This is a genomic window from Salipiger sp. PrR002 (assembly GCF_010500775.1).
In the GTDB taxonomy this organism is placed as follows: domain Bacteria; phylum Pseudomonadota; class Alphaproteobacteria; order Rhodobacterales; family Rhodobacteraceae; genus Salipiger.
On sequence record NZ_JAAGOU010000004.1, the window covers coordinates 113893 to 169741 of the forward strand.

Sequence of the window (55849 nt, forward strand, 5' to 3'; positions counted from 1 at the left end):
AGTTTTGGCCGAAACAGAGCCTTACCTTGTGAAGGCTTCCTTGTTGCCGGCATCGACGTTGAGGATGTTGCCGGTGGATTTTGCCGAGAGGTCAGAGGCGAGGAAATAGGCCGCCTCGGCGATATCCTCGGGCAGCACCGAGCGCTTGAGCATCGAGCGGTTGCGATACATCTCTTCGAGCCCCGCCTTGTCGGTGCCATAGGTCGAGGCGCGCTGGTCGAGCCATTCGCCCTCCCAGATGCGCGAGCCACGCAGCACCGCGTCGGGGTTCACCACATTGACGCGGATACCATGCTCGGCGCCTTCCAGCGCGAGGCAGCGGGCGAGGTGCAATTCCGACGCCTTGGCGGTGCAATAGGCCGAGGCGTTGGGCGAGGCGGCAAGCCCATTCTTCGAGCCGATGAACACCAGCGCGCCGCCGAGGCCCTGTTTGCGCAGCAGGCGGAACGCCTCCCGCGAGGCAAGGAAATAGCCCGTCGACAGGATGTCCATATTGCGAGACCAGAGCGCCAGAGAGGTCTCTTCCACCGGCGCAGACGAAGCGATGCCCGCGTTCGACACCAGAATGTCGACGCCACCGAACTCCACACAGGTCTCTGCATAGGCGCGGGCGACGGCGTCTTCGCGGGTCACATCCATGGCGACCGAGCGCACGACATCGCTTGAATAGAGACTGGAAAGCTCGGCGCCGACCCTCTCTGCGGCACTGATGTCGATGTCGGCCAGCACCACGCAGGCCCCTTCGCGCAGCAGGCGCTCCGCCGTGGCCGCGCCGATACCGCCGCCGCCGCCGGTGACCAGCGCGACACGCCCCGCGAGCGACTTGGGCTTCGGCATGCGCTGCAGCTTGGCCTCTTCCAGCAGCCAGTACTCGATATCAAAGGCCTCCTGCTCGGGCAGGCCCTGATAGTCGCTGACCGCAGAGGCGCCGCGCATCACATTGATCGCGTTCACGTAGAACTCGCCCGAGATGCGCGCCGTCGCCTTGTCCTTGGCGAAGGTGATCATGCCGACGCCGGGGATGAGATAGACGACCGCATTGGGGTCGCGCAGGGCAGGGGAGGTCTGGTGCTTGCAGCGCTCGTAATAGGCGGTGTAGGCGTCGCGGTAGGCCTCGACCTGCGCAGGCAATTCGGCAAGAACAGAGTCTATATCGGGGTTTTCAGGGTCGAATGCCACAACCAGGGGCGCGATTTTGGTGCGCAGGAAGTGGTCCGGGCAGGAGGTGCCCATGGCGGCGAGCGTCTCGAGCGCATGGGCGTTGACGAACTCCAGCACCGCCTCCTGATCGTCGAAATGCCCGACCATATGCTGATTGCCGGACACCATGCCGCGAATGGCGGGCATCAGCGCGGCCGCCACCTCGCGGCGCGCTTCCGGGGCGAGGCTCTGGTGCTTGGCACCGCCGAAGGCCGGAGTGCCCGAGGTCTTCTCTTCGAGCCATGCGATGGCTTCGTTGATGATCCCGATGGTGGTCGCGTAACAGCTCTCGGCGGTATCGCCCCATGTGAAAAGACCATGGCTTTCCAGCACCACGCCTTCCGCCTCGGGGTTCTCGCGGCAGAACGTCTCGAGCCAGAGGCCAAGCTCGTAGCCGGGCCGCTTCCATGGCAGCCAGCCGATGCGGTCGCCAAAGATCTCCCGCGTTAGAGCCTGCGATTCCGTCGAGGCGGCGATGGCAATGATCGCGTCGGCATGCATGTGGTCCACATGCGCGCGGGGGACATAGGCGTGGAGGGGCGTGTCGATGGAGGCCGCGCGCGGGTTCAGGTTGAAGGTGCAATGGGGCAGGTAGCCGACCATCTCGTCTTCGTGCTCGGGGCCGCGGTAGACACCCTTCAGCGCGCGCAGTTTGTCCATATAGAGGGTCGAAAACCCGTCCAGCTTCATCGAGCCGACATCGCCGCCAGAGCCTTTGACCCAGAGCACCTCGACCTCGTCCCCGGTGAGCGGATCGCGTTCCATCACTTTGGCCGAGGTATTGCCGCCGCCGTAATTGGTGATTCTCTTGTCCGACCCCAGAAGGTTCGAGCGGTAGAGCAGCTTTTCCGGCTCGCTCATCGCCGCCGCCTTGTCGCTATCCCACAGATTTTGCAGGCGGTCCTTGGCCCGTGTCAGCATGGTGTCCTCCCAATGTCGCGGTCCGATATGGCCGCCTCCTCGCCCTGAAAGCTGCGGCGCTGCTCCCATTCTGTCAACCACAAACAATCAAAATCAATCATGCTGCGGCGTAGTATGATCGAAAATGAAAAAACGTGATTGACTTGATGGGGGATTCGTCCAATCTGAGCGGAACAGGAGGACCCGATGCACGAAACCGAGCGCCATAGGATCATATTGTCTGCCGTGCAGGAGCGGCCGATCGTGACGGTCTCGGAACTCGTGTCTCTGACCGGCACCTCCGAGGCGACGATCCGCCGCGACATTGCCACGCTGCATGCCGCCAAGCGGCTGCGCCGTGTCCGTGGCGGTGCCGAGGCGCTGACCCCGCCGCCGCTGCCGGGACTGGCCGGGCGCACCTTCGCGGTGAATCAGGCGATCAACAGCGATCAGAAGCAGGCCATCGCCCGCGAGGCCGTGGCGCTCTGCGATGATGGCGAGGCGATCATCATTAACGGCGGGACAACCACATTTCAGATGGTGCACCCGCTGGCCAATCGCCGGCTGCAGGTGCTGACCAACAGCTTTCCCATCGCCGAACATCTGCTGAAGAATTCCAAGAACACGGTGATGCTGCCCGGTGGCGCGCTCTACCGCGAACAGAACATCATCCTGTCGCCCTTCGCGAGCGACATGACGCGGCACTATTATGCCAAGCGGATGTTCATGGGGGCCCACGCGCTGGGGCCCATCGGGCTGATGGAGGCCGACCCGCTGCTGATTCAGGCCGAAGAGAAGCTCATCGATCAGGCTGACGAACTGGTCGTGCTGGTCGACAGTTCGAAATTCGACAACCGCTCGAGCCTTGTGCTCTGCCCGCTCGAGCGCATCGACATCGTGATTACCGATGAAGGCATTTCCGACCGCACCGCCTCGATGTTGGAGGCAGCCGAGATCCGGCTGATCGTGGCGCAGACCGGTCGAGTGCGAGACGCCGGGGCGGGGTAACCGCCGCGGCACATAGGGAACGGCTCATAACTTAGGGAGGAGACAATGGGCATTACGAGACGGATTTTCGGAGGCACGGCGCTTGCGGCGCTGATGCTGGCGGGCGGTGCCGCGCAGGCGCAGGACAATGTCCGCATCGCGCTGGTGGTGAAAGCGCTCGGCATCGGCTTCTTTGAGGCCGCCGCCAAGGGCGCCGAGGAGGCGGCCAGCGAGCTTGGCAATGTCGAGGTGATCTACACCGGTCCCACCGACACCACCGCCGAAGGGCAAATCGAGGTGATCAACTCGCTGATCGCACAGCGCGTGGACGCCATCGCGGTCTCGGCCAATGACACCGACGCGCTGGTGCCCGCCCTCAAGAAGGCGATGCAGCGCGGCATCACGGTGATCTCATGGGACAGCGGCGTCGCGCCCGAGGGGCGGCAGCTGCATCTCAACCCTTCGTCGAACCCGCTCATCGGCAATATGATCATCAAGCTCGCCGCCGACAACCTGCCCGACGGTGGCGAGGTCGCGGTGCTCTCGGCCACCACCACATCGACGAACCAGAACATCTGGATCGACGAGATGAACAAGGTGATGGGCGACTATCCGGGCATCGAGGTGGTGACCACGGTCTATGGCGACGATCTTGCCGACAAATCCTATCGCGAGGCGCAGGGCCTGATGCAGACCTATCCCGACCTCGACGCGATCATCGCGCCGACCTCGGTGGGCATCGTCGCCGCCGCGCGTGCGGTCGAAGACGCGGGCAAAGTGGGGCAGGTGAATGTCACCGGCCTTGGCCTACCGTCCGAGATGGCGGGCGCGATCGAGAGCGGCGCGTCGAAAAGCTTTGCCATCTGGAACCCGATCGATCTGGGCTATTCGGCCACCTATCTCGCCTATGAGCTGGCCACCGGCGACGCCGAGGCCGCACCGGGGGCCGAGATCCCCATGGGCCGCATGGGAACGCTGACCCTCGATGACAACAATGAGGGCGCCATGGCCGATCCCTTCGTCTACGACGCCAGCAATATCGACGAGTTCAAGAGCATCTTCTGATCCGCGCCTGAACCCGGCGCAGAGTCTGGCCCCGGCGCGCCGCAGCGCCGGGGTTGCACCCAAACCCATGAACCCGGGGGCCTCGATGCAAGTCAGCCTCACCACCCCGCCCGTCGCAGCAGCGTCGGCCGATGCCGCGCCCGTGCTGCGGCTCGAGGGGATCACCAAGACATTTCCCGGCGTGAAGGCGCTCGACGGCGTCACGCTCGAGCTTTACCCCGGTCAGGTCACCGCGCTGGTGGGCGAGAATGGCGCGGGCAAATCGACCATCGTGAAAACGCTCACCGGCATCTATCAGCCCGATGGCGGCACCATCACCCTTGGCGGCGCGCCGGTGCATTTCGCCACCGCGCAGGACGCCACCGCCGCCGGGATCACCGCGATCCATCAGGAGACGGTGCTCTTCGACGAGCTTTCCGTCGCCGAGAACATCTTCATCGGCCATGCGCCGCGCGGCCGTTTCGGGCTGATCGACTGGCCGAAGATGCGCAAGGCCGCGCAGGAGATCCTGTCGCGCATCGACGCCGATCTCGATCCCGACATGCCGCTGCGCGAGCTTGGCATCGCCTCGAAACACCTCGTGGCCATCGCCCGCGCGCTTTCGGTGGACGCACGCGTGGTCATCATGGACGAGCCCACCGCCGCGCTGTCGCACAAAGAGATCGAAGAGCTTTATGAACTGGTCGAGCGGCTGCGCGCCGAGGGCCGCGCGATCCTCTTCATCTCCCACAAGTTCGACGAGATCTTCCGCATCGCCGACCGCTACACGGTCTTTCGCGACGGCCAGCACGTGGGCTCGGGTCTTATCTCCGAGGTCGATGAGGCCGAACTGGTGCGCCTGATGGTGGGCCGCTCGGTGGATCAGATCTTTCCGCAGCGCGCCCATAACGTCGGCGATGAGGTGCTGAAAGTGGTGGGCTACGCCCATCCCACCGAGTTCGACAAGATCAATTTCACCCTGCGCCGCGGCGAGATCCTCGGCTTTTACGGTCTGGTGGGGGCCGGGCGCTCAGAGGTGATGCAGGCGCTGTTTGGCGTGACCAGACCCAGCAAGGGCGCGGTGCGCATCGACGGGCAGGTGCGGGTGATCCGCTCGCCCGCCGAGGCGGTCGAAAATGGCATCGTCTATGTCCCCGAGGATCGCGGCAAGCAGGGTGCCGTCATCGGCCTGCCGATCTTTCAGAATGTCACGCTGCCCTCGCTGGCGCAGACTTCGCGCCGCGGCTTCCTGCGGCTGTCGCAGGAATTTGCCCTCGCGCGCGAGTATACCGAACGCCTCGATCTGCGCGCCGCCGCGCTGGATCAGGACGTCGGCAATCTCTCGGGCGGCAACCAGCAGAAGGTGGTGATCGCCAAATGGCTGGCGACCCAGCCCAAGGTGATCATTCTAGACGAGCCCACCAAGGGCATCGACATCGGCTCCAAGGCCGCCGTGCATGGCTTCATGGCCGAACTTGCCGCGCAGGGCCTGTCGGTGATCATGGTCAGCTCGGAGATCCCCGAGGTGCTGGGCATGTCCGACCGCGTCATCGTCATGCGCGAGGGCCTCATTGCCGCCGAGCTGGAGGGCGATGCGCTGACCCCGGAAAACCTCGTCCGCCATGCCGCCGGGATCGGAGCGCAGCCATGACCTGCGCGCCCGCCCATGCCGCTTCTTCTCTTTCCAAATACGCCGGGGGTGAATTCGCGCAGCGAAGAGGGGGCAGCGCCCCCAGCCGCCCTCTGGTTTCTGCGCCAGACCAGGGAGCCTGTGAATGACGACCTTCCTGAAATCCCGCGAAGCGATCCTTTGCGCAGCCATCCTTGCGCTGCTCGCGCTGATCGCCAGCCGCTTTCCGGCCTTTGTGGCGCCGGGCAATCTTGTGCGGGTCTTCACCGACACCTCGCCGCTGATCCTGCTGGCGCTGGGGCAGACCGTGGTGATCCTCACCCGCTGCATCGACCTGTCGGTGGCCGCCAATCTCGCGCTCACCGGGATGGTCTGCGCCATGCTCAACGCCGCCTATCCCGGCGTGCCGGTGGCGGTGATCCTGCTGCTCGCGCTCGCCATGGGCGCACTCATGGGCATGTTCAACGGGCTGCTCGTGTGGAAGCTGAACATCCCGCCCATCGTGGTGACGCTGGGCACGATGACCATCTACCGCGGCATCATCTTCGTCATCTCCGGCGGCGCATGGGTCAATGCGCATGAGATGAGCGCGGCCTTCACCGGCTTTCCGCGGGCCAACCTGCTGGGCCTGCCGGTCCTTGCATGGATCGCCATCGCCGTCACCGCGCTGTTTCTGATCGGCATCGCCCGCGCGCCGCTGGGCCGCGCCTTCTATGCCGTGGGCGGTAACCCGCATGCGGCGGTCTACACCGGCATCGACGTGGGCCGCACGCAGTTCATGGCCTTCACCATCTCGGGCATGCTGGCCGGTCTGACGGGCTATCTTTGGGTGGCGCGCTACTCGGTGGCCTATGTGGACATCGCCGGCGGGTTCGAGCTGGAAGTGGTCGCCGCCTGCGTGATCGGCGGCATCTCGATCGCCGGAGGGGCGGGGACGATCCTCGGCACGCTTCTCGGGGCGCTGTTTCTGGGCATCGTCAAGAACGCCCTGCCGGTGGTCGACATCTCCCCCTTCTGGCAACTGGCCATCTCCGGCACGGCGATCATCGTCGCGGTGGCGTTCAACGCCCGCTCGGGGCGCTCGAGAGGCCGTATCATCCTCAAACGAGCGGAGGGCCACGCATGACCGATAGCGCTATCATCGCGAAGGGCGACGCGGCCAAAAACGGGCCCACAGATACCCATCATGACAAGACGGCCCCGCGCCACATCCCCGACCGGCTGCACAGCCCGGTCCAGCGGTTGCTGAAAAGCTGGGAACTGCTGCTTTTTGCCGTGGCGGTGGCGATCTTCACCGCCAACAGTTTCGCCTCGCCCTATTTCCTCGACGCGTGGAACCTCAGCGACGCCACCTTCAACTTCACCGAAAAGGCGATGATCGCCTTTGCCATGGCGCTGCTGATCATCAGCGGCGAGATCGACCTTTCGGTCGCCTCGATCATCGCGCTGGCCTCCACCGCCATGGGCGCCGCCGCGCAATATGGGGCGGGCACCCCCGAACTGGTGCTGATCGGCCTTGCCACGGGTCTGGTCTGCGGCACGGTCAACGGGCTGCTGGTGACGAAGATGGGGCTGCCCTCGATTGTGGTGACCATCGGCACGATGAGCCTCTTCCGCGGCATTTCCTATATCGTGCTCGGCGACGGCGCTTACCGCGGCTACCCGGCCGAGTTCGCCTTTTTCGGGCAAGGCTACGTCGCTTGGGTGATCTCCTTCGAGTTCGTGCTCTTCGCTGTGCTCGCCGTGCTCTATTACCTGCTGCTGCATCGGACCAACTTTGGCCGCATGGTCTATGCCATCGGCAACAATCCCACCGCCGCCAGCTTTTCCGGCATCCGCGTCGCGCGGGTGAAGTTCATCCTCTTCCTGCTGACCGGGCTCATGTCGGGCGTCGCGGCGATCTGCCTGACCTCGCGGCTCGGCTCGACCCGGCCCTCCATCGCCTTTGGCTGGGAGCTTGAGGTGGTGACCATGGTGGTGCTGGGCGGCGTGTCCATCCTTGGCGGCTCGGGCTCGATCCCCGGCGTGGTGATCGCCGCCTTCGTCATGGGGCTGGTGACCTTCGGGCTTGGGCTTTTGAACGTGCCGGGCATCGTCATGTCGATCTTCATCGGCGCGCTGCTGATCGGGGTGATCGCCCTGCCGCGCCTCTGGGCGATGTGGAGGCGCTGATGGAGAAATATGCTTTCCGCATGGTGCTCAACCCCGGCTGCGCCGAAGAGTACAAACGCCGCCACGATGCGATCTGGCCCGAACTGGCCGCATTGCTGAAAGACGCGGGCGTCGAGGATTACTCGATCCACCTCGACCCCGAGACGAACCACCTCTTCGGTGTGCTTTGGCGGCGCGAGGATCACGGCATGGACGCGCTGCCGCAGACCGAGGTCATGCAGCGCTGGTGGGCGCATATGGCCGATATCATGCAGACCAACCCTGACAACGAACCGCTGGCCGTGCCGCTGCAACCGATGTTCCATCTGCCATGAGCGGGCGGCCCCCTCCACGCCGTGTCGCCGTCTGGGACATCGGCAAGACCAACGCCAAGCTGGCCTTGGTCGATATGCAGAGCCTGTCCGAGATTGCCGTGCGGACGCGGCCCAACACCGTGCGGACGGACGGGCCCTATCCGCATTACGACATCGACGGGCTCTGGGACTTCTTGCTGGACGGGTTGAGCGAACTTCAGGCCGAGCAGCAAGACGCACAGGGGATCGACGCGATCAGCATCACCACCCATGGTGCCTCGCTGGCGCTTCTCGACAGCGCCGGGGGCCTTGCCTGCCCGGTGCTGGATTACGAACACACAGGTCCCGACGATCTGGCCGAGCAATATGACGCCATCCGGCCCGGCTTTGCGCGGACCGGCTCGCCGCGGCTGCCGATGGGGCTCAATGCCGGGGCGCAGCTGCACTGGCTGCTGGAAACTCAGACGGGCCTGCGTGACCGGCTGGCGCAGGTGGTGACCTATCCGCAGTTTTGGTCGGGCAGGCTCACCGGGCGCTTTGGCTGCGAATATACCTCGCTTGGCTGTCACACCGATCTGTGGATGCCGCGCGAAGCGGGCTTCTCGCCGCTGGTCGCGGCGCTGGGGCTCGAGGGGAAAATGGCGCCGCTCAATCATGCCAGCGATTGCGCCGGGCACATCCTGCCGCAGATCGCCGCCCGCACCGGGCTTGCGCCGGACACCCCCGTGATGTCGGGCATCCACGATTCCAACGCCTCGCTGCTGCCGCATCTGCGCAGCCTGCCGCAGCCCTTCGCGGTGGTCTCCACCGGGACATGGGTGATCTCCATGGCGGTGGGCGGGCGGCAGATTGCGCTCGATCCGGCGCGCGATTTGCTGATCAACGTCAACGCGGATGGCGGGCCGACCCCGTCGGCGCGCTTCATGGGCGGGCGCGAATACGATCTGCTGAAAGCGCAGATCGCGCCGCATGATCCCGCTGATGTGGCCGCGGTCTTGGCACGGGGCGCGCATCTTCGGCCCTCGGTCGAGCTCAGCTCGGGCCCGTTCCCCGGACGACACGGCGACTGGACCGAGGCGTTGTCGCCCGGCGAGAAGTCGGCCGCGCTGGCCTTCTACCTCGGGCTGATGACCGCCGAGTGCCTGTCGCTGATCGGCGCCGAGGGGCCGGTTGTCGTCGAGGGGCCATTTGCGCGCAACGCGCTGCTGCTCGACATGCTGGCGGTGGCGACGGGGCGCGAGGTGGCCTGCTCTGCCTCGGCCACCGGCACCAGCATCGGCGCGGCGCTTCTGGCGGCAGGCGAGGCTCCGGCGAGCGCGGTGCAGGCGCATGAGGTGACCTTGGACCGAGGCGCGCTTGACCGTTACGCGGCGGCATGGCGCGTGGCGGTGCGGGGCGATCCCTCCGAGGGGTCTTTCCCCCGCCGCGCAAACGGCTAGGGTGCGCGCAAGCGAGGCGGTTTCCGCCCAGCCATGCGCGATTTCCCGAATCCGAGAGGTTTTCCCATGCCCTTCCCGTCCAACCCTCAGACCGTCGCCGTCATCGGCACGGGCACCATCGGCGCCAGCTGGGCGACGCTGTTCCTCGGTGCCGGACTGAGTGTCCGCGCCAGCGATCCCGGTGAGGGAGCCGAGGCGAAGCTGCGCGCCTTCGTCACCGCCGCATGGCCGTCGATGGAAGCGCTCGGGCAGACGTCGGGCCGCAGCGCCGAGGACGCGCAGGCGGCGCTGAGCTTCTTCGCCACGCCCGAAGAGGCCGCCACCGGCGCCGAGCTGGTGCAGGAGAACGCCCCCGAGCGCATCGAAATCAAGCGCGAGACCTACGCCAAGCTGGAATCCGCGTTGGCTCCCGAGGTCGTCATCGCCTCGTCCACCAGCGGCATCATGCCCAGCGAGCTGCAGGCCGAGATGAAACATCCCGAGCGGCTGGTCGTCGGCCACCCGTTCAACCCACCGCACCTCGTGCCGCTGGTCGAGGTGGTGCCGGGCAAGCTGACCTCGGCAGAGGCGGTCGAGGCCGCGATGGTCTTCTACAAGTCGGTCGGCAAGGTGCCGATCAAGCTGAACCGTGAGATGATTGGCCACATCGCCAACCGCCTGCAGGCTGCCGTGCTGCGTGAAAGCGTCTATCTGGCGCGCGAGGGTGTGGCGTCGATGCAGGACATCGACCTTGCGGCGTCCATGGGCCCGGGCCAGCGGTGGGCCTTCATCGGGCAGGGCAAGATCTTTGCGCTGGCGGGCGGCGTCGGCGGCATGGGGCATTTCCTCGATCATCTCGGCGAGGCGGTCGAGACATGGTGGGATGATCTGGGCGATGCGCGCCTTGATCCCGAAACCCGCGCCATGCTGACCGAGGCCTATGGCACGCCGACCGAGGAAAGCTTTGCCAAGGACGTCGCCTTCCGCGACGCGGCACTGTTGCGCCGTCTCAAGGCACTGTCGGAGGATTCTGAGGGTGAAAGTCCGGAACAAGGCGCGTAGCGCCGCCGGACAAGCGCCGGCCCGTCCGGGCGGGCTGGCGCTTTTTCATTGAAGCGCAGGGGATCGAGGTTCGTCGGATCTGCCTGACATAAAGTGCTGACCTCCGAGGCCGCAGCGCCACCCCACGGGCCAGCGCTTGTCCGGCTTCATCCCGACACATGCGCCAAAAGCAGGCTGCTTTCCGAGTTGAGCACCCCCGGCACGTCGCGGATCTCGCGCAGCACCCGGTCGAAATTCACCAGCGAGTCCGTCCTAATCTCCACCACCAGATCCCATGCGCCGTTGGTGGCGTGGATGGTCGAGACCTCGGGGATGCGCGTCAGCGTGCGGATCACATTGCGCGACAGCCGTCCCTGCAGTTCTACCATGGTGATCGCGCGCACCTCGCCTTCCACATCCTGATCGGTCTCGATGGTGAACCGCCGGATCCGCCCTTCGGCCACCAGCGCCTCGAGACGGGCGCGCGCAGTGGTGCGCGAGATGCCAACGGTCTGGGCAAGCTGCGTGATCGGCATGCGCGCGTCGCCGCGCAGCGCGGCGATGATCGCACGGTCGGTTTTCGGAAGCGGGCTCATGCTGTACGGTTTGACTCATATGCTGAACAAAGTGAGCAGATACTAATGCGTTTTGATCACATTGACGATCACATTCGTCAGCAACTCGCGGCATCATGCGCGCAAGCATAACGGAGAGACCATGCCCAGAACCTGTTCCCTTCTCGGCGCCCCGATCCAGACCGGCGCGTCGCAACCGGGCTGCCTGATGGGGCCCGCCAGCCTGCGCACCGCCGGGCTCGAGCCGACCTTGGCCGGGCTCGACTGGCAGGTGACCGACCTTGGCGACCTCAGCATTCCCGCGGTGTCCCCGCGGGGACACGCCAATGGCGCGATCCACAACCTCGCCGAAACCATCGCATGGATCGAGGTGCTGGAAGCCGCCGCCTTCGACGCCGCCAGCGCGCACGACCTGCCGATCTTCATGGGCGGCGATCACTCGATGTCCGCGGGCACCGTCGCGGGGATGGCGCGCTACGCGCAAGGGCAGGGGCGTCCGCTCTTTGTGCTCTGGCTTGACGCGCACCCCGATCTGCATTCGCTCGACACCACGGAAAGCGGCAATCTGCACGGCACCCCGGTGAACTATTTCACTGGCCAGTCTGGCAATGACGCTTACCCGCCGCTCGCCGCCGCCGTGCCGACCCAGAACATCTGCATGATGGGCATCCGCTCGGTCGACCGGGCCGAGCACAGGCTGATCTCGGAACATGGGATCGAGGTGCACGACATGCGCGCCATCGACGAGACCGGCGTTCTGGCACCGCTGAAAACCTTTCTCGAAAAGGTAAAGGCCGCGAACGGTCTGCTGCACGTCAGCTTCGACGTGGATTTCCTCGAGCCGGGCATTGCGCCCGCCGTGGGCACCACCGTGCCCGGCGGCGCCACCTTCCGCGAGGCGCATCTGATCATGGAGACCCTCGGGGACTCCGGGCTGGTGCGCTCGCTCGACCTTGTTGAGCTTAACCCTTTCCTCGATGAGCGCGGGCGCACGGCGAAACTGCTGTGCGACCTGACGGCGAGCCTCTTTGGCCGCCGCGTGCTTGACCGTATGACCCGGAGCTTCTGATGATGGCCGTGAACCCTTCCGATCTCAAACCCTCGGCGCTGGCCTTCGTGCCCTTCGTGTCGGTCGAGAACATGATGAAACTGGTGCACGCCCATGGCGTCGAAGCCTTCATCACCGGCCTTGCCGAGGTGATCGAGGATGACTTCAAACGCTGGCCCGAGTTCGACAAGACGCCACGCGTCGCGAGCCACTCGCGCGACGGGGTGATTGAACTGATGCCGACGGCGGATGCCGAAAACTACGGCTTCAAATACGTCAACGGTCACCCCAAGAACATGCGCGAGGGGTTCCAGACCGTCACTGCCTTCGGCGTGCTGTCGTCGGTGGCCAATGGCTATCCGATCCTTCTGACCGAGATGACCCTGCTGACCGCGCTGCGCACGGCGGCGACCTCGGCGCTGGTCGGCAAATACCTTGCGCCGAAAGGGGCCGAGGTCATGGCGATGATCGGCAATGGCGCGCAATGCGAATTTCAGGCGCTGGCCTTCCGCGCGCTCTGCGGGATCAACCGCCTGCGGCTTTATGATGTGGACCCGGCGGCAACCGACAAGGCCGAGCGGAACCTTCTGGCGCAGGGCTTTGACGTTGTGCGCTGCGACAGCCCGGAAGCGGCGGTCGAAGGGGCGCAGGTGATCACCACCTGCACCGCCGACAAGCAATATGCCACGATCCTCACCGACAACATGGTCGGCAGCGGCGTGCACATCAACGCCATCGGCGGCGACTGCCCGGGCAAGACTGAGCTGCACCGCGATATTCTGCTGCGCTCGGACATCTTCGTGGAATACCCCGAGCAGACCCGGATCGAGGGCGAGATCCAGCAGCTGGACGAAGATCATCCGGTGACCGAGCTTTGGCAGGTGATGCGCGGCGAGGTGGCCGGACGGCGCGAGCCGAAGCAAATCACGCTGTTTGACTCGGTCGGCTTTGCGATCGAGGATTTCTCGGCGCTGCGCTATGTGCACCGGCTGGTCGAGGGCGGGGCGTTCTGCGAGCAGCTTGACTTGCTGGCCGACCCCGACGATCCCCGTGATCTGTTTGGGATGCTGACCCGCGCGGGCTAAACGCCAGTTTGCCCGGCGGCGGCTTTAAGCGCCCTCAGGTGCCGTAGGCCGCCAAGAAAACGCGCACCGCGTCCTTTGCGACGCGGGCGATTTCATCCTCGCTCGGCGCATCGGGGCGGCGGCCAAAGAGCCGCGGGCGCCATGTGAGCGTGGTCGAAAGCTCCACGAACTGCCCGGCGGCAAGCTCTGTGTCGGTGACTTTCAGGTTGCCCGCCTCGGTCTCGCGCTGCAGAAAATCCTGCAGGCAGCTTAGGAAATGCCGTGCGCCCGCATCGTAAAAGCGCGTGCCCAGTTCGGGCATGCGCTCGACCACGCTGATGACGATGCGCTGCGCGCGGATCACCTCTTCGGAATTGAGCTGCGTCGACAGGCCCATGGCATAGGCAAAGAGCCTCTCTTCGATGGTCCCGGCGTCGGCCAGACGTTCGAAGATGCCATCAAAGAAATCCTTTCGCTTCTCCTCGACCAGCGCGACGAAGAGATCTTCCTTATTCTCGAAGTAGACATAGAGCGTGCCCTTCGAGACCCCCGCCGCCTTGCAGATGCTGTTCATCGAGGCGGCGTCGAATCCCTGATCGACAAAGACCTTCCATGCGCCGTCGAGGATCTGACGGCGCTTCTGAGGATCTTCGCCCGCTGCGTGGCGGCGTTTTTGCGCGCAGGCCTTGGCCCGCTCCGAGAGGATATCGAGTTTCATGCCTCTCATATAATCGAACCGATCGGTTCGATGAAGTCTTGATTTCGTATCGGCACCCGCCTATGTGGTATCGAACCGAGCGGTTCGATCCGTCGAATCTCCCCCGCTTGGTGCTTTGTCCCGAGATCCGAAAGTCCGCCCCATGTCCCGTCACGACCGCATCGAAGCCACCGATCCCGACACACGTCCCGCAGCGCCGCAGCCTGAACAGGCCACCACTCACGAAGGCGCGGCGCCGCCGAAAAAGTCCGGACGCAAGAAGCGCATCCTTGGGGGGATCGCGCTGATCGCACTGCTGGCCGGGGGATATGAGGGCTATGGCTGGTGGACCGAGGGGCGGTTCATGGTCGAGACCGATGATGCCTATGTGCAGGCGGATCTCTCGCTGGTTTCGTCCAAGCTGCAGGGCTACGTCGAAGAGATCCCGGTGCAGGCCAACCAGCATGTCTCTAAAGGCGACGTGCTGGTGCGCATCGAGGATGGCGATTACCGCATCGCGCTGGAACAGGCGCAGGCGCAATTGCCGACGCTCGAGCGCACGCTGGCCCGGATCGACGCGCAGACCGCCGCGGCGCAGGCCAGCGTGACGCAGGCCGAGGCCGAGCTTTCCGCTGCCGAGGCCGCGCTGCGCACGGCGCAAACGGCTCAGGTGCGGGCGCAGGGACTGGCCGAGCGCAAGGTGACCTCGCAGGCCGATCTCGACGATGCCAATGAGGCGCTGGAGACCGCCAAGGCAAACAAGGCTGCCGCCGAGGCGGCGATCAAGGGGGCGGAAGCGCAGGTCGAAGTTCTGAAAGCCGAGCGCGCCGAGACCGAGAGCAGCCGCCGCGAGATGGAACTCGACATCGCGCAGGCGCAGCGCGACCTCGATCACACGGTGCTGCGCGCGCCCTTTGACGGAACGGTCGCCAATATCGCCATCGAAGAGGGCGAATTGGTCAGCATCGGCGCGCGGCTTGCCGCCGTGGTGCCGGACCACGGGCTCTACGTTGAGGCCAACTACAAAGAAACCCAACTTGCCCATATCCAGCCCGGCGAGACCGCGAAGGTGAGCATCGACGCGCTGGAAGGCCATGAGATCGAAGGCCGCGTGGTCTCGGTCGCGCCGGCCACGGGCTCGGTCTTCTCGCTGCTGCCGGCGGACAATGCCACCGGCAACTTCACCAAGATCGTGCAGCGCGTGCCGGTGCGGATCGAACTGCCCGAGGACACCCCCGGCTTGCGCGCGGGCCTGTCGGTGGTGGTGGAGATCGACCAGCGCACGGCGCCTGAGGGCACCGAAGTTGCAGGGGTCTCGGAATGAGCACCGACGCAGATATCAAGGCCGGAGAACCCGAGCTGACGCCGCGCAGGGTCGCGGCGTTTTTCGTCATGGTCTTCGGCATGTTCATGGCGATCCTCGACATTCAGATCGTCTCGGCCTCGCTGCCGGAGATTCAGGCGGGTCTCGGCGCCTCATCAGATGAGATCAGCTGGGTGCAGACCTCGTACCTCATCGCCGAGGTGATCATGATCCCGCTCTCGGGACTTCTGGGACGGATGATGTCGACGCGCTATCTGTTTGCCGTGTCGGCGGGGGGCTTCACCATCGCCTCGTTCCTCTGCGCCACGTCGGGCTCGATCAACGAGATGATCCTGTGGCGCGCGGTGCAGGGCTTTCTGGGCGGCGGCATGATCCCGTCGGTTTTCGCGGCGGCCTTCACGCTGTTCCCGGCCTCGAAGCGGGCCATCGTCTCGCCGATGATCGGGCTGGTGGCGACGCTCGCGCCCACCGTTGGCCCGACCGTGGGGGGCTATCTCAGCCACGCGATGAGCTGGCACTGGCTGTTTCTGGTGAACGTCCCGGCGGGCATCCTCGTGACGATCGGCGTGCTGGCGCTGGTGGATTTCGACAAACCCGAGTGGAAGCTCTTCGACACGTTCGACTGGATCGGCCTTGGTGCGCTGGCCTGTTTCCTTGGCGCGATGGAATACGTGCTGGAAGAAGGGCCGGGCAACGACTGGTTTCAGGATGAGATCGTCGCCGTGCTGTTCGTGGTCATGGTCGTGGGCGGCGTCATCACCTTCTGGCGGGCGTTCACCCTCAAGAACCCGGTGGTGGATTTCTCGGCCTTTTCCGACACCAACTTTGCCGTCGGATCGCTGTTCAGCTTCGTGATGGGCATCGGGCTTTACGGGATGACCTATCTCTACCCGCTCTATCTGAGCTCGATCCGTGGCTACGACAGCCTGATGACCGGGCAGACGGTCTTTGTCTCGGGGCTTGCGATGTTCGCCTCGGCGCCGCTGGCGGGGATCCTGTCGTCGAAGATGGACCTGCGGCTGATGCTGCTGCTGGGCTTTCTCGGCTTCGGGGTGTCGTCGTGGATGCTGACCGGCATGACCGCCGAGTGGGATTTCCAAGAGCTGCTGTGGCCGCAGGTGCTGCGCGGGCTGTCGTTGATGATCTGCATGGTGCCGATCAACAACCTCGCGCTTGGCACGCTGCCGCCGCAGAAGATGAAGAGCGCCTCGGGCCTTTACAACCTGATGCGCAACCTTGGCGGCGCCGTGGGGCTGGCGGTGATCAACACGCTGCTCACCGACCGCGGCGCGCTGCACACGGCGCGGCTCAATGAGGCGGTGAACTGGAACAACCCCGAGGCGCTGCGGCAGCTCGACATGCTTGCGCAGAACCTCGCGGCGCAGGGCATCGACGGCGACAAGGGCGCGCTGCAGCAGATGGCCGGACGCGTGGCGCAGCAGGCGACGGTGATGTCCTTCATCGACGTGTTCATGCTGATCACCGTGCTCTTTGCCGGACTGGCGGTGATGGCGCTGGCGATGAAGCCGCCGAAAGCCGGGGCAGGGGGCGCGGCGCACTGACGCTGCCTATGGCGCATTGCGAGCCGGGCAAGCGCCGGCCCGGGGGATGGCGCAAATCCCCTCGAGGTCTGCACTTTATCCCCGCCAAATCCGACCACCCCGCGAGCGCAGCACAACAATGACAAAGCGCCAGCCCGTAGGGACGGGCCGGCGCTTGCCCGGCGGCCTTCGGCCTTGTTCCGGGCGAAGTAAGCGCTGTCGGAAATGAAAAAGGCCGCCGGAATATCCGGCGGCCTTTTTGTCATTCTGAAAGCGGAGCCTTAGCCCTTGCGGTGCTTCTTGGGGCCGGCCTTCTTGTGGGCACCGTCGGTGTCGCGGAAGGTCTTCTTGGCACCGAACTTGCCCTTGGGCTTGTCGCCGTCACGGCGCGGGCGGTCGAAGTCGCCGTCCTCGGATTTGCGCTTGAAGCCACTTTTGCCGGGGCCGCCGAAGGCTTTTTTCTTGAAGCCGCCTTCCTTGCGGAACCCGCCGCCGTCCTTCTTGAAGCCGCCGGGCTTCTTGGGACCGCGCGGCGCGCCTTTCAGCTCTTCGGGGAGGCCATCGACCTCTTCCATCACGAGGCCCTGCGCCACTTCCATGTCGGGGCCGAGCGCCTCGAGGAAACCGTCGACCGCATTGGCGGCGATTTCGACATAGGTCAGCTCGTCGGCAATGCGGATCGCGCCAAGCGACTCGCGGGTGATCTGGCCGGCGCGGCAGATCTTAGGCAGCAGCCAACGCGGGTTGGCATTGCCTTCGCGGCCGACGGTCACGGTGAACCAGCGGCTCGGGCCAAAGGGCTCGGAGCGCGGCGCGCGCTCGGGGCGCGCATCCACCGGCAGCAGTTCCTCGGGGGCCGAGCGCAGGCCACGCCACTGGCGCACCAGAGCGGCGGCGATCTGCTCTGCCGAGTATTTCTCGGTGATCTGCTTGATCAGCGTCTCGTCGGTCTCGGGCGAGGGATCGGTCCAGACCGGATCGGCCATCAGGCGAGCTTCGTCCTTTTCAAGGACGGCATCGGCGCTGGGGGCTTCGAGCCATTCGGCCTCGACCTTGGCAAAGCGCATGATGCGCTCGGCCTTCTTGCGGTCGCGCAGCTGCACGATCAGCGCCGAGATGCCCTTGCGACCGGCGCGGCCGGTACGGCCCGAGCGGTGCAGCAGCGCTTCGTTGCTCTGCGGCAGTTCGGCGTGGATCACCAGATCGAGGTTCGGCAGGTCGATGCCGCGGGCCGCCACATCGGTGGCGACGCAGACCCGGGCGCGACCGTCGCGCATCGCCTGCAGCGCGTGGCTGCGTTCGTCCTGGCTCAGTTCGCCCGAAAGGCCGACCACGGCAAAGCCGCGGTTGGTCAGACGGGTGACCAGCCGTGCCACGGTGGCGCGGGTGTTGGCAAACACGATGGCATTGGGCGCTTCGTGGAAGCGCAGCAGGTTGGTGATCGCGTTTTCCTGATCGCCCTGCGCCACGGTGATCGCCTGATAGGAGATGTCCGAGTGCTGCTTCGATCCGCCCTGCACCGAGATGCGCTGCGAGTCGCGCTGGTAGCGCTGCGCCAGTTGCGCGATCTGCGGCGAGACGGTGGCCGAGAACAGCAGGGTCTGGCGGTCGGGGTTGGAGGCTTCGAGAATGGTCTCGAGGTCTTCGCGGAAGCCGAGGTCGAGCATCTCGTCGGCCTCGTCGAGCACCACGGCCTTGACCTGCGACAGGTCAAGCGCGCCGCGGCGCAGGTGATCGCAAAGACGGCCGGGGGTGGCGACGACGATATGCGCGCCGCGCTCCAGCGCCCGGCGCTCGGTGCGCGCGTCCATGCCGCCCACGCAGGAGGCCATCACGGCGCCCGCTTCGGCGTAGAGCCACGACAGTTCGCGGCGGACCTGAAGCGCCAGCTCGCGCGTCGGCGCGATGATCAGCGCTTCGGGGGCACCTGCGGCGCCGAAGCTTTCGGCGTCACCCAGAACGGCGGGGGCGATGGCGAGGCCGAAGCCCACCGTCTTGCCAGAGCCGGTCTGCGCGGAAACCAGAAGGTCGGCACCGGCGATGGCCGAGTCGGTCACGGCTTCCTGTACCGGGGTGAGTGTTTCGTATCCGCGGGCTTGCAGAGCGGCTGCGAGGGTCTGTTTCAAAGTCTGAGATCCGATCCAAGGACTGTCGGCGAAGGATGTCGGTACGAGGAGTCAGACCGAGTCAGGGCGCCGGGAAAGGGTGCGCTATATACCCTGCATCCGAGTCCGTAAAGCGTCGATTAGGGTCAGCCGAGCATGGCCGAGATGAGATAGAAGCATACCGCCGACAGCAGCGCCGAAACCGGAACGGTCACCACCCATGCGGCGGCGATGGTCAGGAAATGCGAGCGGCGCACGAGTTTGCGGCGCTGACGCTCTTCCACCGGAAGCGGCTTGCGGCCATTGGCCTTGTTCAGCTTGCGGGCGCGGCGGGCCATGTACCATTCGCGGAAAAAGCCCACGCCGAAGATGCCGCCGACGGCGATATGGGTGGAACTGACCGGCAGGCCCAGCCACGAGGCGATGATGACCGTCACCGCCGCCGAGAGCGCCACGCAATAGGCGCGCATCGGGTTGAGCTTGGTGATCTGGCTGCCGACCATGCGAATGAGCCGCGGGCCGAAGAGGATCAGACCGCAGGAGATGCCCACCGCGCCGATCACCATCACCCAAAGCGGGATCGACACTTCGGACGCGCCTTCGGTGCCGGTCTGCAGCGCATCGACGATGGCGGCCAGCGGGCCAACCGCATTGGCCACGTCATTGGCGCCATGCGCGAAGGACAGAAGCGCTGCCGAAACCACCAGCGGCAGCCGGAACAGCACCTTCAGCGAGGCGTTGCGGTTTTCCAGCCCTTCGGACTGGCGGCGCACCAGCGGCACAGAGATCAGGCCGATGAGGATCGCCGCGCCAAGGCCGATCAGCAGCGCGATCGGCATGTCGATATGCATCACCTTCTTCAGGCCCTTCAGGGCGAGATAGGTGGCAAACGCGCCCGACATCAGGCCGATCAGCACCGGCACCCAGACACGGGCGGCGGCGATACGGTCGGGGACATACATCACCCGCCACTTGATGAAGGCCAGCATCCCGGCGGCGATCACCCCGCCCATCACCGGCGAGATCACCCAGCTTGCAGCGATGGCGCCCATGGTTGGCCAGTTCACCGTGGCAAAGCCCGCCGCGGCGATGCCCGCGCCCATCACGCCGCCAACGACGGCATGGGTGGTGGAAACCGGCGCGCCGATCCATGTGGCGAGGTTGACCCAGAGCGCCGCCGAGAGCAGCGCCGCCAGCATCGCCTGCACGAAGAGCCCGCCGTGATCGAGGCTGGCCGGATCGATGATGCCCTTGGAAATGGTCGAGACCACATCGCCGCCCGCCAGCAGCGCGCCGGCGCTTTCGCAGATCGCGGCAATGGCAATGGCCCCGGCCATCGACAGCGCGTTCGAGCCCACGGCGGGGCCCATGTTGTTGGCCACATCGTTCGCGCCGATGTTGAGCGCCATATAGGCCCCGAAGGCGGCGGCGACGACGATGATCATCGTGCCGGGCGTGGCACCGGCGACAAGACCGGCCAGCAGTGCCATCAGGGCGATAAAGACCAGCGAGATGCCCAGACCGACGAGCGGGCGCGCGGTATAGAGCGACGCCGACTCGAGCAGGGACATCCGGTTGAGGTCCTTGTCCAGCGTCGGCCAATCTTTATTGGTGTCATGCGCGCTCATCGCCGCATCCTTCATCCGTGTCAGTCAGAGAGCGGCGGTCAGCGAAACTTTTCGAGCGCTTTCAGGATCGCCGGCAGGCGGCGGAACAGGGCGCTGAGCTCTGGTTCTTGAACCATGCCCGCAGCCTCTTCGGGGCTGACCCAGCGCCGCTCGCGCTGCCCGGCCTCGGGGAAGTTATCTTCGAGTTTCGTGACCTCGGTGGCATAGACATGCACTTTGGTGTCTACCGGCAGGCCGCCATCGAGCCGCTTGTCATAGTGGTAGGTGCCGATCTCGGTGGGCGGAACGTCCGGCGGGGTGACCCCGGCTTCTTCCCACGCCTCGCCCATCGCGGCGCCTGCGGCGTCGAGCCCGGCCTTGGGCCAGCCCTTGGGCACCACCCAGCGCCCGGTGTCGCGCGATGTGATCAGCAGAACCTCAAGCGCGCCGCCGTCCGGGGCATAGCGGTAGCACATCGCCGCGATCTGGAATCGCGGCGGCCGCCGGAAGGCCGGGCCAAGAAGCGTATGCAAGAGTTTCCGAAACATGGCGGGCCTCCTAACACCAAAGGATCGGCGACTTCAATCTGTCATGGCGCTCTGTCGCTTTTATGTCGCATCTGTGACGCATGGTCATCGGCCTTGGGGATGGGCTTTTGCTGCGCTCATCTGCTTGACGGCGGCCCGGCGGAGCCACAGCTTACCGCTCAAAACAGACTCAAGGAGCTTGCCATGACGTCCACAGCCATCGACCCCGAGCTGATCGACCGCCTTGCCGAGGTTGCCGTGCGCACCGGCGTAAACCTGCAGGAAGGTCAGCAGCTTGTGCTGACCGCACCGGTTTCGGCGCTGCCGCTGGTGCGGGCGGTGACCCGCGCCGCCTATCGCGCCGGTGCCTCGCTGGTGACCCCGCTGCTTTCGGATTCGGAGGTTGCGCTCGCGCGCTTCGAAGACGGGCAGGACGTCACTTTCGATGTGGCTCCCGGCTGGCTCTATAACGGTATGGCCGAGGCCTTTGGCGAGGGCGCGGCACGCATGGCGATCGTCGGCGAGGACCCGATGTTGCTTGCTGAACAGGACCCGGCGAAGGTCTCGCGAGTCGGCAAGGCGAACTCCAAGGCCTACAAACCGGCGATGGAAGAGATCACCAACTTCAAGATCAACTGGTCGATCTGCGCATGGCCGGGCGTGGCATGGGCCAAGCGTATGTTCCCCGAGCTTTCCGAACCCGAGGCGCAGGCCAAGCTGGCCGAGGCGATCTTTGCCGCCTCGCGCGTCGATCAGGCCGATCCCGTCGCCGCTTGGGCCGAGCATAACGCCGCGCTGCGCACCCGCACCGAATGGCTGAACTCCGAGCGTTTCGCGGCGCTGCATTTCACCGGGCCGGGCACCGATCTGACGGTGGGGCTGGCCGACGACCACGAATGGCACGGCGGGGCCAGCTCGGCGCAGAACGGCGTGCAGTGCAACCCCAACATCCCCACCGAGGAAGTGTTCACCACGCCGCACGCGCAGAAGGTCGAAGGCACCGTGCGGTCGACCAAGCCGCTGTCGCATCAGGGCAGCCTGATCGACGGCATCGAGGTGCGGTTCGAAGGCGGCCGCATCGTCGAGGCCAAGGCCGAGAAGGGCGAAGCGGTGCTGAAGGAACTGCTGGCGACCGACGAGGGCGCGGCGCGTCTTGGCGAAGTGGCGCTGGTGCCGCATGGCTCGCCGATCTCGCAGTCGGGTCTGCTGTTCTACAACACGCTGTTCGATGAGAACGCCGCCTGCCACATCGCGCTTGGCCAGTGCTATTCGAAGTGCTTCCTCGAGGGCGCCTCGCTGAATGCCGAGGAGATCGCGGCCAAGGGCGGCAACAGCTCGATGATCCATGTCGACTGGATGATCGGCGGGCCGGAGACCGATATCGACGGCATTCGCGCGGATGGCACCCGCGTGCCGGTCTTCCGCAAGGGCGAATGGGCCTGATCGCGCGCGCGCTTTGACGCATGCGTCAATGACATCCCCCGGCCCGGACGGTTTCCCCGTCCGGGCCGGTTTTCCTTAAGGTCGCAGTTTCGACAAAAGTCTTAACGCTACGTTAATTTTGCTGATGGCCCATGGGCCGACTCGCGCTACACTGGCCGCCGCTGCCACACGAGTGAGGGGGGTTGGATCATGCGCAAGACACGGACGGTGACCATCAGCGGAGAGATCCTCTCCTATGCCGAGGGGCTGGTCGCCCGGGGCGAATATCACGACATCGACGCCGCGATCGAAGGCGAGCTTCTGAAGGCGCGCGCCCGGCGGTCGGGCAAGATCAGCCCGTTCCAGAACGAGCTGCGCCAACGCCTGATGATCCAGCCCGACCAGTCGAGCGAGATGGCCCTCACCGCCGAGCCGTTCTTTGGCAACGACCCGGCGCTGGCGCGCATCCTCGACGACCGCAGCTAAGGGCATCTGCCGCGATCAATCGTGATCGTCGCGCGGGCGACCGTGTTCGGTCAGCGCGGCGATCAGCGCAGAGAGCACCTCTGCGCGGCTGCTTGTCGGGCGCTGCACGAGCCCGAGCCTGCGGTGAATGGGAGGCGCGCCGAAGGGAAACCAGTCCAGCGCCGCGGTGATTGAATCCTGCAGCGCCACATAAGGGATGATCGCAAAGCCCATCCCCGCGCGCACGCAGCCCACCACCGCCGTCATCGTATTGACCGAGACCACCTGCCGCGGCGCGACGCCAAGCCGGGCGATTTCGGTGTCGATCTGCCGGGCCAGCGGCACCTGCGTGCGGTAGCGGATATAGGGCACGCGGCGGATGAGGTCTTGGATCGCCAGCCCGCCGGTGCCCGGCGGGGTGATCACCACCAAGGGCTCGCTCAGCACTTCGGTCCAGCGCAGGCTTGGCGGCACGGCCACATGCTCGGCCACCAGCGCGGCGTCGAGCTGCCCCGAGACCACCTCGGCCATCAGTTCTTCGGACATGCCGATGCGCAGGCGATGGGTCAGCTCGGGAAAGCGTCCCCGCAGGGACGCCAGCGCCTGCGGCACCAATGAGTTGGCCCCGGTCCGCAATGTGCCGAGCGCCAGCGTTCCGCCAACCTCGCCGCCGCTGACCGAGGATTTCGTCTCGGTCACGATGCGCAGGATCTGCCGGGCGGAGCGCAGCATTTCGGCGCCCTTGGCGGTGAGCACCGGCGGGCGGCGCGTGCGGTCGTAAAGCCGCACGCCCAGCTCCGCCTCGAGCGCCGAGACCTGCTGGCTGACCGCCGACGCGGTGAGATTGACCGCCTGCGCCGCAGCGGCGAAGCCGCCGTGCTGCTCGATGGCGAGAAGGGTTTCAAGCTGACGTGTATCCATGGTTGTAAGTTAAGCAAAACTACAAATGATGGCAATAATTACGCGCTTTGTGTGGCTCGGGCTTGTGTTACGTCTTTTGGCGCAAGCAAAACCACTGGCGGGCAAACCGCCGGTTCGCAACAGGGAGCCTCCCAATGAAACTCCGCACGGGCTTTGCCGCCCTTCTTACCGCAGCCACCATGATCGCCGCGCCCGCCAGCGCCGCCGATTACCCCGATCACCCGGTCGAGTTCATCGTGCCGTGGTCGCCGGGTGGCGGCTCGGACACGCTGATGCGTCTGATCGCCGGCAACATCGAGCCCTATCTCGGCACCGAGATGCCGATCATCAACATGCCCGGCGTCGGCGGCACCGTCGGCCTGCGCGAAGCCTCGCGCCGCGATGCCGATGGCTACACCATCAGCCAAGTGCACGAAGGCCTGCTGGTCGCGACCGAAACCGGTATCACCGATCTGGCGTGGGACGATTTCGAGCCGATCGCGCTGATGACCGCCTCGCCGCAGTACCTTGTGGTGCACCCGACCGAGGACTACTCGGATTTCGAGGAATTCGTCGCCTACGCCAAAGAGCACCCGGGTGAGATCACCATGGGCGTGACGCTGGGCGGTGTGCCGCACCTGCACGCGGCGATGATCGAACAGGCCTATGGCCTGCAGTTCCAATACGTCGGCTACGAAGGCACCGGCGAGCGCGTCCGCGCCCTCGTCGGCGGCAACCTCGACGCGGCGATCGGCGACATCTCCTCGTCGAAGCAGTTCGTCGACAATGGCGATCTGCAATTCCTCGCCGTTGGCGCCACCGAGCGTGCGGCAGAAGCACCCGACGTGCCGACCTTCAAGGAACTCGGTGCCGATCTCGAACTGCAGGTGACCCGCGGCATCGTGATGCCGAAGGGCGCGCCGCAGGAAGCCCGCGACACGCTGGAAGCGGCGCTTGAAGAGCTGTCGAAGGACGAGACCTACATCGAGCAGACCAACAATGCCGGTGCATCGGTCATGTTCCGCGGTCAGGACGCCTACAGCGCCTATCTCGCCAAGCTCGACGAGACCGTGAAGTCGCTCTCCGAGGTTCTCGCACCGTGAGCGAGACCGGCTACGACAAGAAGCTGGCAAAGGAGGCGGGCGAGATCGCCCGTCTCCTGAGCTATGTGCTGATCCTTTTCGCCTCGGTCGGTCTGTTTCTTGCAGCGGCCGGGATTCCGACATCGCGTTTTGAGCGCCTCGGCGCTGGCGCCTTTCCCAAGATCGTCTTTGCGGGCATCGCTTTGATGGCGGTTGTCGCCATCATCGACGCGCTGCGCAAAATCCCATCGGACGCCTATGGACGTTTCGCCGCGCAGACCTGCGCATGGGCGCGCCGCAGCTACCTCGTTTTCGTGACGCTGGCGGCGTTGGCGGTCTACCTGATCCTGATCCCGGTGCTGGGCTTCTCCATCGCCAGCTTCCTCTTCATCCTCGGGGTCGAACTGGTGCTGATGCCGCGCCGTCCGGCGAGCATACTGATCGCGGTGGTCGTGGCGGTTGTGTTCTCCTTCGGGCTGAACTGGCTGTTCGCCGAGGTCTTCAACGTCTTCCTGCCGCGCGGGGTGCTCTGACATGGACAGCTTTATCTCCGGCGTCGCGCAGATCTTCACGCTCGCCACGCTGATCTACATGCTTGCCGGTTCGGTGGCGGGCATCATCGCCGCCGCCATCCCCGGCTTCACCGTCACCATGGCCATCGTGCTGACGCTGCCGCTGACCTTCACCATGGAGCCGCTTCAGGGCATCGCGGTGATGCTGTCGGTCTATGTGGGCGGCTATACCGGCGGGCTCATCTCGGCGGCGCTGCTGGGCATTCCCGGCACGCCCTCGTCGGTTGCCACCACCTTCGACGCCTTCCCCATGGCCCGCCGCGGCGAGCCGGGACGCGCGCTGTCGCTGGGAGTCTGGGCCTCGTTCTTTGGCACCATCATCTCGACGCTGGTGCTGATCGTCGCCGCGCCGCCGCTGGCGATGTTCGCGGTGAAACTCGGCCCGTGGGAATATTTCTCGCTGATCGTCTTCGCGCTGACCATCGTCGCCTCGCTGGTGGGCGACAGCGTGATCCGCGGCATGCTGGCGGGGCTGATCGGTCTTGCCATCTCGACCGTCGGCGCCGACCCGATCATGGGCCGTCCGCGCTTTGATTTCGGCATCGAGATGCTGCAGTCGGGCCTGCCGTTCCTCGTGGTGCTGATCGGCATCTTCGCGATCTCGCAGCTGACCTCCGAGGTCGAGGACGCCAAATCGGTCCGCTCGGGCAATGCGCTGGTCACCGGCGCCATCGACTTCCAGACCTGGAAGGTGATGAAAGAAGTGCTGATGCGCCCGGTGAACCTGATCCGCTCGTCCATCGTCGGCGTGCTGATCGGTGCGCTGCCGGGGGCCGGTGGCTCGATCGCCAACCTCGTCGCCTATGATCAGGCCAAGCGCAATTCCAAGGACCCCGACAGCTTTGGCAAGGGCAATCCCGATGGTGTTGTCGCTTCGGAGGCGGGCAACTCGGCCACCGCTGGTGGCGGCCTTATCCCGCTGATCGGGCTTGGCATTCCGGGCTCGGCGGTGGATGCGATCCTGATGGCCTCGCTGATGGTGCACGGCATTTCCGTAGGCCCGCGGCTGATCATGGATCACGCCGATCTGGTCTATGGCATGTTCGTCGCCATGGCCGTGGCCTCGCTGATGATGCTGGTGGTCTCGGTGCTGTCGATGCGCCTCTTCCTGCGCGTCGCCGAAGTGCCGAAATGGCTGATCGTCCCAGTGGTGATGGTCTGCTGTGTCGTCGGATCCTTCGCGCTGAACAACCGGGTGACCGATCTCTATCTGCTCGGCTTCATTGGGCTGGCGGGCTATGCGCTGCGCGCGCTCGGCTACTCGCTGGCGCCGCTGGTGCTGGGCGTGATCCTTGGCCCGATCGCCGAGACCAACCTGCGCCGGGCGCTGATGACCAATGAGGACCCGAGCCTCTTCTTCACCCGCCCGATCAGCCTGATCTTCCTTATCGCAGCCGTGCTTTCGATCGCTTGGGCGATCCGCGGCCACCTCAAACACCGTAAAACCTCCGGAAGGAGTTCCGATGCGTCTGCGTCATGATCCCGTCTACCCGTCGCGCCGCTCGCCCGTTCTGGCCGAGAACGTCGTCGCGACCTCTCAGCCGCTCGCCACGCAGGCCGGGCTGACCATCCTGCAGCAGGGCGGCAACGCGGTGGATGCCGCGATTGCCACCGCCGCCGCGCTGACCGTGGTCGAGCCCACGGGCAACGGCCTTGGCTCGGATGCCTTCTGCATCCTCTGGGACGGCAAGCAACTGCACGGTCTCAACGCCTCGGGCCGCGCGCCTGCGGCATGGTCGCCCGAGCGGTTCCCCAATGGCATGCCGCAGCACGGCTGGGACGCGGTCACCGTCCCCGGCGCGGTCAGCGCGTGGGTGGAACTGTCGGAGCGCTTTGGCAAACTGGGTCTGGCGACGGTGCTGGCTCCGGCGATCCGCTATGCCGAGGAAGGCTTCATCGTCTCGCCGGTGATCGCCACGCTTTGGGCCAAAGGCGCCGAGACGCTGGGCAAGCAGCCCGGTTTCGCCGAGACCTTCATGCCCGGCGGGCGCACGCCGAAAGCCGGCGAGCGGTTCCGCAATCCCGGCGCTGCGCGCACTCTTCGGGCGATTGCCGAGACCAAGGGCCGTGCCTTCTATGAGGGGGAGATCGCCGAGGAAATCATCGCCTTCTCGAACGCCCATGGCGGCGCGATGACGATGGAAGACCTCGCGGCTCAGAAGCCCGACTGGTGCGGCACCGTCAGCCAGTCCTTTGACGATGTGGAACTGCACGAGATCCCGCCGAACGGGCAGGGGATTGCCGCGCTCATGGCGCTGGGGATGCTGCAGCACACCTCGATCCGCGAGCATGGCCCGGACGATCTGACCGCCGTGCACCTGCAGATCGAGGCGATCAAACTGGCCTATGCCGACCTGCACGCCTTCGTCGCTGATCGCGATCACATGACCGAGGTCGACGAGACCGCGCTGCTTGACGCCGAGTATCTGAAATCGCGCGCGGCGCTGATTTCGGAAGACAAGGCGCAGGACTTCGGCCCCGGTGCGCCCAAACGCGGCGGCACGGTGCTGCTCAACACCGCCGATGCCTCGGGGATGATGGTCAGCTTCATCCAGTCGAACTATGCGGGCTTTGGCTCGGGCGTGGTGGTGCCGGGCACTGGCGTGTCGATGCAGAACCGCGGCTTTGGCTTCACCACCGAAGCAGGGCACCCCAATCAGGTGGCAGGCGGCAAGCGTCCGTTCCACACGATCATTCCGGGCTTTGCCATGAAGAACGGCCAGCCGCTCATGGCCTACGGCATGATGGGCGGTCCGATCCAGGCGCAGGGCCATATGCAACTGCTGCTGCGCACCGAGCTTTGGGAGCAGGACGTGCAGACCGCCGCCGACGCCCCGCGCTGGCGGATGATCAAAGGGCTCGACGTGGCCTGTGAGCCGAGCATGGCACCCGAACTTCTGGACGGGCTTACAGCGCTCGGGCACAAGGTGCAGATCGAAGCCCCGGACAACGCCTTTGGTTTTGGCGGGGCACAGTTGGTGCATCGTCTGCCGGAAGGCGGCTATGCGGCGGGCTCGGATCCGCGTAAGGATGGGCAAGCCGCGGGCTTCTGAAGCCCCGGCCGACCACCGCAAGTTTGGGTGAGGGCGCGGGGCAAGCCGCGCCTTTGCCTTTGAAGGCAGCGGCGCGTGCGCCGACGAGGAAAGAGCAGGAGACGAGATGAAGTATCTCAAACGCATCGGCATCGACACTTATATGCTGTTGCTGATCGCGACGGTGTGCCTTGGTGTGCTGCTGCCTGCGCAGGGCGTGGCGGCCGCCGGGCTGAAGCATGTGACCTTCTGGGCCGTCGCGCTGCTGTTCTTTCTTTATGGCGCAAAGCTCGACCCCAGTTCGGTGCGCGCGGGGCTGATGAACTGGCGGCTGCAGGGGCTGACCTTCGCCGCGACCTACCTGATGTTCCCGGTGATCGGTCTTGCTCTGGCGGCGATTTTCTCGCCCGCGCTGGGAGCGACCGTGACGCTGGGGCTGATGTTCCTGTCGGTGCTGCCCTCGACGGTGCAATCGTCGATCGCCTTCACCTCGATCGCGGGCGGCAATGTACCTGCGGCGATCTGCGCCGCTTCGGTGTCGAACATCGTCGGCGTGGTGCTGACCCCGCTCTTGGTGGCGCTGCTGCTGCACACCGGCGATGGCGGCGTCAGCCTCGACTCGGTGATCAAGATCGGCACGCAGATCCTGCTGCCTTTCGTGGTCGGCCAGATCGCGCGGCCGTGGATCGGGGGCTTTGTGAAGAAGCACAAGGTTCTGACCATGGTGGTCGACCGTGGCTCGATCCTGCTGATCGTCTATTCGGCGTTCAGCGCGGGCACGGTGTCTGGCCTCTGGCAGTCGATCCCGGTGGCCAGCCTAATCATGCTGGCGCTGGTGGTGCTGGTCTTTCTTGCCATCACCATGGGGCTGATGGTCGGAGCCGGAAAGCTCTTCGGCCTGCCGTATCCGGACCGGGCAGTGCTGTTCTACTGCGGCTCGACCAAGAGCCTCGCATCGGGCCTGCCCATCGCGACGGCGCTTTTCGCGGCGGACAAGGTGGGTGCGATCGTGCTGCCGGTGATGATCTATCACATGAGCCAGCTGCTGGTTTGTGCCTTCATCTCACAAAAGGCGGCCCGGCGCGAAGAGGCGGGCGCAGTGCCCGCGAGCTGAGCGGCCCCATCAATGCGATGCCCGACAAGACCCGGCTGGCACCGGGTCTTGTCATTTTCGGACGGCTGCTGCTCACTCTGGCGGTAGGATAGGCATTCCCTAATCAAGGCAGAGGAACTTCGTTATTTGTCGACGATTTCCGACGGTTAGAAGTGAAGGGAGCGCCTCAACTCCGCGAAAGGACTGCGCATGCCCAAGGACACCATTGATACGCTCGTCATCGGCGCTGGTCAGGCCGGTGTGGCCATGAGCGAGCATCTGGGGCGCGCGGGTATCCCGCATCTGGTGCTCGAGAAAGACCGTATCGCCGAGCGCTGGCGCAGCGGGCGCTGGGACTCGCTGGTGGCCAATGGACCCGCGTGGCACGACCGCTTTCCCGGCATGGAGTTCGACGGCGACGGTGAGGCCTTCATCGGCAAGGATGGCGTCGCCGATTACTTCGAGCGCTACGCTGAAAAACTGGGCGCGCCGATCCGCTGCGGCGTCGAGGTGACGCGGCTCCAGCGGCTGGACGGGCAGGCCGCGTTCCGGGTCGAGACCTCGGACGGGGTGATCGAAGCGCGCAACGTGGTCTCGGCGACCGGCCCGTTCCAGAGGCCGGTGATCCCGCCGGTGGTGCCGCAGGACGCGCCGGTCACGCAGCTGCATTCCGCCGCCTATCGCAATCCGCAGGCGCTGCCCGAAGGGGCGGTGCTGGTGGTCGGCTCGGGATCTTCGGGGGCGCAGATCGCGGACGAGCTGAACCGGGCCGGGCGCAAGGTGTATCTCTCGGTCGGGCCGCACGGACGTCCGCCGCGCGCCTACCGCGGACGGGACTATTGCTGGTGGCTGGGGGTTCTGGGGCTCTGGGACATTCCGGCGCCCGCGCCGGGCACCGAGCATGTGACCATCGCCGTCAGCGGCGCGCGGGGCGGGCGGACCGTGGAGTTTCGGCAGCTCGCCGCTGAGGGGATCACGCTGCTTGGCCGGACAGAAAGCTACGCCGCCGGTCGGATCAGTTTCGCCGGGGATCTGCGCGCCAATGTCGAGGGCGGGGATGCCGATTACCTTGCCATGCTCGACATGGCTGACGCTTTTGTGGCCCGCAACGGGCTCGACCTGCCCGAAGAGCCCGAGGCCCGTGCCCTGCCGCCCGATCCGGATTGCATGGTCACGCCGCTGCAGGCGCTGGATCTGGCCGAGTCGGGGATCACCAGCATTATCTGGGCCACGGGCTATGCGCTCGACTATGGCTGGATGGAGCTGGATGTGTTCGACGAGACCGGGCGTCCGCGTCACCAGCGCGGGGTCTCGCCCGAGCGCGGGCTCTATTTCCTTGGACTGCCGTGGCTGTCGCGGCGGGGCTCGAGCTTTATCTGGGGTGTCTGGCACGACGCGCGGTACATCGCGGATCAGATCGCCATCCAGCACAGCTATGACACTTATGACGCCGGGGTCCGAGGCCTTGGCAGCGGCAGCAAGGCCGCGGAATAGCGGCAGGGCAGGGCAGGGCAGGGCGGTCAGGGGCCGCCTTGCCTTCGTGATCAGGAACCGGCGGCTTAACCGACGATCAGTTGCTTGAGCTTCAGCGCCTCATATTCCAGCGCAGTGAGCCGGTAGTTCACCACATCGCCGATCGAGACCATGCCGATCAGCGCGCCATCCTCGAGCACCGGCAGGTGACGGAACCGCCCGTCGGTCATCCGGCGCAGCACCCGCACCAGCGTCTCGTCGCGCCCGCAGGTCTCGAGCTCGGAGGTCATCAGTTCGGCCACGGTCTTGGGCAGCGTGCCGCCGGGCGTGTCGGCGAGCTGCCGCACGACGTCGCGCTCTGACAGGATGCCGACCAGTTCGCCCTGCGGGTTCTTCACCAGCAGCGCGCCGATGCGCTTGTCGCGTAGGATCTTCACCGCCTCGGCGATGGTCTCCTGCGGCTGGATCCAGAAGAGCTCGCCGCTCTTGGCGTCCAGAACATGGCCGACCGTGGCTTCGGCAGCCGAGAGGTTCGTCTCGATCGATTGGCTGTGAGTCGTTTCGTGCTGGTCGTCGTCGCGGGTATGAGGCTTGTATGATGCGGGCATGATGCTCCCCTCCTTGAACCTCTCCTAGGTTAGTGCAATCAGCGCACCTGTAAACGCATTCTGACGGAGGGCCGTGCCCCATGCCCGAGCTGACGCTCACACCGGCCATCGCAACGGTGATCTTTGTGATCGCCTGCCTTGCGGGATACCGCTATCGCAGCGTGTGGAAAGCCGAGGGGCCGCGCTGGCAATTGTGGCTGTTCGGCTTGGTGGCGGCGGTCTGCCTGCTGGTGCTTGGGCTGACGCCGCTGACCGGGGGGTAAGAGCGGCGCGGACTCAAGGCAAAGCCGCCGGGCGAGCGCCTGCCCGTCCCGGCGGGCTGGCGCTTTGGCCACATTGCGCGACGTGTTGATTGCGCCCGGATCTGGCTGGTATAAATCGCGGAGTTCAGAACTTGCGGCGCCATCCCACGGGCAGGCGCTCGCCCGGCTCTCGCGGCACGTGCAGTTCCGACAAACGAAAACGCCGGCCTTTGGGCCGGCGTTTCGCTATCTGTCAGGTGATCCGCAGCTCAGGTGGCGGCGCGTTCCTCGCGCTCCATGTCCTCGAGCATCTTGCGGGCCTTGGGGCAATGCAGGCGGTCGCGCAGCGGGCTGTCGGGATCGATCTCCTGCTTGCAGACCACGCAGTGATCGGCGCCGGCAATGGCGTTGAGCCCGCCGCAGCTGCCCTTGATCGTGCGCCCGTTGAGGATGACGCCAAGCGCCATGCCCAGCATCACGATCATCAGAAGTCCGAAAGCAAGGATGAAGGTCGACACTGCGCCCTCCTTTCAGCGGTTGCGGCGGTTTAGGCTCAGGCCTGCAGCGCGGTGAAGCGCTTGCTCGGCGTCAGCTTGAAGCCTTTGTCGCCCGCTTCGCCGGCACGATCAATGAAGAGCACCGCCATATCACGCTCATTTGCGATCTCGAGACCGCGCTCGCGGCCCAGCACCAGCAGGGCGGTCGCCCAGGCGTCGGCCAGCATGGCGTTCTCGGTCATCACGGTCACCGAGGCGGTGCTATGGTTGACCGGACGGCCAGTGGTGGCGTCGATGATGTGCGAGTAGCGCTTTCCTTCGTAGTCGAAGAAGTTGCGGTAGTCGCCCGAGGTCGCCATGCCCATGTCCGACACGGCCACGACCTGCTGAACGCCGCGGTTGAAGGCTTCGGGCGTCTCGATGCCGATGTGCCACGGCTGGCCATCGGGGTTCTTGCCGGCGGTGTAGAGATCGCCGCCGACCTCGACCATGTAGTCGGTGATGCCGAAGCTGGCGAGGGTGCGCGACACCTGATCGATGCCGAAGCCCTTGCCGATCGCCGACAGGTAAACTTCTGCGTCGGGGCGCATCTTCTGCAGCGCACGGTCGCCGACGTTGACCGACTGGGTCTGGCCGCAGCAGGCCAGCGCCTGTGCGATTTCCGAATCGCTGGGCATGTCGGCGCGGGTCTTGCCTGCGCCAAAGCCCCAAAGGTCGAGCAGCGGGCCGACGGTGACATCGAAGCGGCCATCGGTGGCGGCGTTGATCTCTTGCGCGGCCTTCATCACATGCGCGACTTCATGCGAAACGGCGAAGTTGTCGGTGGCGCCTGCGGCGTTGAAGCGCGAGATTTCCGAGCTGGAATCCCAGTTCGACATCTGCGCGTTCACCTGTGCCAGGCTGGCGTCCACGGCCTTTTGCAGCTCGGCCTTGTCGATCTTGTTGCTGTGGTCGATCGCGGCGATCGAGTAGCTGGTGCCCATGGTCAGGCCGGAGAGTTCGAGGACAGACCATCCTTTCTTGCACGCTGCCAATGCAAAGGGCATCACGAGGAAGCTACGGCGAGAGAAGGTAAGAGGGTTCATCCGGGATCTCCGCAAGAAACTGTTGGGTCGACGATGAGACAAAGGGCTTCTGAGCCGTTTTGGCGGGTGATTCAATATTAAATTCGAAACTTTCTCGTCAAACTCTTCCAAACTGCGGCTTAGCGGCGCATAAGGCTGCCGGAAAATGGACAGGACGAAGCGACGTGCAGCAATATACGTTGAGAAAAGGTCTCGATGTCCCGGTGCTGGGGACACCCGAAGGCGGAATCGAAGACGGTGCAGCGGTCCGGACCGTTGCAGTTCTGGGGCAGGATTACATCGGTTTGAAGCCGAGACTGGCGGTTCAGGAGGGCGATATCATCGCCGCTGGCGCGCCGATCTTCGCCCATAAGGATACCCCCGAAGTGCAGGTGACTGCGCCGGTATCTGGCCGAATCAAGGCGATCAACCGCGGCGCCCGCCGCGTGCTGATCAGCGTCGAGATCGAGGTCGACCCGAGCGCAGCCGAACCGGTGGATTTCTCCTCTGTGGGGGATTCGAGCACCGCGGACGGTCTGGCCGAGCGCCTCTGTGCGTCGGGCCTGTGGACGTCGTTCCGCACCCGTCCCTACTCGAAGGTGCCCGCCGCCGACGCGCGCCCCGCGGCGATCTTCGTCACTGCAATGGACAGCGAGCCGCTCTCGGGCGACGCCGCGGCGATCATCGCCGAGGATGGCGCCGCCTTCAGCCGTGGCCTGCAGGCGATCACTGCGCTGACCGAGGGCAAGACTTACCTTTGTCAGGAAATCGGCAAGGACGTGCCCGGCGCGGACCTGCCGGGCGTCACCGCAGCAGGGTTCTCGGGGCCGCACCCCTCGGGTCTTGCCGGGACGCACATGCATTTCCTTGAGCCGCCGTCGACCGCCAAGACGGTCTGGTCCATCGGCTATCACGACGTGATCGCCATCGGGAAACTGCTGGAAACCGGCAAGCTTGATTCGTCGCGCACCATCGCGCTCTCGGGTCCGATGTGCAGCCGTCCGCGCCTCGTGCGCACCGTGGCGGGCGCGTCGATGACCGATCTGCTCGGCGATGATCTGAAGACCGATACGCCGCTGCGGGTGATCTCGGGCTCGATCCTCAGCGGTCGCGCCGGCGAGGGACCGACGGCCTATCTGGGCCGCTACGCGCGCCAGATCACGGTGATCAAGGAAGACCACGAGCAGATTCCGATGGGCTGGATTCGTCCGATGCCGTCGAAGTTCGCGGTTCAGCCGGTGCTCGGCTCGGCCTTCACCAAGAAGCTCTATGCGCTGACCTCGAACCTCAACGGTGGCCGCCGCGCCATGGTGCCGATCGGCACTTTCGAAGAGCTGATGCCGCAGGACTACCTGCCGACTCAGCTGCTGCGCGCGCTGCTGGTGATGGACACCGACACGGCTCAGGCGCTTGGCGCGATGGAGCTGGACGAAGAGGATCTTGGCCTCTGCGGCTTTGCCTGCCCGGCCAAATACGAATATGGCATCGCCCTGCGCGACAGCCTCACCAAGATCGAGAAGGAGGGGTAAGGCCTTGGGTCTTCGCAATTTCTTTGATCGGATCGAGCCGCAGTTTCTAAAAGGCGGCCGCTTCGAGAAGTACTTCCCCGTCTACGAGATGGTGGAGAGCTTTATCTACACCCCGAAGACGGTGACCACCGCCGCGCCGCACGCCCGCTCGTACATCGATATGAAGCGGATCATGACCTATGTGGTCATCGCGACGATCCCCTGTATCCTCTTCGGCCTGTACAACACCGGTCTGCAGACCAACATGGCGATCGCCGAATACGGCGCTTCGGGCTGGCGCGCGGCGATCATCGACGCGCTCGGCATCGGGTTCAACCCGGCCAACCCGCTGGCCAACATCCTGCATGGGCTGCTGTATTTCCTGCCGATCTACATCGTGACGCTGATCGCGGGCGGCATCTTCGAGGTGATCTTCGCGGTCGTGCGCGGCCACGAAGTGAACGAGGGCTTCCTCGTGACCTCGATGCTTTATGCGCTGATCATGCCGGCCTCTGCGCCGCTGTGGCAGGTTGCGCTCGGCATCATCTTCGGCGTGGTGATCGGTAAGGAAGTCTTTGGCGGCACCGGCAAGAACTTCCTCAACCCGGCACTGGTCGGACGTGCGTTCCTCTACTTCGCCTATCCGGCGCAAATGTCGGGCGACACGATCTGGACCCCGGTCGACGGTTTTTCGGGCGCAACCGCGCTGGCGGTGGGTGCAAGCGACGGCGTCGACGCGCTGCCGCAGCACGGCATCACCTGGATGGACGCCTTCATCGGCACGATTCAGGGCTGTATCGGCGAGACCTCGACGCTGGCCTGCCTGATCGGTCTGGCCTTCCTGCTTGCCACGAAGATCGCCAACTGGCGCCTGATCGTCGGCTGTCTGGGCGGGATGATCGCTTTCTCGACGCTGCTCAACCTGATCGGATCTGACAGCAACCCGATGTTCGCCATGCCGTGGTACTGGCATCTGGTGATCGGCGGCTACGCCTTCGGCCTCGTGTTCATGGTGACCGAGCCGGTCTCGGCCAGCCACACCAATGTCGGGCGTTACATCTACGGCGCGCTGATCGGTTTCATGGTTGTGATGATCCGTGTCATCAACCCGGCTTTCCCCGAGGGCATGATGCTTGCGATCCTGTTCGGCAACGTGTTCGCGCCGCTGATCGACTACTTCGTCGTTCAGGCCAACATCAAACGGAGGGCCAAGCGCAATGTCTGACACCAATGCGAACAAGGGCATGATCCGCCGTTTCCTCGACATGCCGCCGGATTCCACCGTCAAGACGGTGACCGTGGCTGTGGTGCTCTGCCTCGTGGCGTCGATGATCGTGTCGGCTGCAGCGGTTTCGCTGCGCCCGGTACAGGACACCAACCGCCTGCGCGATAAGCAGCGGAACGTTCTGGAAGTGGCGGGCGTGTACGAGCCCGGCATGAACATCGCCGAAGCCTTCAAGTCCTTCGAGCCGCATGTGCTCGAACTCGATACCGGCGAGTTCACCGACCAGTATGACGTTGCGACCTTCGAAGAGCTTGCCACTTCGGGCGATCCCGCTCTGGTGCGCGCGCTCGACGAGGACCCGGCGGGCCTTGGCGGCTCGCAGCAGATCTTCCAGATGGTCTATATCCTGCGCGACGACGCGGGCGAGATCGACAAGGTGGTGCTGCCGATCGAGGGCTACGGCCTGTGGTCGACGCTCTACGGCTTCATCGCGCTGGAAGAGAACGGCAACGACATCTACGGCCTGCAGTTCTACCAGCAGGGCGAGACCCCCGGCCTTGGCGCCGAGGTGGACAACCCGCGCTGGAAGGCGCTCTGGAACGGCAAGAAGCTGCGTGACGAAGACGGCACGCTGCAGATCACCGTTGCCAAGCAGCCGCCCGCAGCGGGCCGCGACTACTATATCGATGCGCTGGCCGGGGCGACCCTGACCTCGCGCGGTGTCGACAACCTTGTCCGCTTCTGGATGGGTGAACAGGGCTACGGCCCGTTCCTCGAGCGGCTTAAGGCAGGAGAGATCTGATGGCCCAGACCCGCAAATCCCAGCTCGTCGATCCGCTGATCGACAACAACCCGATCACCCTGCAGGTGCTTGGCATCTGTTCGGCGCTCGCCGTGACCTCCTCGCTGAAGGTGGCGCTGGTGATGGCCATCGCGGTGACGCTGGTGACCGCCTTCTCGTCGATGTTCATTTCGATGCTGCGCAACCAGATCCCCGGCTCGATCCGGATCATCGTGCAGATGGTGATCATCGCGAGCCTCGTGATCGTGGTGGACCAGCTGCTCAAGGCCTATGCCTATGAGATCTCGAAGACCCTGTCGGTCTTCGTCGGCCTGATCATCACCAACTGCATCGTGATGGGCCGCGCCGAAGCCTTCGCCATGAGCAACCCGCCGGGTGCCAGCTTTGTGGACGGTCTGGGCAACGGCCTCGGCTACGGCCTGATCCTGATGGTCGTCGGCGTGATCCGCGAGCTTTTCGGCTCGGGCTCGCTGTTCGGCATCACCATCCTGCCGACCGTCAACAACGGTGGCTGGTATGTGCCCAACGGCCTGCTGCTGCTGCCGCCCTCGGCGTTCTTCGTGATCGGCCTGCTGATCTGGGCGATCCGTGCCTGGAAACCGGGTCAGGTCGAAGAGCGTGAATACAAGATCCAGAGCGTGGAGGCGCACTGATGGAAGGTCTCATCTCACTCGCCGTAAAGGCGGTCTTCGTCGAGAACCTTGCGCTGTCGTTCTTCCTCGGCATGTGTACCTTCATCGCCGTGTCGAAGAAGATCTCGACGGCCATGGGTCTTGGGGTCTCGGTGATGATCGTGCAGGCGATCACCGTGCCCGCCAACAACCTGATCCTCGACTATCTTCTCGCTCCGGGCGCGCTGGCGTGGGCTGGCTTTCCCGACATCGACCTCACCTTCCTCGGCCTGATCTCCTACATCGGGGTGATCGCCGCGCTGGTGCAGATCCTCGAGATGGTGCTCGATAAGTATTTCCCGCCGCTCTACAACGCGCTGGGTGTCTACCTGCCGCTGATCACCGTGAACTGCGCCATCCTTGGTGGTTCGCTGTTCATGGTGGAGCGCTCGTATGACTTCGCCGAGAGCCTGACCTACGGCGTCTCGTCGGGCTTCGGCTGGGCGCTGGCGATCACCGCCATGGCCGGTGTGCGCGAGAAACTGAAGTACTCGGACATTCCCGACGGACTTCAGGGGCTGGGCATCACCTTCATTACCGCAGGTCTGATGGCCATGGCCTTCATGTCCTTCAGCGGCGTGAAACTCTGAGGCAGGAGGACAAAGAACAATGGAAACTTTCAGTCTCGGCGTCATCCTCTTCACCCTGATCGTGATTGCGCTGGTGACCATCATTCTGGCCGCCCGCTCGCGTCTGGTGTCGACGGGGAACGTCAACATCACCATCAACGGCGAAAAGACCATCTCGGTCCCCGCCGGCGGCAAGCTGCTGCAGACCCTCGCTGGTCAAAAGCTCTTTGTGCCCTCCGCCTGCGGCGGCGGCGGCACCTGCGCCCAGTGCCGGGTGCGCGTGCATTCGGGCGGCGGGTCGATCCTGCCCACCGAAGAGAGCCACATCACCAAGCGTGAGGCCGCCTGCGGTGACCGCCTGTCCTGTCAGGTCGCGGTCAAGCAGGACATGGACATCGAAGTTCCCGAAGAGGTCTTCGGCGTGAAGAAGTGGGAATGCGAGGTCATCTCCAACGAGAACGTCGCCACCTTCATCAAGGCACTGGTCCTCAAGCTTCCGGAAGGCGAGAACGTCAACTTCCGCGCTGGTGGCTACATCCAGATCGAAGCGCCCGCGCACAAGCTGTCTTATAAGGACTTCGACGTCGCCGAGGAGTACCGGAGCGACTGGGACAAGTTCAATCTGTGGCAGTACGAGTCGACGGTGACCGAACCGATCGAACGCGCCTACTCCATGGCGAACTACCCCGAGGAAAAGGGCATCATCATGCTCAACGTCCGCGTGGCGTCGCCGCCGCCGGGCTCCACCGGCATCCCCGCCGGGCAGATGTCGTCCTACATCTTCAACCTCAAGCCCGGCGACAAGGTCACCATCTCGGGTCCGTTCGGCGAGTTTTTCGCCCGCGACACCAAGAAGGAAATGGTCTTCATCGGCGGCGGCGCGGGCATGGCTCCCATGCGCTCGCACATCTTCGACCAGCTCAAGCGGCTCGAGAACCGCGACCGGAAGATCTCCTTCTGGTACGGTGCCCGCTCGAAGCGCGAGATGTTCTTCGTCGAGGATTTCGACGAACTGGCCAAAGAGTTCGACAACTTCGAATGGCACGTCGCCCTGTCGGACGCGCTGCCCGAAGACGAGTGGAAGGGCTACACCGGCTTCATCCACAACGTGCTCTACGAGGAGTATCTGAAGAACCACCCGGCCCCCGAGGACTGCGAGTTCTACATGTGCGGCCCGCCCATCATGAACCAGTCGGTGATCAACATGCTGCTGGATCTGGGCGTGGACCGAGAGGACATCATGCTCGACGACTTCGGCGGCTAAGCCGGAAGTTCGGAGAAAACGAAAGGCGGGGTCTTGGCCCCGCCTTTTGCTTTTGTCGGGGCTACTGGGTGTCGGCGCCTCAGCCCTCGTAAAGCTCCAGCGGCAGCCCATCGGGATCGGCGAAGAAGGTAAACCGCTTGCCGGTCAACGCATCGACGCGCACCGGCTCGACAGCGACGCCCGCCGCCTCGAGCCGGTCTACGGCAGCGTCCATGTCGGTTACGGTGAAGGCGAGGTGGCGCAGCCCTTTCGCCTCGGGGCGCGAGACCCGCTCGGGCGGGTCGGGAAAGCTGAACAGCTCCAGCTGTCCGCCGCCGGGCACCGCGAGGTCGAGCTTCCAGCTGTCGCGCTCGGCGCGGTGGGTCTCGGCGATCACCGTGAGGCCCAGCAGGTCCACATAGAAGGCGCGGCTGCGGGCGTAATCGCCGCAGATCAGCGCCACGTGATGAAGGCCGTGCAGCATGATGGTCCTTTCCGGCGTCTTAGCTTGGGGCCCGTTATGGGCCCTCGCAGAGGTGCCTCCAATGCGAAACAGCCGGGGCATGGAAATTTACCGGACGTTCAGAGCTTTGGCGCAGGCTTGCCGGAAAAGGAGCCCGCGAGATGAGCCTGCAAACGTCCGGTGCGCACTATGGGGCGAGCACAGTTTGGCTCGCGCAGTTGCAGTTGGCCAGCCTCAGCGCCCGCGCCGGGCCAGATGGGGCGGAGGCAGAGGTTGGTGTCCTATCTATAGCTGCTGCTGGCGTGGGCGGTGACGTCGAAGGGGACCGGGCGAGCCTGCTCCTGGGTGCCGAAGTGCGGAGCGAGGCCGGCGCTGAAAGCGATGCGCCGCAATCGAGGAACAGCGCTTCCGATACGCGCGAGCGCGGATTGGCCGATGCCCGAGAGCGCGGCTTGGGACGCATCCGCGGCCACATGCGCCGGATGGCGCACGCCCTGCTGCACCTGCAAGGCGGCAGAAAGGGCAGCGGCGTGGCCATTTATTCCGGTGTTGCGTCTGGCGCAACGGCGAGCAGCGGCAGTCAGCTCGCCGCCGCTGGGTCGTCATCAGGCGATGCACTCTCGATCAGGGCTGGCCAAGTCGCGGCGCTCTATACCGGCGCCGGTCATGACGCGCTGACGCTTGATGCGCAGCGGGTCCAGAACATCCACACCGACGGCGGCGCGCCGAGCTCTCAGGGCGGCAATGATGCCTTGGCGGTGCGGGCGGAACAGGTGAGGCAGGTCTACACCGGGGGCGGCAATGATGCGGTCAGCATCGCGGCGCTAAGCATCGCCTCGCTCTATACCGGCACTGGCGAAGATGTTGTGACCCTGAAGGCGGGGCTGCTCGGCGGCATCTATACCGGGGCGGGCCGCGACGCGGTGAGCATCGATGCGGTGGTCGGTGCCGCGCAGGTCTCGCGGCTGAGCGCCGATCCTTGCGAGCCTTGGAGCCATGGCGATACGATTGAGGCGCGGCTACTCGCCGCGCGCAGCGCTGTCGCCGATGTGCACAGCGGGGCAGGGGACGATGTGCTTTCGGTCACCGTCGCAGAGGCGATCGCGCTGGAGGCAGGCGCGGGGGATGATACCCTCGTGCTCGGCGGCGGGACGATTGCGCTGCGCTATGGGGCGGGTGACGGTCATGACACGGTCACTCTGGCGCCGGGCAGCGAGGTGGTCGTGCAACTGGGTGAGGATGCGCAAGACTGGTCCTTCAGCCGCGACGGCGACAGCCTGTTGTTGCAGATCGGCAGCGGCTCCATCCGCTTCGAAGGGGTCAGCCAGAGCGCCGCGATCGGCGTGGCGAGCTGGGGAGCGGACGAATTGGCGCTTCTGCATAGTCAGCCAGAGCTGGACGCCTTGGCATGAGAGAGGCGCAGCGGTCCGAAGGGTGATGGGACACCGACCGCCAGATCAGACGAACTGCTCTCGGATCAGCCGCTCTTCCAGCCCATGGCCCGGATCGAACATCACGCGATGCGCGACGGTCGGCTCGGAGCGAATATCGACCCGAACCACATCGCGCACCGACTGGCTGTCCGCTTCGGCCATGACCGGGCGCTTCTCATGCTCGAGCACCTCAAAGCACACCTCCGCCGCCTTCGGAAGCAGCGCCCCGCGCCAGCGTCGCGGCCGAAAGGCCGCAACGGCGGTCAGCGCCAGAACCTCCGAGCCGATGGGCAGGATCGGCCCATGCGCCGAATAGTTGTAGGCGGTCGAGCCAGCGGGGGTGGCCAGCAGCGCGCCGTCGCACACCAGTTCGGGCAGGCGCAGCTTGCCATCCACATGGATCGCCAGTCGCGCGGCCTGCGGACCGGTGCGCAGCAGCGAGACCTCGTTGATCGCAAGCGCCTCATGGATCCGGCCATCGACCGTGGTGGCGCGCATCGAAAGCGGGTTGATCACCGCCTCTTCGGCCTCGCGCAGCCGCTCCTCCAGCCCGTGCTCGGAATAGGCGTTCATCAAAAAGCCCACGGTGCCGCGGTTCATGCCATAGACCGGCACGTTGAGTTCCTGCGTGCGGTGCAGGGTCTGCAGCATGAAGCCGTCGCCCCCCAGCGCCACGATCACATCCGCGCCCTGCTCGGTGTGGTCGCCGTAGCGGTTGCTCAGCGCGGCATGGGCAGCCTGCGCGATGGGCGCGCGCGAGGCGCAGAAGGCAATTCTCAGCGACATGGGGACAAAGGCCTTGGGTGTCCTGCGGTTTCCTGTCCCTGACGGGACGTTCCGAAACAATCACAAGTTTTCCCCAGCCGCCAGAGAGGGCGCAAGAGAAACGCAAGCTGTCGCTTTGACATCTTTGCGTTACGCGCGGTTTCCTTTACTCAGGCCGCGGAACTCGAATCCTTGACACTCCGGAGGCTTGCCCATGACCGCAGCGCCCAATGACACCGGCTTCTTCACCGAAGAGCTCTCGTCGCGTGATCCCGAACTTTTCGCAGCCATCACCGGCGAGCTTGGCCGCCAGCGGGACGAGATCGAACTGATCGCGTCCGAGAACATCGTCTCCCATGCCGTCATGCAGGCACAGGGCTCGGTGCTCACCAACAAATATGCCGAAGGCTACCCGGGCAAGCGCTACTACGGCGGCTGCGATTGGGTGGACGTGGCTGAGAACCTCGCCATCGACCGCGCCAAGCAGCTTTTCGGCTGCGAGTTCGCCAATGTGCAGCCGAACTCCGGCAGCCAGGCCAACCAGGGTGTGTATCAGGCGTTGATCCAGCCCGGCGACACGATCCTCGGCATGAGCCTCGACGCGGGCGGTCACCTGACCCATGGCGCAAAGCCCAACCAGTCGGGCAAATGGTTCAACGCCATCCAATACGGCGTGCGCAAGCAGGACAACCTGCTGGACTACGATCAGGTGCAGGAGCTGGCCAACGAGCATAAGCCCAAGCTGATCGTCGCGGGCGGCTCGGCCATTCCGCGCCAGATCGACTTTGCCAAGATGCGCGAGATCGCCGACAGCGTTGGCGCCTATCTGATGGTCGACATGGCCCACTTCGCGGGCCTCGTGGCCGGTGGTCAGCACCCGTCGCCCTTCCCGCATGCGCATGTGGCCACCACCACCACGCACAAGACCCTGCGCGGCCCGCGCGGCGGCATGATCCTGACCAACGATGAGACCATCGCCAAGAAGGTCAACTCGGCGATCTTCCCCGGCATTCAGGGCGGCCCGCTGATGCATGTCATCGCCGGCAAGGCCGTGGCCTTCGGCGAAGCGCTGCGCCCCGAGTTCAAGGATTACGCCAAGCAGGTGATCGCCAACGCACAGGCGCTGTCGGATCAGCTGATCAAGGGCGGGCTCGACACGGTGACCCATGGCACCGACACCCATGTGGTGCTGGTTGACCTGCGCCCCAAGGGTGTGAAGGGCAACGCGACCGAGAAGGCTCTGGGCCGCGCGCATATCACCTGCAACAAGAACGGCGTGCCGTTCGACCCGGAAAAGCCGACCGTGACCTCGGGCATCCGTCTCGGCTCGCCCGCCGGGACCACCCGCGGCTTCGGCGAGGCGGAGTTCCGCAAGATCGCCGACTGGATCATCGAAGTGGTCGACGGTCTGGCGGCCAACGGCGAAGAGGGCAATGCTGAGGTCGAAGCCAAGGTGAAGGCCGAGGTGCAGGAGTTCCTCAAGGGCTTCCCGATGTACCCGACGCTCTGAGCTTCGGTTCAGTGAGAGATTGAGGGGCGGGCCGGAAGGCCCGCTCTTTTCTTTTGCACGGCGTGCAGGCGGCCCGGCTGGCGTTACGTTGCGTGGTCGCCTCGGCAAATACATGCGCCGCGCATCTATTTTCCTGCAGCCCCCTTGGCGACGCGGGAAAAAACCGCTCTACCTTGGCGGCAGGCCCCTCGCTTCTGTCGCTCCCAAGGGCCGGCGACCAGCCCCCAAGAGCCCCCCGAGAGCCATGCCCACCAAATCCGCCTCGCCCCTCACCGTCCTGCGCATCCCGGCGTTCCGCGCCCGCTGGACGGCGTCCATGGCCTCGAACCTCGGCACGCTGGTGCAGTCGGTGGGCGCGGGCTGGATGATGACGCAAATCTCGGACAGCGACGCGATGGTGGCGCTGGTGCAGGCGGGTGTGTCGGTGCCGGCGATGTTGTTCGCGATCTTCGCCGGGACGCTGGCGGATAATTTCGATCGCCGCCGGGTGATGATCGGCGCGCAGCTTTTCATGATGGCCTCGGCGGCGCTGCTCTGCACGCTGGCGTGGTTCGAGCTTCTGACGCCCTGGCTGCTGCTGGTGCTGACGTTCCTGATCGGCACCGGATCGACCTTCTTCAACCCGTCGTGGCAGGCCTCGCTGGGGGACATCGTGCCGCGCAGCGATCTGCCCTCGGCGGTGGCGCTGAACTCCATGGCCTTCAACGCCATGCGCTCGGTCGGTCCGGCGATCGGCGGTATCATCGTCGCCGTGGCGGGGGCCGCGGCGGCCTTCGCGCTGAACGCGGTGAGCTATCTGCCGATGATCGCCGTGCTCTGGCGCTGGAAGTCGCCGCCGCCGGACAGTTCGCTGCCGCCCGAGCCGATGCGGCTCGCGGTGGGCTCGGGGCTGCGCTATGTCGCCATGTCGCCGAACCTGATGAACGTCATGGCGCGCGCCTTCCTCTTTGGCTTGGGGTCGGTTGCGGTGCTGTCGCTGCTGCCGCTGATCGCCCATGAAAGGCTGGGCGGCGACGCCTCGACCTTCGGGATCATGCTGGGCTGTTTCGGCGTCGGTGCGGTGATCGGCGCGCTCAACAACGCGCGGCTGCGCGACCGGTTCGACAACGAGCATCTTGTGCGGGTCGCGGCGCTGGCGGCGGTGACCGGCACGTCGATCCTTGCGGTGGCGCCGACGCTGCTGCTGTGCCTGCCCGCGCTGCTGCTCAACGGCATGGCGTGGACCGTGGCGCTTTCGCTGTTCAACGTGACGGTGCAGCTGTCGACGCCGCGCTGGGTCGTCGGGCGGGCCATCGCGCTCTACCAGTCGGCCAGCTTCGGCGGCATGGCGGCAGGCAGCTGGGTCTGGGGGTCGGTGTCGGACGGCTGGGGGCTCAGCACGGCGCTCGGAGGCGCGGCGGTGCTGCTGGCGATCGCCGCCGTGATTGGCTTCAAGATGCCGCTGCCGGAATACAGCGATCTCGATCTGTCGCCGCTCGACCGCTTCAAAGAGCCGGTGCTGCATCTCGACCTGAAGATGCGCAGCGGTCCGATCGTTGCCTCGACCGAGTTCGAGATCGACCCGGACGATGTGCCGGAGTTCCTTGCGATCATGGCCGAGCGCCGCCGCGTGCGCATCCGGGACGGGGCGCAGAACTGGGTGCTGATGCGCGATCTCGAGAACCCGCGAATGTGGGAAGAGACCTACCACGTGCCCACATGGGTCGAATACATCCGCCACAACACCCGCCGGACCAAGGCCGACGGCGGCACTTTCGAGCGGCTGATGGCGCTGCACCGCGGGCCGGAGCGTCCGCACACCCGCCGGATGATCGAGCGTCAGTCGATCCCGCGCCGCCGCAGCGGGGTCTATGATTTCAACATCTGAGGCGGCGCGGCTAGCGCTTCAGGTGTTGTCGCTGTCCTCGTCATAGCCCTCGTCGCCGCGCCGGAACGAGGTCACCCGATCTTCGCGCGCGTGATATGGCGTGCCCTCCTCGGGGGGCGCGGCTTTCCCGGGCTCTTCGGTGAAGGGCAGCGCGCCGGGCTTGGCCATATGCACATGCATGTCGGTCTGCGGGAAGGGGATCGAGATCCCCTCGCGATCGAAGGCTTCCTTCACTTGCCGGGTGAGGTCCCAATACACCGTCCAGTAATCCTCGACATTCACCCATGGCCGGCAGATGAAATCCACCGAGCTGGCCCCCAGCGCGTTGACCCGCACCACCGGAGCCGGGTCGTCGAGGATCAGCGGATGCTCGGCCACCACCTTTTCGAGCACCTCCTGCGCCTTTTCGATCGAGTCGCCGTAGCCGATGCCGAAGGTCAGATCGACGCGGCGCGTGGCGCTGGCGGTGACATTGGTGATCACGTCGCCCCAGACCTTGGAGTTGGGGATGACGATCACCTGATTGTCGGGCGTCAGCACGGTGGTCGAGACGATGGACACCGATTGCACCGTGCCGCCGGTGCCCGCCACGGTGACGTAATCGCCCTCGTCGAAGGGCCGGTTGATCATGATCATAAGTCCGGCCGCGAGGTTGCCCAGCGTGTCCTGCATGGCGAATGCGATGATGAAGGACGCGCCGCCGACCAGAGCGAAGAGCGGTGTGACGTCGATCCCCAAGGCGCTGAGCACGATCATCAACCCGAAAGCGATGGTCAGCCAGTAGATCACCATGACGATGAAGGCCTGCAGCAGTTTCGACAGGTCAGGCACCCGCGAGAGCGCCCGGCGCGCCACGCCGCGCACCGCGCGGGCGAGGATCAGCAGACCCAGCAGAGAGCCGACGATGACCGCCACCCGCAGCGCCAGTTGCACGCCGCCATCTTCATCGGTCGCCCAGTTTGCCGCCTGCGACAACAGCGTGCGCCAATCGGCGCGCTGGGTTTCGTCGACATGGATGGCCGCCCGGTAGGCGCGGTAGCCCGCAACCTCGGCCTCGTCGCCGCCCTTGGCTTCCAGCGCGGCGACCACGGTGCTGAGGTTCTCAAAGGCGTCATTGCGGACCTCGGTAAGCTGGGTGAGCCGCTCGCGCGGCACCTCGTCGCCATTGGCCTCGCGGGCATTGATCGCCATCTGCTCTTGCACCACCGCCTTGGTCATGCCCTTGGCGATCCCCTCCCAAGCCTGCGCCAGCTGCGAAAGCTCGGCGGCGGTCAGCGGCAGCGTGCGCAGCGCCAGTTCGTCAGACGGGATCGACGGATTGGCCAGCGCGGTGAGCAGCGCAGCATCGCTCTCGGGCTCCAGCGGCGCATCGGCGGCGCCCGCCGCCGAGAGCACCTCGGGCCGGCTGATCGCGGCCTGACGGCCCCGTTCCTCGGCACCTTCGATCATTTGCTCGGCGGGGGAGGGCGGCTCTTCGGCGGCGGCCTCGGGCGGGGCATCGGCGGTTTCCTGCGCGATGGCGGGGATGGCGATGCAGGCGCTCAGAGAAAGCAGGAGAATGGAAAGAAGTCGCAATATGTCGCGCGGCATGTAGGCCTCGATTCAAGTCGTGATTTCAATGGATTGGTAAGTTACAAAAAAGACTTGTTTCGAGTTTAGCAGGACAGCGGCGCAGACACACCACCCAAGGGCGTCTGGCGGCGCCGCTCCTCGCATTTGCCGCGAGTGCGCGCTTTGCCACGCGCCCATGATGGGCGGACGGACAAAAGAAAACCACCCGGCGTCCCCGCCGGGTGGTTTCCCTAATCAGTACCTAAGATCTGCGCGTCAGTCCGGGTTCTTGGCGAAGCGCAGGTAGGGCAGCTTGATGTCGAGCTCGCCGTATTTCGCTGCCGCCGCCTCGTTGTCGAGCGACAGGGCGACGATCACGTCCTGACCGGTCTCCCAGTTCGCCGGGGTCGCCAGCGGCTGCTCGTAGGTGCGCTGCAGACCGTCGAGCGCGCGCAGCACCTCGGCAAAGTTGCGGCCCACCGACATCGGGTAGGTCATCATCAGCTGCACCTTCTTGTTCGGCGCAATGATGAAGACCGAGCGCACGGTGGCGCTGTCCGCCGGGGTGCGGCCGTCGGGCAGATAGGCATCGGCGGGCAGCATGTCGAGCGCCTTGGCCACTTCCAGCCCGTCATCGGCGATGATCGGGAAGCCCGCTTCGGAACCGGCCACCGCTTCGATGTCACCTTTCCACTTCTTGTGCTCTTCGACGCCGTCGACCGAGATGCCCATCACCTTGGTGCCGCGCTTGGCCCATTCGTCGGCCAGCTGTGCGACCGCGCCGAACTCGGTGGTGCAGACAGGTGTGAAGTCCTTCGGGTGCGAAAACAGGATTGCCCAGCTGTCGCCGATCCAGTCGTGCAGGTCGTATTCGCCCTGATCGGTGACCACGTGAAGGTTCGGGATGGTGTCGTTGATGCGAAGAGCCATTGGAATAGTCCTTTCCTGTCCGAGTGATCGGCGTTTGGTCTCGCGAAATAGATACGTCCTGCAGACCTGATGTAAAGAGGCCGCTTGCGGAGCCCGCGACGCAGTGACACTGTGCCGCCAGGGATAATTTGATCAAATCCTGACTCACTTCCAGACTTGCGGAGAGCATCATGATCGAGAAGCGCCAGTTCTACATCGACGGTCAATGGGTGGACCCGGTCACGCCGCGCGACCACGCGGTGATCAACCCGGCCACCGAAGAGCCCTGCGCGGTCATCTCGCTGGGCGATCAGGCCGACACCGACGCCGCCGTTGCTGCCGCCAAGGCCGCGCTGCCGGGCTGGATGGCCACCCCGGTGGCAGAGCGTATCGGCTATGTCGAAAAGCTGCTCGAGGTCTATAAGGCGCGCGCCGAAGAGATGGCGCAGGCGATGACCCTCGAGATGGGCGCGCCGATCTCGCTGTCGCGCTCGGATCAGGTCGGGGCGGGCACCTTCCACCTCACCAATTTCATCCGCGCCGCCAAGGAGTTCTCCTTCGAGCACGCGCTCCGCGAGGACATTCCCGAGCACCGGATCATCCATGAAGCGGTGGGCGTCGCGGCGCTGATCACCCCGTGGAACTGGCCGATGAACCAGGTGACGCTGAAGGTTGGCGCCGCCGCCGTGGCGGGCTGCACCATGGTGCTGAAGCCCTCCGAGGAAAGCCCGCTCGACGCCATCCTCTTTGCCGAGATGATGGATGAGGCCGGGTTCCCGAAGGGCGTGTTCAACCTCGTCAACGGTGATGGCGCGGGCGTCGGCACGCAGCTGTCGTCGCATGTGGACGTGGATATGGTCAGCTTCACCGGCTCGACCCGCGCGGGCCGGGCGATCTCGAAGGCAGCCGCCGACACGCTCAAGCGCGTCCATCTCGAACTCGGCGGCAAGGGTGCCAACCTCGTCTTCGCCGATGCCGATCCAGAGGCGGTGAAGCGCGGCGTGCTGCACATGATGGAAAACTCCGGCCAGAGCTGCAACGCGCCCTCGCGCATGATGGTCGAAGCGCCCTTCTACGACACGGCGGTCGAGCAGGCGACAAAGGCCGCCGAGGCGGTGAAGGTGGCCGATCCGCAGCAGGAAGGCGATCACATCGGCCCGGTGGTCAACGAGGTCCAGTGGGGCAAGATCCAGGACCTCATCCAGAAGGGCATCGACGAAGGCGCGCGCCTCGTGGCGGGCGGCCTTGGTCGTCCCGAAGGGCTGAACAAGGGCTTCTATGTTCGCCCCACGGTCTTTGCCGATGTGACCCCCGAGATGACCATCGCGCGCGAAGAGATTTTCGGCCCGGTGCTCTCGGTGATGAAGTTCGAGACCGAGGAAGAGGCGGTGCGCGTCGCCAATGACACGCCCTATGGGCTTACCAACTACGTGCAGAGCCAGGATCCGGCGCGGGTGAACCGGCTGACCCGGCAGTTGCGCTCGGGCATGGTGCAGAACAACGGCACCGGCCGCGCCGCGGGCGCACCCTTCGGCGGCATGAAACAGTCGGGCAATGGCCGTGAGGGCGGAACCTTCGGCATTCTCGACTTCCTCGAGGTGAAATCGGTCAGCGGCTGGGCCGCCGAGTAACCTTTTCATTGTTCTGAAAATACGCATGGCGCGGCGCTCTCTACGGGCGCCGCGCTTGCCGTTTCAGCACGGCGCCTCCGGCGGGCGTATTTGTGGAACAATGAAGGGGCTCAGAGCCCGAGCTTCTCCAGCGCAACGTCCAGCGGCGCGGGGTCTTTGAAGCGCAGGCGGACCGGCAGGCTCAGCACCTTGGGGCGGAAGGCGGTGGGCAGGCGCGCGGCGTCCTTCTCGGTGGTGACAAGCTGCGCGCCCAGCATCTGCGCCTCGCGCTCCAGCCTTGTGAGCAGCGCGGCGGTGAAGGGCTGGTGATCCTCCAGAGCCTCACCCCGAACGATCTCGGCACCGAGGCTGCGGAGCGTGGCGAAGAACTTCTCGGGATGGCCGATGCCGGCGAAAGCCAGTGCGCGCAGATCCTGCCAGTCCATGCCGGTCTGCAGCGGCTCCAGCGCGCCGCGCAGGCGGGGCAGGGCGTTCTGATCGCCCCATTGCGCATCGAAGTCCCGCTGCGCGTCGTCGCCGCCGATCGAGAGCAGCAGATCGGCGCGCTGCAGACCCACCGCCACCGGCTCGCGCAGCGGACCGGCGGGCAGGCAGCGGCCATTGCCGAAACCGTAGCGCGCGTCGACCACGATGATCGAGAGGTCCTTGGCAAGGCCGGGGTTCTGGAAGCCATCGTCGAGGATGATCGCCTTGGCGCCCGCCGCCACGGCGGCGCGCGCGCCCTCGGCGCGGTCGCGCGACACCCAGACCCGTCCGAAGGCGGCCAGCAGCAGCGGCTCGTCACCGACCTGGGCGGCGCTGTGCTGGCGCGGATCCACCTCGACCGGCCCCGAGAGGCTGCCGCCATGCCCGCGCGAGACCACATGCGCGCCCGCCTCGCGTAGCCGCTCGAGCAGGGCGATGACCGTCGGGGTCTTGCCGGTGCCGCCGGCGTTGATATTGCCGACGCAGATCACCGGGACACCGACGCGCGCACCGGGTCCCTTGGCCACGCGCCGCGCGGTGGCAGCTGCGGTGAGCGCGCCCAGCGGCGCGAGCAGCCGCGCCTGCCATGCAGGGGCCTCGGGGGCGGTTTGCCAGAAGCCGGGCGCGCGCATCAGGCGTGCTCCGCTTCGTCGAACCAGCCGCAGGCCAGTGCGATAATCTCGTCGGTCAGCTCGGCGCCCTCGGTGATCACATCCCAGCCCGCATGGGCCATGGCGGCGGCGCGGTCGGGGGCCACAAGCTGCGTGAGCGCCGCGCCGAGCGAGTCGAAATCGCGCACGATGCGCGCGGCGCCTGCCTCGGCAAGCCGCGAATAGGCGGGCAGATGGCGCCCGACGTTGGGTCCGTAAAGCAGCGCGGTGCCATGCGCCGCGGCCTCCATCGGATCCTCGCCGCCGTGGCCATTGACCAGCGAGCCGCCAAGGAAAGCCACCGGCGCCAGCCGGTACCACAGGCCCAGTTCCGAGGCATCCTCGGTGACCAGAACCTGCGTGTTCTCATCGGGCATTTCACCCGCTTCCCATGCGCAGAGCCGCAGCCCGGAGGTCCGCGCCGCCTCGGCAATCTCGGGGGCGAGATCATAGGTGGCGGGCACGAGGATGAGCAGCAGCCGGTGCGCGAGGCGCACCGCGCGTTTATGCGCCAGCAGCACCTCCTCGGCCTCGCGCGCGCTGCGCAGCCGCGCGGCGAGCCAGACCGGGCGCCCGGTCAGAACCCCGGCCATCTCTTCATAGAGTGCCGCGTTGCAATCGAGCGGCGGTGCGCTGTCGGTGATCGGGCCGGTGGCGGGCATGGCGCGCTCTTCGACACCGGCGCGGCGCAGGCGGCGGCGGGCGGGGTCATCCACCGGGCAAATGCGGTCGAACAGCTGCAGCGTCGCGCCTGCCGGGTCCGGCACCCAGCTGGGCGCAGGGCTGGTCCATGGCGCGTCACGGGCGTCGAGCAGCACCAGCTTGGTGCCAGTGTCCTGCATCTTCTGCAGCAGCGCCGGGCGCAGGTCCTGACCGATCCAGAAACACACCTGCGGATGCCAATGGGCGCAGAAGGCTTCGACCTCCGCCGGGGTCTCTCCGGGCAGGGGGACGGGCAGCGCGCCTTCGGGCGGGTGATCGGGCTGCCCGGTCACCATGAGCGACAGATCGGGGCGCTGGACCAGCAGCCGCGCGGCCAGAGCCGCAAGCGCGCGGCCAGAGCCGGGGCCGCCCGCATGCAGCCAGAGCAGCGCGCCGCCTGGACGCGGCGAGGCGCTGACCGGCGCCGAGGCGCCGCCGCGACCGCGGGCGTAGGCCAGATAGGCCGCAAGGGAAAACGGCCTGCGCCCCATGCGGGTCAGCCGAGTTCTTCGGTCGGCGACACTTCGGTTTCCTCGTCCCGTAGACGGTGGATATGGGCGATGAAGTAGCGCATGTGGGCATTGTCCACGGTGCGCTGCGCCTCGGCCTTCCAGGCGTCATAGGCAGAGGCGTAATCGGGGTACATGCCGACGATATGGATGTCGTTCACGTCCTTGAACACGGATTTTTCGGGGGTGACGAGCTCGCCGCCGAAGACGAGGTGAAGTCGTTGAGGCATGGGGGATCCTTTCCCGTGTTGACGCGCGCAACCTACTTTCTGCGGCCGCAGCGTCAAGATTCGACCGCAGGTCAGGTGGTTTCCGTGATCACGAGACGATGATCGCGTGGCGCAGGCAGGTCGCTCAGGGGGCGGTTAAGGGGCGAGTGTCAGCCGGTTCATGATGTCGCCATGCAGCGCCGGGTTGGCGGCGACAACGCCCGGATGCTGCGGATGGCGCGCGTTGAACCGCAGCGGACGGCCCAGCCGGTCGGTGACCGTGGCACCAGCCTCTTGCAGCAGCAGCGTGCCCGCGGCGATGTCCCACTCCCACGTCGGGCGGAAGGTCAGCATGGCGTCGAACCGGCCTTCGGCAACCAGTCCCAGCCGGTAGGCCAGCGAGGGCCGGTGCGCGCGGCGCAGCGGCGGCAGCGGCACGCGCCAATAGGGCGCGTCGATCACCGGCCGCGGGGCCAGCACTTCGGCCTCTTCCAGCACCGAAGTGCCGGTGGTGCGGATCGGCACGCCGTTGAGCGTCACGCCCTGACCGGCGGCGGCGCTGTAAAGAAGGTCGCGCTTCGGCAGGTAGACGGCGGCGGCGGTGATGCGCCCGTTCTCGGCGACCGCGAGCGAATGCGCCCATGTGTCGGCGCCCTCGATAAAGCTGCGGGTGCCGTCGATCGGGTCGATGATGAACACCCGCTCGGCGGCGTGGCGGGCGGGGTCTTCGGCGCTTTCTTCGGACAGCCAGCCATAGGCGGGGCGAGCGCCGCGCAGGGTGCTGCCAAGAAGGTCGTTCACCGCCAGATCGGCGGCGGTCACCGGGCTGCCGTCCGCCTCCTTGCGCCGCACGTCGAGATCATTGGCGCCGAAAGATTGCGCCAGCGCGCCCGCCTCGCGGGCGGCGCGCTCGAGCAGCATGCGGTCGCTGTCACTCGCCGGCAAGCGTCAGCCCCTCGACCAGCAGCGAGGGCACCACCCGCGACAGCCACGGCCGCGCGTCATTGGCCGGCACGACCGAGCGCAGCATCTGCCGCAGGTTGCCCGCGATGGTGACGCCCGAGACCGGATAGGCCAGTTCGCCGTTCTCGACCCACCAGCCAGCCGCCCCGCGCGAGTAGTCGCCGGTGTTGGGGTTGATCGTTGCGCCGATCATCGAGGTAACCAGAAGGCCCCGGCCCATCTCGGCGATCAGCTGCGCGCGGGACTTCTCGCCCTGCGTCAGCGCAAGGTTCCAGACCGTCGGCGAAGGGCCCGAGGAGGGCCCGCGCGCGGCGTTGCCGGTGGGGGCCATGCCAAGCTTGCGGGCATTGGCCAGATCAAGCGTCCAGCCCTGCAGCACGCCGTCCTTGATCAGCGCGCGGCGCTGCGTCGGCAGACCCTCGGCGTCGAAGGGGCGCGAGCCCGACACGCGGGCGCGGTGCGGATCCTCGATCAGCGACAGGGCGTCGGGCAGCACCGGCTCGCCAAGCGCGTCGCGCAGCCAAGAGCCGCCGCGCGCCACCGCCGCGCCATTGGCCGCCGAGACCAGATGCCCGATCAGCGAGGACGAGATACGCTCGTCGAACAGCACCGGATAGGCGCCGGTCTTGGGCTTGCGGGGGTTGAGCCGCTCCAGCGCGCGCTCGGCGGCGCTTTGGCCGATTTCGGCGGGGCTGCGCAGGTCGCTTTGGAAGGTGCGGCTGTCGCCATCATAGTCGCGCTCCATGCCCAGCCCGCTGCCAGCGATAGCGACGCAGGAGGTAGAGCGCGAGGTGCGGGCGTAGCCGCCGGAGAAGCCATTGCTGGCGGCAAGATGCACGCGCTGCGCACCGTAAGAGGCCGAAGAGGCCTGCACCTGCGTGATGCCGCTCACCGCCAGCGCGGCGGCTTCGGCCTCCAGCGCATCGCGCTGCAGCGCGTCGGGCGCCGGATCGGCGGCGGGGTCGGCCAGTTCGAGCGCCGCAAGATCCCAGTCCTGCGCCAGCTGCGCGGGATCGGCGAGCCCGGCATAGGGGTCTTCGGGGGCTTCGCGGGCCATGGCCACGGCGCGTTCGGCCATGGCGCGCAGCGTCTCGGGCTTCACGTCCGAGGCCGATACCACCGCGCTGCGCTGGCCGATCAGCACGCGCAGCCCGATGTCGGTGCCCTCGGCGCGTTCGGCCTGTTCCAGCGCGCCGCCGCGCACGTCGATGCTGAGCGAGGTGCCGTCGATGGCGATGGCGTCGGCAGCATCCGCGCCCGCCTGTTTCGCCACGTCGAGCAGCTGCGCGGTCAGCGATTGCAGGTCCTTGGCTTCGTTGCGATCCGTCACGCCGTCCATGTCACCTCCGGAAGTCTTTGATATCTGGGTAGGCCGCGGGGGCCTGCAAGGCAAGCCGGGGGCGCGGCGATAGCGCCACCTTCGGCGGCGCAAAGGCGGGGCTGCTCAGCTCGATGGCTCGACCACCCCGACGATGGGTCCGAGCGGGCGACCGATGTCGGTGCGCCCAAAGTCGGGCGCGAAGAGCCGCGAGACATTGCCGTCGAAGAACAGCGCGTTGGGCATGTCGAGCCCGTCGCGGAACAGTGTGCCGAACTCGTAAAAGCTCACCGGTTCCTCCGAGATGGCAAAGATCAGATCCTTGCCGTCCGCCGAGGTGCCGACGCCGTTGCGGATGTAGCGCGAGGTGCTGTCGGGCAGGAACCGCGGGTGCAACTCTCCGTCGATGACCAGCATCGGCCCGGATTGCGTCGCATAGCGGCACTGCGGCTTCTTGGCGAGGAAGTCGCGGGTCTCATAGACCTCTGCGGTGCCTTCCGCGATGCACAGGATGCCGTTCGGCAGCAGTCCAAAGTTGCCGGGGCCGGGGCTGGAGATGACGCGCATCTCCTCGGTGCCGTCTTCGACATAATGGCCGACGGGGGCGCGGTCCTCGTGGTACATGCCCGCGTTCATCGCGAAGACCAGCCGCTCCCCCTTTTCGCGCAGCGCGGCGTCGAGAGAGGCGAAATGCCCCCAGACCTCGCCGCCCGGCGCGCGCAGGAAGGTGCGCAGATCCTCGTCCGCGCCGACCCGGCAGAGCGTGTAGTCATGATCCTCGAAGGTCTTGCTCTCACAGCTTACCGCAGCGGCCAGCGAAGGCACGAGCACCGCCGCCGCCAGCGACAGCGCGGTCAGGGCGGCGCGCAGGCTCACGCGTCGTCGTCCTCGTCCGACGGGCCATCAAGGTCGCGGCGCACTTTTTCTTGCGAGAACAGCCGCCGGGTTTCGTCGAGCCGGTCAAAGGTCTCGTCGAGGCGGAAGCGCAGGTCGGGCGCGTATTTCAGCGTCATCTCTTTCGAGATCGCGCGGCGCAACTCGGATTTGTTGCGCTCGAGCAGCTCGAACATATTGCCGCTGTCCTTGCCGCCAAGGGGCACCACATAGGCGGTGGCCACCTTGAGATCGGGCGAGCAACGCACTTCGCCGACGGTGATCGAAAGCCGGTTCAGCTCGGGGTCGTGCACATCGCCGCGATTGAGCACGTCCGCCAGGGTCCGGCGAATGAGTTCGCCGACCCGAAGCTGTCTCTGGCTGGGGCCG

52 protein-coding genes (1 of these 52 cut by a window edge) are annotated in these 55849 nt (G+C 65.8%); 31 read left to right on the forward strand and 21 right to left on the reverse strand.

The window, feature by feature from the left end:
* Positions 1-21 precede the first annotated feature (21 nt).
* The gene (locus G0A00_RS05910) at positions 22-2121 is read right to left on the reverse strand and encodes a bifunctional rhamnulose-1-phosphate aldolase/short-chain dehydrogenase (protein ID WP_164179321.1); all 2100 of its coding nucleotides are present in this window, start codon (positions 2119-2121) and stop codon (positions 22-24) included.
* A 186-nt stretch (positions 2122-2307) separates the two neighbouring features.
* Between G0A00_RS05910 and G0A00_RS05915 the strand changes: the two genes are divergently transcribed.
* The 8 genes from G0A00_RS05915 to G0A00_RS05950 all read left to right on the forward strand — a co-directional run bounded on the left by G0A00_RS05915 (position 2308) and on the right by G0A00_RS05950 (position 10706).
* Positions 2308-3108, forward strand: a complete 801-nt coding sequence (locus G0A00_RS05915; RefSeq protein WP_164179324.1) for a DeoR/GlpR family DNA-binding transcription regulator — start codon at positions 2308-2310, stop codon at positions 3106-3108.
* Positions 3109-3153: 45 nt separating this feature from the next.
* The gene (gene rhaS / locus G0A00_RS05920; RefSeq protein WP_066108326.1) at positions 3154-4152 is read left to right on the forward strand and encodes a rhamnose ABC transporter substrate-binding protein; all 999 of its coding nucleotides are present in this window, start codon (positions 3154-3156) and stop codon (positions 4150-4152) included.
* Between the two features lie 85 nt (positions 4153-4237).
* The gene (locus tag G0A00_RS05925; RefSeq protein ID WP_164179326.1) at positions 4238-5782 is read left to right on the forward strand and encodes a sugar ABC transporter ATP-binding protein; all 1545 of its coding nucleotides are present in this window, start codon (positions 4238-4240) and stop codon (positions 5780-5782) included.
* Between the two features lie 124 nt (positions 5783-5906).
* Positions 5907-6887, forward strand: a complete 981-nt coding sequence (locus tag G0A00_RS05930; protein WP_164179327.1) for an ABC transporter permease — start codon at positions 5907-5909, stop codon at positions 6885-6887.
* On the forward strand, positions 6884-7933 hold the full coding sequence (locus tag G0A00_RS05935) for an ABC transporter permease (RefSeq protein WP_164179329.1): 1050 nt from the start codon (positions 6884-6886) through the stop codon (positions 7931-7933). Before G0A00_RS05930 ends, G0A00_RS05935 begins: the two co-directional genes overlap by 4 nt.
* The gene (gene rhaM / locus G0A00_RS05940) at positions 7933-8247 is read left to right on the forward strand and encodes an L-rhamnose mutarotase (RefSeq protein WP_164179331.1); all 315 of its coding nucleotides are present in this window, start codon (positions 7933-7935) and stop codon (positions 8245-8247) included. The genes G0A00_RS05935 and rhaM overlap by 1 nt, the downstream gene beginning before the upstream one ends.
* Entirely contained in the window at positions 8244-9665 is a 1422-nt protein-coding gene (locus G0A00_RS05945) for an FGGY-family carbohydrate kinase (RefSeq protein ID WP_164179333.1), read from the forward strand. The genes rhaM and G0A00_RS05945 overlap by 4 nt, the downstream gene beginning before the upstream one ends.
* A 66-nt stretch (positions 9666-9731) precedes the next feature.
* Complete coding sequence (locus tag G0A00_RS05950; protein WP_164179335.1) at positions 9732-10706, forward strand: 3-hydroxyacyl-CoA dehydrogenase NAD-binding domain-containing protein; 975 nt, start codon at positions 9732-9734, stop codon at positions 10704-10706.
* A 146-nt stretch (positions 10707-10852) separates the two neighbouring features.
* Here the strand turns inward: G0A00_RS05950 and G0A00_RS05955 are convergent, their stop codons facing one another.
* Positions 10853-11281, reverse strand: coding sequence for an Lrp/AsnC family transcriptional regulator (locus G0A00_RS05955; protein WP_066108342.1), 429 nt, complete (start codon positions 11279-11281; stop codon positions 10853-10855).
* 121 nt (positions 11282-11402) lie between these two features.
* Here G0A00_RS05955 and rocF point away from each other — a divergent pair, with 121 nt between their 5' ends.
* Both rocF and G0A00_RS05965 read left to right on the forward strand, forming a co-directional pair.
* A complete protein-coding gene (gene rocF / locus G0A00_RS05960; protein WP_164179337.1) occupies positions 11403-12329 on the forward strand; it encodes an arginase in 927 nt (308 codons plus the stop codon).
* Between the two features lie 2 nt (positions 12330-12331).
* Positions 12332-13393, forward strand: a complete 1062-nt coding sequence (locus G0A00_RS05965; RefSeq protein ID WP_066110407.1) for an ornithine cyclodeaminase — start codon at positions 12332-12334, stop codon at positions 13391-13393.
* 34 nt (positions 13394-13427) lie between these two features.
* On the opposite strand, the gene G0A00_RS05970 is transcribed toward G0A00_RS05965, so the two are convergent.
* Positions 13428-14090 (reverse strand): TetR/AcrR family transcriptional regulator, encoded by a 663-nt coding sequence (locus G0A00_RS05970; RefSeq protein WP_164179339.1) that lies wholly within the window; start codon positions 14088-14090, stop codon positions 13428-13430.
* A gap of 142 nt (positions 14091-14232) precedes the next feature.
* Between G0A00_RS05970 and G0A00_RS05975 the strand changes: the two genes are divergently transcribed.
* Both G0A00_RS05975 and G0A00_RS05980 read left to right on the forward strand, forming a co-directional pair.
* Positions 14233-15393 (forward strand): HlyD family secretion protein, encoded by a 1161-nt coding sequence (locus G0A00_RS05975; protein ID WP_164179341.1) that lies wholly within the window; start codon positions 14233-14235, stop codon positions 15391-15393.
* Entirely contained in the window at positions 15390-16955 is a 1566-nt protein-coding gene (locus tag G0A00_RS05980; protein WP_164179342.1) for a DHA2 family efflux MFS transporter permease subunit, read from the forward strand. The genes G0A00_RS05975 and G0A00_RS05980 overlap by 4 nt, the downstream gene beginning before the upstream one ends.
* A gap of 260 nt (positions 16956-17215) precedes the next feature.
* Here G0A00_RS05980 and G0A00_RS05985 read toward each other — a convergent pair whose 3' ends face one another.
* The 3 genes from G0A00_RS05985 to G0A00_RS05995 form a co-directional block, all read right to left on the reverse strand.
* Positions 17216-19060 carry a DEAD/DEAH box helicase gene (locus tag G0A00_RS05985; protein WP_164179344.1) on the reverse strand — a complete coding sequence of 615 codons (1845 nt, stop codon included), beginning with the start codon at positions 19058-19060 and terminating at the stop codon, positions 17216-17218.
* A gap of 125 nt (positions 19061-19185) precedes the next feature.
* The gene (locus G0A00_RS05990) at positions 19186-20667 is read right to left on the reverse strand and encodes an inorganic phosphate transporter (RefSeq protein ID WP_164179346.1); all 1482 of its coding nucleotides are present in this window, start codon (positions 20665-20667) and stop codon (positions 19186-19188) included.
* A gap of 38 nt (positions 20668-20705) precedes the next feature.
* The gene (locus G0A00_RS05995) at positions 20706-21194 is read right to left on the reverse strand and encodes an NUDIX hydrolase (protein ID WP_066108360.1); all 489 of its coding nucleotides are present in this window, start codon (positions 21192-21194) and stop codon (positions 20706-20708) included.
* Positions 21195-21377: 183 nt separating this feature from the next.
* Here G0A00_RS05995 and G0A00_RS06000 point away from each other — a divergent pair, with 183 nt between their 5' ends.
* Both G0A00_RS06000 and G0A00_RS06005 read left to right on the forward strand, forming a co-directional pair.
* Positions 21378-22616, forward strand: a complete 1239-nt coding sequence (locus tag G0A00_RS06000; protein WP_164179348.1) for an aminopeptidase — start codon at positions 21378-21380, stop codon at positions 22614-22616.
* Between the two features lie 189 nt (positions 22617-22805).
* On the forward strand, positions 22806-23081 hold the full coding sequence (locus tag G0A00_RS06005; protein ID WP_066108367.1) for a hypothetical protein: 276 nt from the start codon (positions 22806-22808) through the stop codon (positions 23079-23081).
* A gap of 15 nt (positions 23082-23096) precedes the next feature.
* On the opposite strand, the gene G0A00_RS06010 is transcribed toward G0A00_RS06005, so the two are convergent.
* On the reverse strand, positions 23097-23981 hold the full coding sequence (locus tag G0A00_RS06010; RefSeq protein ID WP_164179350.1) for a LysR family transcriptional regulator: 885 nt from the start codon (positions 23979-23981) through the stop codon (positions 23097-23099).
* Between the two features lie 134 nt (positions 23982-24115).
* On the opposite strand from G0A00_RS06010, the gene G0A00_RS06015 reads away from it, so the two are divergent.
* The 6 genes from G0A00_RS06015 (at position 24116) to G0A00_RS06040 (ending at position 31233) form a co-directional block, all read left to right on the forward strand.
* Positions 24116-25063 (forward strand): tripartite tricarboxylate transporter substrate binding protein, encoded by a 948-nt coding sequence (locus G0A00_RS06015; protein WP_164179352.1) that lies wholly within the window; start codon positions 24116-24118, stop codon positions 25061-25063.
* Positions 25060-25575, forward strand: a complete 516-nt coding sequence (locus G0A00_RS06020) for a tripartite tricarboxylate transporter TctB family protein (protein ID WP_164179354.1) — start codon at positions 25060-25062, stop codon at positions 25573-25575. Before G0A00_RS06015 ends, G0A00_RS06020 begins: the two co-directional genes overlap by 4 nt.
* 1 nt (position 25576) lies before the next feature.
* On the forward strand, positions 25577-27094 hold the full coding sequence (locus G0A00_RS06025; RefSeq protein WP_164179356.1) for a tripartite tricarboxylate transporter permease: 1518 nt from the start codon (positions 25577-25579) through the stop codon (positions 27092-27094).
* Positions 27078-28667 carry a gamma-glutamyltransferase family protein gene (locus tag G0A00_RS06030; RefSeq protein WP_164179358.1) on the forward strand — a complete coding sequence of 530 codons (1590 nt, stop codon included), beginning with the start codon at positions 27078-27080 and terminating at the stop codon, positions 28665-28667. Before G0A00_RS06025 ends, G0A00_RS06030 begins: the two co-directional genes overlap by 17 nt.
* A 106-nt stretch (positions 28668-28773) precedes the next feature.
* Positions 28774-29760 carry a bile acid:sodium symporter family protein gene (locus G0A00_RS06035; protein WP_066108386.1) on the forward strand — a complete coding sequence of 329 codons (987 nt, stop codon included), beginning with the start codon at positions 28774-28776 and terminating at the stop codon, positions 29758-29760.
* Positions 29761-29949: 189 nt separating this feature from the next.
* Positions 29950-31233: an NAD(P)/FAD-dependent oxidoreductase gene (locus tag G0A00_RS06040; RefSeq protein WP_164179360.1), complete on the forward strand. Its 1284-nt coding sequence runs from the start codon at positions 29950-29952 to the stop codon at positions 31231-31233.
* A gap of 65 nt (positions 31234-31298) precedes the next feature.
* On the opposite strand, the gene G0A00_RS06045 is transcribed toward G0A00_RS06040, so the two are convergent.
* A complete protein-coding gene (locus G0A00_RS06045) occupies positions 31299-31820 on the reverse strand; it encodes a CBS domain-containing protein (protein WP_164179361.1) in 522 nt (173 codons plus the stop codon).
* An 80-nt stretch (positions 31821-31900) separates the two neighbouring features.
* Here G0A00_RS06045 and G0A00_RS06050 point away from each other — a divergent pair, with 80 nt between their 5' ends.
* Complete coding sequence (locus G0A00_RS06050; RefSeq protein WP_164179363.1) at positions 31901-32083, forward strand: hypothetical protein; 183 nt, start codon at positions 31901-31903, stop codon at positions 32081-32083.
* 248 nt (positions 32084-32331) lie between these two features.
* Here the strand turns inward: G0A00_RS06050 and nqrM are convergent, their stop codons facing one another.
* Complete coding sequence (nqrM, locus tag G0A00_RS06055) at positions 32332-32580, reverse strand: (Na+)-NQR maturation NqrM (RefSeq protein ID WP_164179365.1); 249 nt, start codon at positions 32578-32580, stop codon at positions 32332-32334.
* A 35-nt stretch (positions 32581-32615) separates the two neighbouring features.
* Positions 32616-33644, reverse strand: coding sequence for an FAD:protein FMN transferase (locus G0A00_RS06060; RefSeq protein ID WP_235952911.1), 1029 nt, complete (start codon positions 33642-33644; stop codon positions 32616-32618).
* Positions 33645-33808: 164 nt separating this feature from the next.
* On the opposite strand from G0A00_RS06060, the gene G0A00_RS06065 reads away from it, so the two are divergent.
* From G0A00_RS06065 to nqrF, 6 genes are read left to right on the forward strand one after another with little or no spacing between them, the layout of a single operon-like run.
* Positions 33809-35152: a Na(+)-translocating NADH-quinone reductase subunit A gene (locus tag G0A00_RS06065; protein WP_164179367.1), complete on the forward strand. Its 1344-nt coding sequence runs from the start codon at positions 33809-33811 to the stop codon at positions 35150-35152.
* 4 nt (positions 35153-35156) lie between these two features.
* Positions 35157-36356 (forward strand): NADH:ubiquinone reductase (Na(+)-transporting) subunit B, encoded by a 1200-nt coding sequence (locus G0A00_RS06070; RefSeq protein WP_164179369.1) that lies wholly within the window; start codon positions 35157-35159, stop codon positions 36354-36356.
* Positions 36349-37158 carry a Na(+)-translocating NADH-quinone reductase subunit C gene (locus G0A00_RS06075; RefSeq protein ID WP_164179371.1) on the forward strand — a complete coding sequence of 270 codons (810 nt, stop codon included), beginning with the start codon at positions 36349-36351 and terminating at the stop codon, positions 37156-37158. Before G0A00_RS06070 ends, G0A00_RS06075 begins: the two co-directional genes overlap by 8 nt.
* A complete protein-coding gene (locus G0A00_RS06080) occupies positions 37158-37811 on the forward strand; it encodes an NADH:ubiquinone reductase (Na(+)-transporting) subunit D (protein WP_066108419.1) in 654 nt (217 codons plus the stop codon). Before G0A00_RS06075 ends, G0A00_RS06080 begins: the two co-directional genes overlap by 1 nt.
* On the forward strand, positions 37811-38419 hold the full coding sequence (gene nqrE, locus G0A00_RS06085; RefSeq protein WP_066108422.1) for an NADH:ubiquinone reductase (Na(+)-transporting) subunit E: 609 nt from the start codon (positions 37811-37813) through the stop codon (positions 38417-38419). The genes G0A00_RS06080 and nqrE overlap by 1 nt, the downstream gene beginning before the upstream one ends.
* Positions 38420-38438: 19 nt before the next feature.
* Positions 38439-39662, forward strand: a complete 1224-nt coding sequence (nqrF, locus tag G0A00_RS06090) for an NADH:ubiquinone reductase (Na(+)-transporting) subunit F (protein WP_164179373.1) — start codon at positions 38439-38441, stop codon at positions 39660-39662.
* A gap of 79 nt (positions 39663-39741) precedes the next feature.
* Here the strand turns inward: nqrF and G0A00_RS06095 are convergent, their stop codons facing one another.
* Positions 39742-40125: a VOC family protein gene (locus G0A00_RS06095; RefSeq protein WP_164179375.1), complete on the reverse strand. Its 384-nt coding sequence runs from the start codon at positions 40123-40125 to the stop codon at positions 39742-39744.
* 140 nt (positions 40126-40265) lie between these two features.
* Between G0A00_RS06095 and G0A00_RS06100 the strand changes: the two genes are divergently transcribed.
* Complete coding sequence (locus tag G0A00_RS06100) at positions 40266-41516, forward strand: hypothetical protein (RefSeq protein WP_164179377.1); 1251 nt, start codon at positions 40266-40268, stop codon at positions 41514-41516.
* 45 nt (positions 41517-41561) lie between these two features.
* Here the strand turns inward: G0A00_RS06100 and G0A00_RS06105 are convergent, their stop codons facing one another.
* Positions 41562-42323 (reverse strand): NAD kinase, encoded by a 762-nt coding sequence (locus G0A00_RS06105; RefSeq protein ID WP_164179379.1) that lies wholly within the window; start codon positions 42321-42323, stop codon positions 41562-41564.
* Between the two features lie 193 nt (positions 42324-42516).
* Here G0A00_RS06105 and glyA point away from each other — a divergent pair, with 193 nt between their 5' ends.
* Both glyA and G0A00_RS06115 read left to right on the forward strand, forming a co-directional pair.
* Entirely contained in the window at positions 42517-43812 is a 1296-nt protein-coding gene (glyA, locus tag G0A00_RS06110; protein ID WP_066108441.1) for a serine hydroxymethyltransferase, read from the forward strand.
* Positions 43813-44056: 244 nt separating this feature from the next.
* The gene (locus G0A00_RS06115) at positions 44057-45679 is read left to right on the forward strand and encodes an MFS transporter (protein ID WP_164179381.1); all 1623 of its coding nucleotides are present in this window, start codon (positions 44057-44059) and stop codon (positions 45677-45679) included.
* 18 nt (positions 45680-45697) lie between these two features.
* On the opposite strand, the gene G0A00_RS06120 is transcribed toward G0A00_RS06115, so the two are convergent.
* Both G0A00_RS06120 and G0A00_RS06125 read right to left on the reverse strand, forming a co-directional pair.
* On the reverse strand, positions 45698-47269 hold the full coding sequence (locus tag G0A00_RS06120; protein ID WP_235952912.1) for a mechanosensitive ion channel family protein: 1572 nt from the start codon (positions 47267-47269) through the stop codon (positions 45698-45700).
* 237 nt (positions 47270-47506) lie between these two features.
* Entirely contained in the window at positions 47507-48160 is a 654-nt protein-coding gene (locus G0A00_RS06125) for a peroxiredoxin (RefSeq protein ID WP_164179383.1), read from the reverse strand.
* A gap of 170 nt (positions 48161-48330) precedes the next feature.
* Here G0A00_RS06125 and G0A00_RS06130 point away from each other — a divergent pair, with 170 nt between their 5' ends.
* Positions 48331-49770, forward strand: coding sequence for an aldehyde dehydrogenase family protein (locus G0A00_RS06130; RefSeq protein ID WP_164179385.1), 1440 nt, complete (start codon positions 48331-48333; stop codon positions 49768-49770).
* Between the two features lie 110 nt (positions 49771-49880).
* On the opposite strand, the gene lpxK is transcribed toward G0A00_RS06130, so the two are convergent.
* From lpxK to rbfA, 7 genes are all read right to left on the reverse strand, one after another.
* The gene (lpxK, locus tag G0A00_RS06135) at positions 49881-50867 is read right to left on the reverse strand and encodes a tetraacyldisaccharide 4'-kinase (protein WP_164179387.1); all 987 of its coding nucleotides are present in this window, start codon (positions 50865-50867) and stop codon (positions 49881-49883) included.
* Positions 50867-52078 (reverse strand): 3-deoxy-D-manno-octulosonic acid transferase, encoded by a 1212-nt coding sequence (locus G0A00_RS06140; RefSeq protein ID WP_164179389.1) that lies wholly within the window; start codon positions 52076-52078, stop codon positions 50867-50869. The genes lpxK and G0A00_RS06140 overlap by 1 nt, the downstream gene beginning before the upstream one ends.
* Before the next feature lie 5 nt (positions 52079-52083).
* Entirely contained in the window at positions 52084-52326 is a 243-nt protein-coding gene (locus G0A00_RS06145; RefSeq protein ID WP_066108458.1) for a DUF4170 domain-containing protein, read from the reverse strand.
* Between the two features lie 135 nt (positions 52327-52461).
* The gene (locus tag G0A00_RS06150) at positions 52462-53250 is read right to left on the reverse strand and encodes a 3'(2'),5'-bisphosphate nucleotidase CysQ (protein WP_235952913.1); all 789 of its coding nucleotides are present in this window, start codon (positions 53248-53250) and stop codon (positions 52462-52464) included.
* The gene (locus tag G0A00_RS06155) at positions 53237-54607 is read right to left on the reverse strand and encodes a TldD/PmbA family protein (protein WP_164179391.1); all 1371 of its coding nucleotides are present in this window, start codon (positions 54605-54607) and stop codon (positions 53237-53239) included. Before G0A00_RS06155 ends, G0A00_RS06150 begins: the two co-directional genes overlap by 14 nt.
* A 105-nt stretch (positions 54608-54712) precedes the next feature.
* A complete protein-coding gene (locus tag G0A00_RS06160; RefSeq protein ID WP_235952925.1) occupies positions 54713-55456 on the reverse strand; it encodes a phosphodiester glycosidase family protein in 744 nt (247 codons plus the stop codon).
* Positions 55457-55458: 2 nt separating this feature from the next.
* Positions 55459-55849 carry the 3' portion of a 30S ribosome-binding factor RbfA gene (gene rbfA / locus G0A00_RS06165; protein WP_066108464.1) on the reverse strand. It continues 29 nt past the right edge of the window, so the window shows 391 of its 420 coding nt (coding positions 30-420); its start codon lies beyond the right edge, outside the window; it ends in the stop codon at positions 55459-55461.

What these genes read in the sequence shown, in the direction of transcription:
- G0A00_RS05910 (WP_164179321.1), bottom strand. Translation starts at nt 2,121, where the DNA reads ATGCTGACACGGGCCAAGGACCGCCTGCAAAATCTGTGGGATAGCGAC.
- G0A00_RS05915 (WP_164179324.1), top strand. Translation starts at nt 2,308, where the DNA reads ATGCACGAAACCGAGCGCCATAGGATCATATTGTCTGCCGTGCAGGAG.
- rhaS (WP_066108326.1), top strand. Translation starts at nt 3,154, where the DNA reads ATGGGCATTACGAGACGGATTTTCGGAGGCACGGCGCTTGCGGCGCTG.
- G0A00_RS05925 (WP_164179326.1), top strand. Translation starts at nt 4,238, where the DNA reads ATGCAAGTCAGCCTCACCACCCCGCCCGTCGCAGCAGCGTCGGCCGAT.
- G0A00_RS05930 (WP_164179327.1), top strand. Translation starts at nt 5,907, where the DNA reads ATGACGACCTTCCTGAAATCCCGCGAAGCGATCCTTTGCGCAGCCATC.
- G0A00_RS05935 (WP_164179329.1), top strand. Translation starts at nt 6,884, where the DNA reads ATGACCGATAGCGCTATCATCGCGAAGGGCGACGCGGCCAAAAACGGG.
- rhaM (WP_164179331.1), top strand. Translation starts at nt 7,933, where the DNA reads ATGGAGAAATATGCTTTCCGCATGGTGCTCAACCCCGGCTGCGCCGAA.
- G0A00_RS05945 (WP_164179333.1), top strand. Translation starts at nt 8,244, where the DNA reads ATGAGCGGGCGGCCCCCTCCACGCCGTGTCGCCGTCTGGGACATCGGC.
- G0A00_RS05950 (WP_164179335.1), top strand. Translation starts at nt 9,732, where the DNA reads ATGCCCTTCCCGTCCAACCCTCAGACCGTCGCCGTCATCGGCACGGGC.
- G0A00_RS05955 (WP_066108342.1), bottom strand. Translation starts at nt 11,281, where the DNA reads ATGAGCCCGCTTCCGAAAACCGACCGTGCGATCATCGCCGCGCTGCGC.
- rocF (WP_164179337.1), top strand. Translation starts at nt 11,403, where the DNA reads ATGCCCAGAACCTGTTCCCTTCTCGGCGCCCCGATCCAGACCGGCGCG.
- G0A00_RS05965 (WP_066110407.1), top strand. Translation starts at nt 12,332, where the DNA reads ATGGCCGTGAACCCTTCCGATCTCAAACCCTCGGCGCTGGCCTTCGTG.
- G0A00_RS05970 (WP_164179339.1), bottom strand. Translation starts at nt 14,090, where the DNA reads ATGAAACTCGATATCCTCTCGGAGCGGGCCAAGGCCTGCGCGCAAAAA.
- G0A00_RS05975 (WP_164179341.1), top strand. Translation starts at nt 14,233, where the DNA reads ATGTCCCGTCACGACCGCATCGAAGCCACCGATCCCGACACACGTCCC.
- G0A00_RS05980 (WP_164179342.1), top strand. Translation starts at nt 15,390, where the DNA reads ATGAGCACCGACGCAGATATCAAGGCCGGAGAACCCGAGCTGACGCCG.
- G0A00_RS05990 (WP_164179346.1), bottom strand. Translation starts at nt 20,667, where the DNA reads ATGAGCGCGCATGACACCAATAAAGATTGGCCGACGCTGGACAAGGAC.
- G0A00_RS05995 (WP_066108360.1), bottom strand. Translation starts at nt 21,194, where the DNA reads ATGTTTCGGAAACTCTTGCATACGCTTCTTGGCCCGGCCTTCCGGCGG.
- G0A00_RS06000 (WP_164179348.1), top strand. Translation starts at nt 21,378, where the DNA reads ATGACGTCCACAGCCATCGACCCCGAGCTGATCGACCGCCTTGCCGAG.
- G0A00_RS06005 (WP_066108367.1), top strand. Translation starts at nt 22,806, where the DNA reads ATGCGCAAGACACGGACGGTGACCATCAGCGGAGAGATCCTCTCCTAT.
- G0A00_RS06010 (WP_164179350.1), bottom strand. Translation starts at nt 23,981, where the DNA reads ATGGATACACGTCAGCTTGAAACCCTTCTCGCCATCGAGCAGCACGGC.
- G0A00_RS06015 (WP_164179352.1), top strand. Translation starts at nt 24,116, where the DNA reads ATGAAACTCCGCACGGGCTTTGCCGCCCTTCTTACCGCAGCCACCATG.
- G0A00_RS06025 (WP_164179356.1), top strand. Translation starts at nt 25,577, where the DNA reads ATGGACAGCTTTATCTCCGGCGTCGCGCAGATCTTCACGCTCGCCACG.
- G0A00_RS06030 (WP_164179358.1), top strand. Translation starts at nt 27,078, where the DNA reads ATGCGTCTGCGTCATGATCCCGTCTACCCGTCGCGCCGCTCGCCCGTT.
- G0A00_RS06035 (WP_066108386.1), top strand. Translation starts at nt 28,774, where the DNA reads ATGAAGTATCTCAAACGCATCGGCATCGACACTTATATGCTGTTGCTG.
- G0A00_RS06040 (WP_164179360.1), top strand. Translation starts at nt 29,950, where the DNA reads ATGCCCAAGGACACCATTGATACGCTCGTCATCGGCGCTGGTCAGGCC.
- G0A00_RS06045 (WP_164179361.1), bottom strand. Translation starts at nt 31,820, where the DNA reads ATGCCCGCATCATACAAGCCTCATACCCGCGACGACGACCAGCACGAA.
- G0A00_RS06050 (WP_164179363.1), top strand. Translation starts at nt 31,901, where the DNA reads ATGCCCGAGCTGACGCTCACACCGGCCATCGCAACGGTGATCTTTGTG.
- G0A00_RS06060 (WP_235952911.1), bottom strand. Translation starts at nt 33,644, where the DNA reads ATGAACCCTCTTACCTTCTCTCGCCGTAGCTTCCTCGTGATGCCCTTT.
- G0A00_RS06075 (WP_164179371.1), top strand. Translation starts at nt 36,349, where the DNA reads ATGTCTGACACCAATGCGAACAAGGGCATGATCCGCCGTTTCCTCGAC.
- G0A00_RS06080 (WP_066108419.1), top strand. Translation starts at nt 37,158, where the DNA reads ATGGCCCAGACCCGCAAATCCCAGCTCGTCGATCCGCTGATCGACAAC.
- nqrE (WP_066108422.1), top strand. Translation starts at nt 37,811, where the DNA reads ATGGAAGGTCTCATCTCACTCGCCGTAAAGGCGGTCTTCGTCGAGAAC.
- nqrF (WP_164179373.1), top strand. Translation starts at nt 38,439, where the DNA reads ATGGAAACTTTCAGTCTCGGCGTCATCCTCTTCACCCTGATCGTGATT.
- G0A00_RS06095 (WP_164179375.1), bottom strand. Translation starts at nt 40,125, where the DNA reads ATGCTGCACGGCCTTCATCACGTGGCGCTGATCTGCGGCGATTACGCC.
- G0A00_RS06100 (WP_164179377.1), top strand. Translation starts at nt 40,266, where the DNA reads ATGAGCCTGCAAACGTCCGGTGCGCACTATGGGGCGAGCACAGTTTGG.
- G0A00_RS06105 (WP_164179379.1), bottom strand. Translation starts at nt 42,323, where the DNA reads ATGTCGCTGAGAATTGCCTTCTGCGCCTCGCGCGCGCCCATCGCGCAG.
- glyA (WP_066108441.1), top strand. Translation starts at nt 42,517, where the DNA reads ATGACCGCAGCGCCCAATGACACCGGCTTCTTCACCGAAGAGCTCTCG.
- G0A00_RS06115 (WP_164179381.1), top strand. Translation starts at nt 44,057, where the DNA reads ATGCCCACCAAATCCGCCTCGCCCCTCACCGTCCTGCGCATCCCGGCG.
- G0A00_RS06120 (WP_235952912.1), bottom strand. Translation starts at nt 47,269, where the DNA reads ATGCCGCGCGACATATTGCGACTTCTTTCCATTCTCCTGCTTTCTCTG.
- G0A00_RS06125 (WP_164179383.1), bottom strand. Translation starts at nt 48,160, where the DNA reads ATGGCTCTTCGCATCAACGACACCATCCCGAACCTTCACGTGGTCACC.
- G0A00_RS06130 (WP_164179385.1), top strand. Translation starts at nt 48,331, where the DNA reads ATGATCGAGAAGCGCCAGTTCTACATCGACGGTCAATGGGTGGACCCG.
- lpxK (WP_164179387.1), bottom strand. Translation starts at nt 50,867, where the DNA reads ATGCGCGCGCCCGGCTTCTGGCAAACCGCCCCCGAGGCCCCTGCATGG.
- G0A00_RS06140 (WP_164179389.1), bottom strand. Translation starts at nt 52,078, where the DNA reads ATGGGGCGCAGGCCGTTTTCCCTTGCGGCCTATCTGGCCTACGCCCGC.
- G0A00_RS06145 (WP_066108458.1), bottom strand. Translation starts at nt 52,326, where the DNA reads ATGCCTCAACGACTTCACCTCGTCTTCGGCGGCGAGCTCGTCACCCCC.
- G0A00_RS06155 (WP_164179391.1), bottom strand. Translation starts at nt 54,607, where the DNA reads ATGGACGGCGTGACGGATCGCAACGAAGCCAAGGACCTGCAATCGCTG.